At 43.3% G+C, this 57,671-nt stretch carries 57 protein-coding genes and 1 pseudogene (2 of these 58 running past the window's edge); 18 read left to right on the top strand and 40 right to left on the bottom strand.

Features of this window, described 5'->3' with window-relative positions; translation table 11 throughout:
• Nucleotides 1–441, bottom strand: the 5' portion of a protein-coding gene (locus ACVA6Q_RS14680; protein ID WP_446647998.1) for an NUDIX domain-containing protein. 54 nt of this gene lie to the left of the window's left edge; only the first 441 of its 495 coding nucleotides appear in the window; it begins with the start codon at nucleotides 439–441; its stop codon lies off the left edge, out of view.
• On the bottom strand, nucleotides 438–1,349 hold the full coding sequence (locus ACVA6Q_RS14685) for a histone deacetylase family protein (RefSeq protein ID WP_446647999.1): 912 nt from the start codon (nucleotides 1,347–1,349) through the stop codon (nucleotides 438–440). The genes ACVA6Q_RS14680 and ACVA6Q_RS14685 overlap by 4 nt, the downstream gene beginning before the upstream one ends.
• Nucleotides 1,350–1,421: 72 nt before the next feature.
• On the opposite strand from ACVA6Q_RS14685, the gene ACVA6Q_RS14690 reads away from it, so the two are divergent.
• On the top strand, nucleotides 1,422–2,108 hold the full coding sequence (locus ACVA6Q_RS14690) for an SDR family oxidoreductase (protein ID WP_446648000.1): 687 nt from the start codon (nucleotides 1,422–1,424) through the stop codon (nucleotides 2,106–2,108).
• Nucleotides 2,109–2,163: 55 nt separating this feature from the next.
• On the opposite strand, the gene ACVA6Q_RS14695 is transcribed toward ACVA6Q_RS14690, so the two are convergent.
• The 3 genes from ACVA6Q_RS14695 to ACVA6Q_RS14705 form a co-directional block, all read right to left on the bottom strand.
• Nucleotides 2,164–4,128 carry a DNA topoisomerase III gene (locus tag ACVA6Q_RS14695; RefSeq protein WP_446648001.1) on the bottom strand — a complete coding sequence of 655 codons (1,965 nt, stop codon included), beginning with the start codon at nucleotides 4,126–4,128 and terminating at the stop codon, nucleotides 2,164–2,166.
• Nucleotides 4,129–4,257: 129 nt separating this feature from the next.
• Nucleotides 4,258–4,806 (bottom strand): NAD(P)H nitroreductase, encoded by a 549-nt coding sequence (locus tag ACVA6Q_RS14700; protein ID WP_446648002.1) that lies wholly within the window; start codon nucleotides 4,804–4,806, stop codon nucleotides 4,258–4,260.
• Between the two features lie 173 nt (nucleotides 4,807–4,979).
• Nucleotides 4,980–6,983 (bottom strand): FAD-dependent oxidoreductase, encoded by a 2,004-nt coding sequence (locus ACVA6Q_RS14705; protein WP_446648003.1) that lies wholly within the window; start codon nucleotides 6,981–6,983, stop codon nucleotides 4,980–4,982.
• Nucleotides 6,984–7,272: 289 nt separating this feature from the next.
• On the opposite strand from ACVA6Q_RS14705, the gene sppA reads away from it, so the two are divergent.
• Entirely contained in the window at nucleotides 7,273–9,126 is a 1,854-nt protein-coding gene (gene sppA, locus ACVA6Q_RS14710) for a signal peptide peptidase SppA (protein WP_446648004.1), read from the top strand.
• A gap of 106 nt (nucleotides 9,127–9,232) precedes the next feature.
• Complete coding sequence (gene ansA, locus ACVA6Q_RS14715) at nucleotides 9,233–10,246, top strand: asparaginase (RefSeq protein ID WP_446648005.1); 1,014 nt, start codon at nucleotides 9,233–9,235, stop codon at nucleotides 10,244–10,246.
• Nucleotides 10,247–10,324: 78 nt separating this feature from the next.
• Here the strand turns inward: ansA and ACVA6Q_RS14720 are convergent, their stop codons facing one another.
• Nucleotides 10,325–10,792 (bottom strand): low molecular weight protein-tyrosine-phosphatase, encoded by a 468-nt coding sequence (locus tag ACVA6Q_RS14720; RefSeq protein ID WP_446648006.1) that lies wholly within the window; start codon nucleotides 10,790–10,792, stop codon nucleotides 10,325–10,327.
• A 355-nt stretch (nucleotides 10,793–11,147) separates the two neighbouring features.
• On the opposite strand from ACVA6Q_RS14720, the gene ACVA6Q_RS14725 reads away from it, so the two are divergent.
• Both ACVA6Q_RS14725 and ACVA6Q_RS14730 read left to right on the top strand, forming a co-directional pair.
• Complete coding sequence (locus ACVA6Q_RS14725; protein ID WP_446648007.1) at nucleotides 11,148–11,675, top strand: hypothetical protein; 528 nt, start codon at nucleotides 11,148–11,150, stop codon at nucleotides 11,673–11,675.
• Between the two features lie 329 nt (nucleotides 11,676–12,004).
• Nucleotides 12,005–12,490, top strand: coding sequence for a hypothetical protein (locus tag ACVA6Q_RS14730; protein ID WP_446648008.1), 486 nt, complete (start codon nucleotides 12,005–12,007; stop codon nucleotides 12,488–12,490).
• Nucleotides 12,491–13,187: 697 nt separating this feature from the next.
• Here ACVA6Q_RS14730 and ACVA6Q_RS14735 read toward each other — a convergent pair.
• The 12 genes from ACVA6Q_RS14735 to ACVA6Q_RS14790 all read right to left on the bottom strand — a co-directional run bounded on the left by ACVA6Q_RS14735 (nucleotide 13,188) and on the right by ACVA6Q_RS14790 (nucleotide 22,749).
• On the bottom strand, nucleotides 13,188–14,084 hold the full coding sequence (locus tag ACVA6Q_RS14735; protein ID WP_446648009.1) for a LysR family transcriptional regulator: 897 nt from the start codon (nucleotides 14,082–14,084) through the stop codon (nucleotides 13,188–13,190).
• A gap of 330 nt (nucleotides 14,085–14,414) precedes the next feature.
• On the bottom strand, nucleotides 14,415–15,617 hold the full coding sequence (locus ACVA6Q_RS14740; protein ID WP_446648010.1) for a bifunctional alpha/beta hydrolase/OsmC family protein: 1,203 nt from the start codon (nucleotides 15,615–15,617) through the stop codon (nucleotides 14,415–14,417).
• Nucleotides 15,618–15,738: 121 nt separating this feature from the next.
• Nucleotides 15,739–16,317: a DsbA family protein gene (locus tag ACVA6Q_RS14745; protein ID WP_446648011.1), complete on the bottom strand. Its 579-nt coding sequence runs from the start codon at nucleotides 16,315–16,317 to the stop codon at nucleotides 15,739–15,741.
• Nucleotides 16,318–16,379: 62 nt separating this feature from the next.
• Nucleotides 16,380–16,919 (bottom strand): peptide-methionine (S)-S-oxide reductase, encoded by a 540-nt coding sequence (locus ACVA6Q_RS14750; RefSeq protein ID WP_446648012.1) that lies wholly within the window; start codon nucleotides 16,917–16,919, stop codon nucleotides 16,380–16,382.
• Nucleotides 16,920–16,946: 27 nt separating this feature from the next.
• Nucleotides 16,947–17,447 (bottom strand): peptide-methionine (S)-S-oxide reductase MsrA, encoded by a 501-nt coding sequence (gene msrA, locus ACVA6Q_RS14755; RefSeq protein WP_446648013.1) that lies wholly within the window; start codon nucleotides 17,445–17,447, stop codon nucleotides 16,947–16,949.
• A complete protein-coding gene (gene msrB, locus ACVA6Q_RS14760; RefSeq protein WP_446648014.1) occupies nucleotides 17,444–17,896 on the bottom strand; it encodes a peptide-methionine (R)-S-oxide reductase MsrB in 453 nt (150 codons plus the stop codon). Before msrB ends, msrA begins: the two co-directional genes overlap by 4 nt.
• A gap of 276 nt (nucleotides 17,897–18,172) precedes the next feature.
• Nucleotides 18,173–18,664, bottom strand: coding sequence for a VOC family protein (locus tag ACVA6Q_RS14765; protein ID WP_446648015.1), 492 nt, complete (start codon nucleotides 18,662–18,664; stop codon nucleotides 18,173–18,175).
• A 99-nt stretch (nucleotides 18,665–18,763) separates the two neighbouring features.
• Nucleotides 18,764–19,339, bottom strand: coding sequence for a cytochrome P460 family protein (locus tag ACVA6Q_RS14770; RefSeq protein WP_446648016.1), 576 nt, complete (start codon nucleotides 19,337–19,339; stop codon nucleotides 18,764–18,766).
• Nucleotides 19,340–19,341: 2 nt separating this feature from the next.
• Nucleotides 19,342–19,986 (bottom strand): cytochrome P460 family protein, encoded by a 645-nt coding sequence (locus ACVA6Q_RS14775; RefSeq protein ID WP_446648017.1) that lies wholly within the window; start codon nucleotides 19,984–19,986, stop codon nucleotides 19,342–19,344.
• Nucleotides 19,987–20,123: 137 nt separating this feature from the next.
• Complete coding sequence (locus tag ACVA6Q_RS14780) at nucleotides 20,124–21,014, bottom strand: LysR family transcriptional regulator (protein ID WP_446648018.1); 891 nt, start codon at nucleotides 21,012–21,014, stop codon at nucleotides 20,124–20,126.
• Between the two features lie 500 nt (nucleotides 21,015–21,514).
• Nucleotides 21,515–22,363 (bottom strand): tyrosine-type recombinase/integrase, encoded by an 849-nt coding sequence (locus ACVA6Q_RS14785; RefSeq protein ID WP_446648019.1) that lies wholly within the window; start codon nucleotides 22,361–22,363, stop codon nucleotides 21,515–21,517.
• A 95-nt stretch (nucleotides 22,364–22,458) separates the two neighbouring features.
• Entirely contained in the window at nucleotides 22,459–22,749 is a 291-nt protein-coding gene (locus ACVA6Q_RS14790; protein ID WP_446648020.1) for a DUF6538 domain-containing protein, read from the bottom strand.
• A gap of 332 nt (nucleotides 22,750–23,081) precedes the next feature.
• On the opposite strand from ACVA6Q_RS14790, the gene ACVA6Q_RS14795 reads away from it, so the two are divergent.
• On the top strand, nucleotides 23,082–23,444 hold the full coding sequence (locus ACVA6Q_RS14795) for a hypothetical protein (protein WP_446648021.1): 363 nt from the start codon (nucleotides 23,082–23,084) through the stop codon (nucleotides 23,442–23,444).
• Between the two features lie 153 nt (nucleotides 23,445–23,597).
• Here the strand turns inward: ACVA6Q_RS14795 and ACVA6Q_RS14800 are convergent, their stop codons facing one another.
• From ACVA6Q_RS14800 to ACVA6Q_RS14830, 7 genes are all read right to left on the bottom strand, one after another.
• Nucleotides 23,598–24,674, bottom strand: coding sequence for an ATP-binding protein (locus ACVA6Q_RS14800; protein WP_446648022.1), 1,077 nt, complete (start codon nucleotides 24,672–24,674; stop codon nucleotides 23,598–23,600).
• 315 nt (nucleotides 24,675–24,989) lie between these two features.
• Entirely contained in the window at nucleotides 24,990–25,574 is a 585-nt protein-coding gene (locus ACVA6Q_RS14805; protein WP_446648023.1) for a helicase HerA domain-containing protein, read from the bottom strand.
• Complete coding sequence (locus tag ACVA6Q_RS14810) at nucleotides 25,564–26,823, bottom strand: SIR2 family protein (RefSeq protein ID WP_446648024.1); 1,260 nt, start codon at nucleotides 26,821–26,823, stop codon at nucleotides 25,564–25,566. Before ACVA6Q_RS14810 ends, ACVA6Q_RS14805 begins: the two co-directional genes overlap by 11 nt.
• A 435-nt stretch (nucleotides 26,824–27,258) precedes the next feature.
• Nucleotides 27,259–27,882: a hypothetical protein gene (locus ACVA6Q_RS14815; protein ID WP_446648025.1), complete on the bottom strand. Its 624-nt coding sequence runs from the start codon at nucleotides 27,880–27,882 to the stop codon at nucleotides 27,259–27,261.
• Between the two features lie 144 nt (nucleotides 27,883–28,026).
• Nucleotides 28,027–28,386: a hypothetical protein gene (locus ACVA6Q_RS14820; RefSeq protein ID WP_104211007.1), complete on the bottom strand. Its 360-nt coding sequence runs from the start codon at nucleotides 28,384–28,386 to the stop codon at nucleotides 28,027–28,029.
• A gap of 329 nt (nucleotides 28,387–28,715) precedes the next feature.
• Nucleotides 28,716–29,264, bottom strand: coding sequence for a recombinase family protein (locus ACVA6Q_RS14825; protein WP_446648026.1), 549 nt, complete (start codon nucleotides 29,262–29,264; stop codon nucleotides 28,716–28,718).
• A gap of 383 nt (nucleotides 29,265–29,647) precedes the next feature.
• Nucleotides 29,648–30,058: a hypothetical protein gene (locus ACVA6Q_RS14830; RefSeq protein WP_446648027.1), complete on the bottom strand. Its 411-nt coding sequence runs from the start codon at nucleotides 30,056–30,058 to the stop codon at nucleotides 29,648–29,650.
• A gap of 247 nt (nucleotides 30,059–30,305) precedes the next feature.
• Here ACVA6Q_RS14830 and ACVA6Q_RS14835 point away from each other — a divergent pair, with 247 nt between their 5' ends.
• Nucleotides 30,306–31,244, top strand: a complete 939-nt coding sequence (locus ACVA6Q_RS14835) for a hypothetical protein (RefSeq protein WP_446648028.1) — start codon at nucleotides 30,306–30,308, stop codon at nucleotides 31,242–31,244.
• Nucleotides 31,245–31,646: 402 nt separating this feature from the next.
• Here the strand turns inward: ACVA6Q_RS14835 and ACVA6Q_RS14840 are convergent, their stop codons facing one another.
• On the bottom strand, nucleotides 31,647–31,847 hold the full coding sequence (locus tag ACVA6Q_RS14840) for a hypothetical protein (protein ID WP_446648029.1): 201 nt from the start codon (nucleotides 31,845–31,847) through the stop codon (nucleotides 31,647–31,649).
• A 1,353-nt stretch (nucleotides 31,848–33,200) separates the two neighbouring features.
• Between ACVA6Q_RS14840 and ACVA6Q_RS14845 the strand changes: the two genes are divergently transcribed.
• Together ACVA6Q_RS14845 and ACVA6Q_RS14850 are read left to right on the top strand one after the other, a co-directional pair.
• On the top strand, nucleotides 33,201–33,425 hold the full coding sequence (locus tag ACVA6Q_RS14845; protein ID WP_112478899.1) for an excisionase: 225 nt from the start codon (nucleotides 33,201–33,203) through the stop codon (nucleotides 33,423–33,425).
• The gene (locus ACVA6Q_RS14850; protein WP_446648030.1) at nucleotides 33,415–34,554 is read left to right on the top strand and encodes a phage integrase Arm DNA-binding domain-containing protein; all 1,140 of its coding nucleotides are present in this window, start codon (nucleotides 33,415–33,417) and stop codon (nucleotides 34,552–34,554) included. Before ACVA6Q_RS14845 ends, ACVA6Q_RS14850 begins: the two co-directional genes overlap by 11 nt.
• Nucleotides 34,555–35,258: 704 nt before the next feature.
• Here ACVA6Q_RS14850 and trpB read toward each other — a convergent pair.
• Nucleotides 35,259–36,482, bottom strand: coding sequence for a tryptophan synthase subunit beta (gene trpB / locus ACVA6Q_RS14855; protein ID WP_446648031.1), 1,224 nt, complete (start codon nucleotides 36,480–36,482; stop codon nucleotides 35,259–35,261).
• Nucleotides 36,483–36,599: 117 nt separating this feature from the next.
• Here trpB and ACVA6Q_RS14860 point away from each other — a divergent pair, with 117 nt between their 5' ends.
• Nucleotides 36,600–37,085, top strand: a complete 486-nt coding sequence (locus ACVA6Q_RS14860; RefSeq protein WP_446648032.1) for a pyridoxamine 5'-phosphate oxidase family protein — start codon at nucleotides 36,600–36,602, stop codon at nucleotides 37,083–37,085.
• On the opposite strand, the gene ACVA6Q_RS14865 is transcribed toward ACVA6Q_RS14860, so the two are convergent.
• The 5 genes from ACVA6Q_RS14865 to ACVA6Q_RS14885 form a co-directional block, all read right to left on the bottom strand.
• Nucleotides 37,082–37,723, bottom strand: a complete 642-nt coding sequence (locus tag ACVA6Q_RS14865) for a flavodoxin family protein (RefSeq protein WP_446648033.1) — start codon at nucleotides 37,721–37,723, stop codon at nucleotides 37,082–37,084. The genes ACVA6Q_RS14860 and ACVA6Q_RS14865 overlap by 4 nt on opposite strands.
• Before the next feature lie 40 nt (nucleotides 37,724–37,763).
• Nucleotides 37,764–38,483 carry a B3/B4 domain-containing protein gene (locus tag ACVA6Q_RS14870; protein WP_446648034.1) on the bottom strand — a complete coding sequence of 240 codons (720 nt, stop codon included), beginning with the start codon at nucleotides 38,481–38,483 and terminating at the stop codon, nucleotides 37,764–37,766.
• A complete protein-coding gene (locus ACVA6Q_RS14875) occupies nucleotides 38,480–38,773 on the bottom strand; it encodes a chorismate mutase (RefSeq protein WP_446648035.1) in 294 nt (97 codons plus the stop codon). Before ACVA6Q_RS14875 ends, ACVA6Q_RS14870 begins: the two co-directional genes overlap by 4 nt.
• 11 nt (nucleotides 38,774–38,784) lie before the next feature.
• Entirely contained in the window at nucleotides 38,785–40,152 is a 1,368-nt protein-coding gene (locus ACVA6Q_RS14880) for a UbiD family decarboxylase domain-containing protein (protein ID WP_446648036.1), read from the bottom strand.
• Nucleotides 40,153–40,285: 133 nt separating this feature from the next.
• A complete protein-coding gene (locus ACVA6Q_RS14885) occupies nucleotides 40,286–40,633 on the bottom strand; it encodes a cupin domain-containing protein (RefSeq protein WP_446648037.1) in 348 nt (115 codons plus the stop codon).
• Nucleotides 40,634–40,886: 253 nt separating this feature from the next.
• Here ACVA6Q_RS14885 and ACVA6Q_RS14890 point away from each other — a divergent pair, with 253 nt between their 5' ends.
• On the top strand, nucleotides 40,887–41,519 hold the full coding sequence (locus ACVA6Q_RS14890; RefSeq protein ID WP_446648038.1) for a LysE family translocator: 633 nt from the start codon (nucleotides 40,887–40,889) through the stop codon (nucleotides 41,517–41,519).
• An 82-nt stretch (nucleotides 41,520–41,601) separates the two neighbouring features.
• Here ACVA6Q_RS14890 and ACVA6Q_RS14895 read toward each other — a convergent pair whose 3' ends face one another.
• The 3 genes from ACVA6Q_RS14895 to ACVA6Q_RS14905 all read right to left on the bottom strand — a co-directional run bounded on the left by ACVA6Q_RS14895 (nucleotide 41,602) and on the right by ACVA6Q_RS14905 (nucleotide 45,025).
• A complete protein-coding gene (locus tag ACVA6Q_RS14895) occupies nucleotides 41,602–42,780 on the bottom strand; it encodes an isochorismate synthase (protein WP_446648039.1) in 1,179 nt (392 codons plus the stop codon).
• A gap of 185 nt (nucleotides 42,781–42,965) precedes the next feature.
• Nucleotides 42,966–43,544, bottom strand: coding sequence for an anthranilate synthase component II (locus ACVA6Q_RS14900; RefSeq protein WP_446648040.1), 579 nt, complete (start codon nucleotides 43,542–43,544; stop codon nucleotides 42,966–42,968).
• Nucleotides 43,541–45,025: an anthranilate synthase component I family protein gene (locus ACVA6Q_RS14905; RefSeq protein WP_446648041.1), complete on the bottom strand. Its 1,485-nt coding sequence runs from the start codon at nucleotides 45,023–45,025 to the stop codon at nucleotides 43,541–43,543. Before ACVA6Q_RS14905 ends, ACVA6Q_RS14900 begins: the two co-directional genes overlap by 4 nt.
• A 441-nt stretch (nucleotides 45,026–45,466) precedes the next feature.
• Between ACVA6Q_RS14905 and ACVA6Q_RS14910 the strand changes: the two genes are divergently transcribed.
• The 4 genes and pseudogenes from ACVA6Q_RS14910 (at nucleotide 45,467) to ACVA6Q_RS14925 (ending at nucleotide 48,351) form a co-directional block, all read left to right on the top strand.
• On the top strand, nucleotides 45,467–45,622 hold the full coding sequence (locus ACVA6Q_RS14910) for a hypothetical protein (RefSeq protein ID WP_446648042.1): 156 nt from the start codon (nucleotides 45,467–45,469) through the stop codon (nucleotides 45,620–45,622).
• Nucleotides 45,623–45,666: 44 nt separating this feature from the next.
• Nucleotides 45,667–45,766, top strand: a pseudogene (locus ACVA6Q_RS14915) (IS5/IS1182 family transposase); the annotation flags it as partial.
• A gap of 234 nt (nucleotides 45,767–46,000) precedes the next feature.
• Nucleotides 46,001–47,159 (top strand): IS3 family transposase gene (locus ACVA6Q_RS14920; protein ID WP_446648043.1). Its coding sequence is split into 2 segments (ribosomal slippage): nucleotides 46,001–46,269 and nucleotides 46,268–47,159, totalling 1,161 coding nucleotides; the frame shifts between segments, so codons are not numbered across the junction.
• 190 nt (nucleotides 47,160–47,349) lie between these two features.
• Complete coding sequence (locus ACVA6Q_RS14925) at nucleotides 47,350–48,351, top strand: IS110 family transposase (protein WP_446648044.1); 1,002 nt, start codon at nucleotides 47,350–47,352, stop codon at nucleotides 48,349–48,351.
• Between the two features lie 321 nt (nucleotides 48,352–48,672).
• On the opposite strand, the gene ACVA6Q_RS14930 is transcribed toward ACVA6Q_RS14925, so the two are convergent.
• The 5 genes from ACVA6Q_RS14930 to ACVA6Q_RS14950 form a co-directional block, all read right to left on the bottom strand.
• Entirely contained in the window at nucleotides 48,673–49,983 is a 1,311-nt protein-coding gene (locus ACVA6Q_RS14930) for a DUF1501 domain-containing protein (protein WP_446648045.1), read from the bottom strand.
• Nucleotides 49,980–51,650, bottom strand: coding sequence for a DUF1800 domain-containing protein (locus tag ACVA6Q_RS14935; protein WP_446648046.1), 1,671 nt, complete (start codon nucleotides 51,648–51,650; stop codon nucleotides 49,980–49,982). The genes ACVA6Q_RS14930 and ACVA6Q_RS14935 overlap by 4 nt, the downstream gene beginning before the upstream one ends.
• Before the next feature lie 180 nt (nucleotides 51,651–51,830).
• Nucleotides 51,831–53,018, bottom strand: a complete 1,188-nt coding sequence (gene uxuA, locus ACVA6Q_RS14940) for a mannonate dehydratase (protein WP_446648047.1) — start codon at nucleotides 53,016–53,018, stop codon at nucleotides 51,831–51,833.
• A 134-nt stretch (nucleotides 53,019–53,152) separates the two neighbouring features.
• Nucleotides 53,153–53,938, bottom strand: coding sequence for an FCD domain-containing protein (locus ACVA6Q_RS14945; protein ID WP_446648048.1), 786 nt, complete (start codon nucleotides 53,936–53,938; stop codon nucleotides 53,153–53,155).
• A gap of 107 nt (nucleotides 53,939–54,045) precedes the next feature.
• Complete coding sequence (locus tag ACVA6Q_RS14950; RefSeq protein WP_446648049.1) at nucleotides 54,046–55,029, bottom strand: TRAP transporter substrate-binding protein; 984 nt, start codon at nucleotides 55,027–55,029, stop codon at nucleotides 54,046–54,048.
• Nucleotides 55,030–55,329: 300 nt separating this feature from the next.
• Between ACVA6Q_RS14950 and ACVA6Q_RS14955 the strand changes: the two genes are divergently transcribed.
• The 3 genes in view from ACVA6Q_RS14955 to ACVA6Q_RS14965 are tightly spaced (at most 55 nt apart) and all read left to right on the top strand, a layout consistent with a single transcriptional unit that may run on beyond the window.
• Nucleotides 55,330–55,842, top strand: coding sequence for a TRAP transporter small permease (locus tag ACVA6Q_RS14955; protein WP_446648050.1), 513 nt, complete (start codon nucleotides 55,330–55,332; stop codon nucleotides 55,840–55,842).
• 15 nt (nucleotides 55,843–55,857) lie between these two features.
• A complete protein-coding gene (locus ACVA6Q_RS14960; protein ID WP_446648051.1) occupies nucleotides 55,858–57,159 on the top strand; it encodes a TRAP transporter large permease in 1,302 nt (433 codons plus the stop codon).
• A gap of 55 nt (nucleotides 57,160–57,214) precedes the next feature.
• A protein-coding gene (locus ACVA6Q_RS14965) for a fructuronate reductase (RefSeq protein ID WP_446648052.1) crosses the window boundary here: on the top strand, nucleotides 57,215–57,671 show its beginning. It continues 1,007 nt past the right edge of the window; only the first 457 of its 1,464 coding nucleotides appear in the window; its start codon is at nucleotides 57,215–57,217; the stop codon falls past the right edge of the window.

The raw sequence follows: 57,671 nt of genomic DNA on the forward strand, positions 1-57,671 counted from the left end.
AAGGTGCGTTGCAAAACGCTGCTCTTCAATTATCGGCAGCACATCTTTTGCCAAGTTTGCTGGGAAAACTTTTAAGGTCGACAGTTCATCAATAGCAAGCCACTTCACTTCTTGAATATAGCTTTCATCATTAAGCCCCACGAGATTTCCAAGGCCAGGCTCACCTTGCCAATCACAAATGTGATAAAACAGCTCAACATGGTAGCGCTCTGCCGAAGTCTCATAAAACTCACGCACGCAAATGAGCTCGCCAACATCGACATCCAGGTTCGTTTCCTCTTTGAACTCACGTACCAAACTCTGCTTAGTACTGATATCCCCTGCTTCAAAGCCGCCACCTGGTGGGATCCAGTATTCGCCAGAGTAGGGATCTTTTACGCGCAGCATCAAAATGCGATTGTCGTTAACCGCTATCCCTGCGGCGCGAATGCGATGTTTCATGTTAACTCCTTTAACTTAGCCGCAGCTTCTATGAGCGACATATGAATCGGCACTAAATCTGCGTGATTACTGCGATAACCACCACCAATCACACACGCAATCGGAATGTTACGCTTCTGACAAGTAGCGAGCATCCAGCGGTCTCGCTCACGTATGCCATCAAGGGTGACATTTAAGAAACCAAGTTCGTCGTCTTGGTGGATATCAACGCCAGCATCAAAGATCACCAAGTCAGGCTGATGAATATCGAGAGCAAATTGCACCACTTGCTTAAAGCTCTGCAAAAAATCGTCATCCTCAGCACCTTTAGTAAATGGCACGTCGAAATCAGAATCGGGTTTTCTCGCAGGGAAGTTTTTATCACAGTGCAGTGAGAGTGTGACGATTTGGGAGTTTTGTGCCATCAAAGATGCGGTGCCGTCACCATGGTGAACGTCACTGTCTATAATCAGTACCTTATCGATGCCCTGCGATATCGCGTGCTGCGCCGAAACGGCTAAATCATTAAACAGACAAAAACCGCTACCATAATCAAAATGGGCATGATGATACCCGCCACTTAAGTGAATGGCTAAGCCATTTTCGAGTGCTTCTTTAACGGCGAGTACCGTGCCACCCGTTGAAATCAGCGTGCGCTCGATAAGCTTCTCACTCCAAGGAAAGCCAATACGGCGCATCTTCGCAGCTGGCAGGAGTCCAGACACTAAATTATCGGTGTAGGTATGACAATGGGTCTGTTTAATATCAGCCACGCTAAGCGCTTGGGGTTCGACAAATCGAAATAGCGACGAGTTGGAATAGCGCTCTGCGACCGCCTCATAAAGCAGCTCATATTTACGAATTGGATAACGATGCCCATCAGGCAATGGCAGCGCAGAGTAAATAGGGTGATAGATGAGTGGAATCAAAGTATTCTATTCTCAATTAAATCAAAGACACAAAAGCATTACACAAAAACATAGTAGCGTCAGGAGAGCAACATGAAAACCGTCTTCATAACCGGAGCCAATCGAGGTATCGGCCTCGCTTTGACGAAAAAGTACTTAGAGTCCGGCTTTAAGGTTCATGCCACCTACCGCAGCGCCAGTTCCGCTCACGAGCTGCTTTCTCTGGAAGTGAGCGAATCGAACCTAGCCACGCACACGCTGGATGTGACTGATTACGGCGCGGTAGCGAAATTAGTGCAAACGTTGCCGGACATCGACATCTTCATCAATAACGCAGGCTACTACGGTCCGAAAGGCTACGGCTTCGGTAATACCGATGTCGAAGAATGGCGCAAAGTATTTGAAATCAACAGTATCGCACCGCTTAAACTTACTGAATTGCTGTATCCAAAACTCATCAATTCGTCGGTGAAAATCATTGCCTGCTTGTCATCGAAGGTTGGCAGCATGACAGAAAATACCTCCGGTGGCGGCTATATCTATCGCTCATCGAAAGCAGCGCTTAACTCTGTCGTGAAAAGCTTGAGTAACGATCTCACCTCGCAAGGCTTTACCGTACTGGCGCTACACCCTGGCTGGGTGCAAACCGAGATGGGCGGACCACATGCGCTTATTTCCACCTCAGCATCAGCAAGCGGTTTGTACAAGGTGATCCGCAATGCTTCTCTGGATGATTCTGGTAAGTTTTTGAACTTTGAAGGTGAAGAGCTACCCTGGTAACTCTCCACTTTGGTAGCGCTATTAATAACTAAAAATACTAGCAGCTAGCGATCAATTAGCTCGCTTTAGGTTTACTGCGGCGCTTTCCTGCTGAGCTACCTGCGGCGCGGCGCTTTTTGTGCTTTTTGAAAGCTGGCTTTTCCACTTTCGGTAGGTTACGCAGCGAGTCTGGAATCGGGCCAGTTTTCACTTGCCCCATCAACTGATCCAGCTTTACATTCAAATCCGACATAAAAGGCCCATACGACTGGGTCTTTTCCGTCATACCTTGTAGCTGAAACTCCCAATGCGCCGTCATATCTGGATAGGTTGATTCATCAGGCAGCGCATGGATAAGGCCTCGACCTGCGGGTGTCGACATCACAGACTTGCCCTGACGGCTTAGCAGCTGGCGTTTAAATAGCGTATCTAGAATGCCTGCGCGAGTCGCTTCTGTGCCGATACCATCGGTATCACGCAAGATCTTTTTCAGTGATTTATCTTCAACGAAACGGCTGATGCCGGTCATCGCTTGCAGCAAAGTGGCTTCAGTAAAATGGCGCGGTGGCTCGGTTTTCTTCTCACCAATTTGCCCCTCACGACACGTGAGCACGGTGCCGACCTCAAGCGGTGGAACGGCATCCACACCTTCTTCTTGATCATTAGCGCTATTACCTAGCAATACTCGCCACCCAGGCTCTTGCAGACGCTTGCCCTTTGCGACGAACTGACCACCCTGAATATCGAACTCCAACATGGCTTCGGCATACACGGCGGCCGGATAAAACTGCATCACATACTGTCGTGCAATTAAGCCATAGACTTTCTCTTCAAATCCAGAGAGCACCATGCTTGTCTTTTTAGGCGTTGGAATAATCGCGTGGTGGGCATCCACTTTACTGTCATTCCAAGCTTTAGACTTGCGACTGCTGTCTGCACCATCAACCGCTGCGGAATACTCTTGGCTGTTGTTTTTGATCGCCGCGAGTACGTCCTTGGCTTGATAGAAGTGATCTTTGGGCAAGTAGCGGTTGTCTGAGCGCGGATAAGTAATCAGCTTGTGCTTCTCATACAACGCCTGACACACATCCAGCACTTGTTGTGCACTCATGTTGTAGCGTTTCGCGGCGTCAATTTGCAGCGCTGACAGAGAATAAGGCAGCGGCGCGTTTTGTTTGGTTGACTTATGCTCGGACTTAATAACTTTAGCGGGCTGACCTTGAATACGCTGTGCCACGTTCTCGACCAGTTTACGATTAAGAACACGCCCTTCTTCATCTTGCCATGGCTTACACGCTTCACTCGGTCGCCATTTGGCGCGAATATCGAATGCGGGGCCATTGTCTTGGTATGGGATCAAGGCGTGCAAAGTAAAATAATCACGAGGTACAAAGTTCTCAATCTCTTCATCTCGGCGAACGACCAATCCCAATACCGGCGTTTGCACACGTCCAACTGACAGTACACCTTGATAACCGGCCTTTTGACCAAGCAAAGTATAAGCGCGGGACATGTTCATGCCATAGAGCCAATCAGCACGTGAACGCGCCAGTGCAGAGACAGATAAAGGCACAAACTCGCGGTTCATGCGCATATTATTGAGCGCTTTTTTTACCGCAGGTAAGTTAAGGTCGCTGATCAGCAGGCGCTGAGCGGTCTCCTTCTTAGATTTAGGGACTTTGCAATAGTCGATGACTTCATCCACCAGCAGTTGCCCTTCTCTATCTGGGTCTCCAGCGTTGACGATTTGCGTCGCGGTTTTAAGTAACTTCTTAACCGCTGTAAGCTGCTTGGAGGCGCTTTTTCTCGGTCTTAACTGCCACTGGTCGGGCACAATCGGAAGATCGGCGAGATTCCATTTTTTGTAGCGCTCGTCATAAACGTCGGGCTCAACTTGCTCCAACAAGTGTCCAATACACCAAGTAACGACATCGCCGTTCCCACATTGAATAAACCCATCCCCTTTTTTCTGAGGGTTAGGTAAGGCGGCGGCAATCGCTCTGCCAAGGCTGGGTTTTTCTGCAATGAAGAGACGCGTCATAAAATGAAATGAGTCGAAAAAATAAAGGTAAGCTTAACTAAGCTTACCTTTGCGAATCAAGAAAAAACTGTATAAATAGCCAGTTAATCCATCTCGGTTACAAAAAACGGCTGCTATAAAAAGCCGCTGTTATAAAAACTGCACAAATTTGCCAAGCTCTCGCTCTGGCACTTTCATTGGCGTGCAGCCAGGGGTGCCGACATAGAGAAAACCAACAATCTGATCTTCGCCTTCAAGCTCAAAAGCCTGACGGACAGTGCCATCAAACATCCATTTTCCTGAACGCCAAAACGCTTGAAAACCTTGTGCTACCGCGGCCATTTGCATCGCTTGTACCGCGCAGCCTGCAGATAAATGCTGCTCAAACGCAGGCACTTTTTCATGCGGCGTTACCTTAGCGATAACCGTGATCACCAGTGGGGCGCGAAACGGCGCTTTCTGTGCTTTTTCTATAACAGCGGGTTCACTGCCTGCAAGAGTCGCGGCGTTGGCGAGTATATCGGCGAGTTTCTGGCGACCTTCTCCTTGAGCGAGAACAAATCTCCAAGGCGTCAATCCAGCATGATCGGGAGCTCGTAGTCCCGCCTTAATGATGTTTTCTAGTGCAACCCCTTCTGGTGCGGGGTCGGAAAGTTTGGCTATTGAGCGTCGGTTGAGCAACAGGTCTAAAGCATCCATAACACATACCTCTTATTATCGTTTCGCCATAATAACAAAACGTTAACCTTTACGCACCAACAATGAGAACCGATCTCATTTAGTGGCTCTAAATTGACGTGCCAGTTGTGGAGCGGCTAGCACGTCAGCTCAGTTTTTCGGTTTAGACTCTGTCTCTGATATTGTCTGTGAACCTATAGCTTGGCGGCCAACTCAACGCCCTGTCGAATCGCTCGCACGGCATCAAGTTCACCCGCATAATCCGCACCACCAATAACATGCAGTTTGTCACCAAACTCCGGCCATTGGTTTTCAAACGGCTTCACGGATTCCTGACCGGCACAAATCACCACTTTGTCTGCTGGGATGACCTTAGATTCGCCTTTCACCGTGATGTGGAGGCCTTCCCCATCAATCTTGTCGTAAGTGACACCGCCAAGTAAGTGAACACCGCGCTTCTCAAGGGTCTTTTTATGGATCCAACCTGTAGTTTTACCTGGACCTTTGCCGACGCGACCTTCTTTACGCTGCATCACCCACACATTGGTGTCGGTCGTCGAATCTGGGAACGGGTACAAACCACCAGGGTGATCGATGTTTTTATCAATGCCCCAATCATGTAGCCAGTCATCCAGTGTTTGACCATGCGGCTCGGTAATCATGCTTGCGATATCAATGCCGATACCGCCGGCGCCCATGATAGCAACGTTCTCACCGAGGTAAGTCTTGTCACGAATCACCGTTTGGTAATCAATGACCTTGTCTTTGTTGTCGATGCCTTCTAGTTTCGGCATACGTGGCTTAACGCCTGTTGCCATCACCACTTCATCGTATTCTTTTAATAGATCCGCCGTCGCTTCGGTTTCAAGATGCAGCTTAACGCCAGTCTGAGCAATGCGGTTGGCAAAGTAGCGGATCGTTTCTCTAAACTCTTCTTTGCCTGGGATCTGCATAGCGAGTCGGAACTGACCACCGATACGATCGTTCTTCTCAAACAAATCAACCGAGTGCCCTTTTTCGGCCAACATGGTTGCACAAGCCAGTCCAGCAGGCCCTGCGCCAACAACCGCGATATTTTTGCTGTTCACCGTCTTCTTGATGATCAAGTCCGTTTCATAACACGCCTGCGGATTCACTAAGCACGTCGCGCGCTTACCTTTAAATGCATTGTCTAGGCATGCTTGATTACAACCGATACAAGTGTTGATGAAGTGAGCTTCACCTTGCTCGGCTTTGGCTACAAAGTTGGGATCGGCGAGGAAAGGTCGCGCCATAGAGACCATATCGGCGTGCCCAGATGAAAGAATGCGTTCTGCCTCATCTGGGGTATTAATTCTGTTGGTCGTAATGACCGGGATAGAAAGGTGTGGGCGAATTTTCTCCGTTACCCAAGTAAAAGCGCCGCGTGGCACTTGCGTTGCGATAGTGGGTACTTTTGCTTCGTGCCAACCAATACCGGTATTAATGATGGTTACGCCCGCTTGCTCAAGCGCTTTACCCAGTTGAATGACTTCCTCAAAGGTGCTGCCCTGCTCAACAAGATCCAGCATAGAAAGACGGAAGATGATAATGAAATCCTCTCCGACAGCTGCGCGAACCGCTTTGACAATTTCTAACGGCAAACGAATGCGATTGTCATAACTGCCACCCCACTCATCATATCGTACATTGGTACGCTTACAGATGAACTGGTTAATGAAGTAACCTTCTGAGCCCATGATCTCAACGCCGTCGTAACCCGCTTCTCGCGCCAAAGAGGCACTGTTGGCGTAGGCGTCGATGGTTTTCCAAATCTGACGACTACTCATTTCACTCGGAGCAAATGGCGTGATCGGTGATTTGATTTTGGAGGCACTTTGAGAGAATGGATGATAGCCATATCGTCCTGCATGAAGGATTTGCAGTGCGATTTTACCGCCATGTTTATGAACTGCTTCAGTGACCACTTTGTGTGCTTTAGCATGCTTCGGTTTACTAAACTCCGCAGCAAATGGGGCGAGGCGACCACGAAGGTTAGGCGCGAAACCGCCTGTTACTATTAACCCAACCCCACCTTTTGCACGCTCCTCGTAGAACGCAGCAAGCTTGTGTAGACCTTCTTTATGCTCTTCAAGACCAGTGTGCATTGATCCCATCAGCACTCGGTTTCTAAGTTGAGTAAATCCTAAATCCAGTGGCTTAAGTAAATTCGGGTACATGGCAGATCCATTTATTGTTGTTGTGGTCTGACCAGAATATTATGTAAAGGTTAAAAAATCAAACTAGCGTTTACATTCTTACAACATAAACAGAAAAACTTTCTGATTCTTTGAACTTCATCTAGTATGGTAAGTCTCTAATTTATATTCAGTTAACCCTCAAGCTGATAGAAGTCAGCGTCACATACGTACAATTACATAATTGATACTGCGAATTGTTAACCTCAGCGCTACACTAGTAATTGATGTTAAAGGACATAAACACTCACATTTGTGATGTGGAGAGATGATGAAAAAAGTATTTCGTTTTATAGGTATGATTTTCAAAGGCATTTGGAAGCTGATTAACTTCACTCGCCTCGCCATAGTGAATCTATTTTTCTTTGCTGTGATCGCCATGGTGTATTTTGCCTTCACCCAAAGTGATGCACCACCAGCGGTCGAGAAGAAAGCCACCGCATTGGTCATGAACCTTTCAGGCCCCATTGTCGAACAAAGCACTTACGTCAACCCGATGGACTCGTTCACTGGCTCACTGTTTGGCCAAGAGCTTCCAAAAGAGAACGTTGTTTTTGATATTGTCGACACCATTCGCCATGCCTCTCAAGATGACAAAGTCACAGGACTGGTTCTCTCGCTGCGAGAAATGCCGGAAACCAGCCTAACCAAACTGCGTTACATCGCGAAAGCCATCAACGAGTTCAAAGCAACAGGCAAACCGGTTTATGCCTATGGCGCGTTTTACAATCAAAGCCAATACTACCTCGCCAGCTATGCCGACAAAGTCTACCTGGCACCTGATGGTGCAGTGTTGATCCGTGGCTACAGTGCCTACTCAATGTACTTCAAAACCTTGCTTGAAAAACTCGACGTCACTACACACGTGTTCCGTGTGGGTACCTACAAATCCGCGGTCGAGCCATTCCTTCGTGACGACATGTCAGAAGACGCAAAAGCCAACGCAACTCGCTGGGTGACTCAGTTGTGGGGCGCGTATGTAGATGATGTTGCAACAAACCGTGAAATCGAGCCAAGCGTGCTCACGCCAAGTATGGATGATTTTTTGGCATCGCTGAAAAACGTCGATGGTGACCTTGCCGCTCTATCTAAAGAGCTAGGGTTAGTTGACGAGCTAGTGACCAAACCGCAAGTCAATGAAGCCATGATCGAAGCCTTTGGCAGCGATGGTGACGGTGGCTTTAATGCCGTGAGCTACTACGAGTATCTAGCAAGCGTGCCGTTTGATTTGCCAACAGAGCCTGACAACCAAATTGCCGTTGTTGTGGCAAGCGGTTCAATCATGGATGGCGAACAGCCACGAGGCACGATTGGTGGTGACACCATTGCATCGCTGCTTAAACAAGCTCGCGAAGATGACAGCGTAAAATCGGTTGTGCTACGTGTAGACAGCCCGGGCGGTAGCGCTTTTGCCTCTGAAGTTATTCGCAATGAAGTTCAAGCACTGAAAGATGCAGGCAAGCCTGTTGTGGTATCTATGTCGAGCGTTGCTGCATCTGGCGGCTATTGGATTTCAATGAGCGCGAATGAGATCATGGCTCAGCCAACAACCATCACCGGCTCAATTGGTATCTTTAGCGTTATCACTACATTTGAAAAAGGGCTCAACAACATTGGCGTCAACACGGATGGCGTTGGCACTTCACCGTTCTCGGGTGTGGGTGTGACGCGTGGCCTCAACGAAGGCGCATCGGCTGCATTCCAGATGGGTATTGAGCACGGTTATAAACGCTTTATCACTCTAGTGTCTGATAACCGTAATATGAGCCAGTCAGAAGTAGACAATGTCGCTCAAGGTCGTGTATGGACAGGCCAAGATGCGCTAGACCACGGCCTTGTTGACCGAATTGGTGACTTTGATGATGCTATCGCTCGCGCCGCAGAGCTGGCTAACTTAGAAGCATATGACGTGTACTGGGTAGAAGAGCCACTGAGTCCTGCACAGCAGTTTGTACAGGATCTCATGAAGCAGGTAAAAGTCAGCCTAGGGCTTGATATTTCAGCGTGGGTTCCACAAAGCCTATTGCCAGTTGCAACAGAGCTTCAGCAGCACGCAAGTCTCATGGAAAGCTTTAACGATCCAAAAGGCCACTACGTTCTCTGTTTGACCTGTAATGTCCAATAGCGGATAACTCTGCAAAACCTTACTTTAGAGCCACCAATCGGTGGCTCTTTTGTTTGATTTGGTTATAATCGCCCCACCTGTTCCCAGTTTCAAAGTAATGTCTGTCATGACGCGTAAACACATCTACATCGCCTACACCGGCGGCACTATCGGCATGCAAAAGTCCGATCATGGTTACATTCCTGTCGCGGGCTTTATGGAAAAGCAACTGGCAAGCATGCCAGAATTCCATCGTCCAGAAATGCCAGAGTTCACGATTCATGAATATGAGCCGCTCATCGACTCTTCAGACATGACACCTGCTGACTGGCAACAGATCGCCGACGACATTCGTGACAACTACGACAACTACGATGGCTTTGTGATCCTTCACGGCACCGACACCATGGCGTACACCGCTTCGGCATTGTCGTTCATGCTGGAAAATCTTGGCAAGCCTGTGATTGTAACTGGCTCGCAGATCCCACTGGCAGAGCTTCGCTCCGATGGCCAAGCAAACCTGCTGAACGCGCTTCATATCGCAGCCAACTATCCAATCAACGAAGTGACGCTGTTTTTCAATAACCAGCTGATGCGCGGTAACCGCAGCACAAAATCACACGCTGATGGTTTTAATGCCTTTACCTCACCGAACCTGCAACCTCTGCTGGAAGCAGGAATCAATATCCAGTTGAGCAGCGGTGTGGAAATCAACAAACAGCCGGAAGGTAACTTCAAGGTTCATGACATCACGCCACAGCCTATTGGTGTTATCACCATGTACCCAGGCATTTCACACGAAGTGATCCGCAATACCTTGCTACAACCTGTTAATGCAATGATTTTGCTGACGTTTGGTGTGGGCAATGCACCGCAAAACCCAGAGCTTTTGGCGCATCTGAAAGAAGCGTCAGAGCGTGGCGTATTGGTAGTCAACTTAACTCAGTGTTTGGCGGGTAAAGTGAACATGGGCGGTTATGCGACAGGCTGTGCTCTGGCTGATGCCGGTGTTATCAGCGGTTTCGATATGACGCCAGAAGCAGCGCTTGCCAAGCTTCACTATCTGCTTAGTCAAAACCTGAGTTATGAGCAGATTAAAGCGCAAATGCTGGAAGTACTGCGCGGAGAAATGAGCAAGTAATCTCTCAGTTTCACGCACTCCACCTAATTCTAAAGGCCACAGAGATGACTCTCTGTGGCCTTTTAGTTAAATCACCAATTAAGCAAACTTCGCCAACACGCTATCCGATGCGTCCTCAATCAAATCCAGCACCAACTCAAACCCTTGGTCACCGCCATAATAAGGATCGGGTATCTCTGTGTGACTCGATGAACCGTGGCTCAGAAACAGCGACAGCTTGTATTGTAGGTGAGCTGGGCAACGCTGTTTAAGATCAGCCAAATTATCTCTATCCGCAGCCAAAATCATATCAAACGCTTCAAAGTCATCATCCGTGACCTGCCGTGCTCGAATACCAGCAAACGAATAACCCCTCGCCTCTCCCGCTTGTCTAGACCTTGGGTCTGGCGTATTGCCTTGGTGATACCCAATCGTACCTGCTGAATCTATTGTCACAGCTACGCCACTTTGCTCAGCGCGCGCACGTAATACTGCTTCTCCTGTGGGAGAGCGGCATATGTTGCCCATGCATACGACTAGGATTGATGGTTTCTTTTTATTATTCATATAGTTAATACCTAATTTCGGCTAAATTTCACGTCAAAGATACAAAAAATTTTAGTCGATAAATCAGGTACTTGTGAATAGTTTTGGAGGGATTTTGGAGCGAATTTGCCCCCAAAACGCCCCTTCAGTACCGATGTAAAAACCGTCTCAATAAACTCACCCTCATCTAAATAATTGAAAAATAGCAACATTATGATTTCGCCGCGTTCACTAGGCTGCTTGTCAGTTCTATTTATCTTGAAGAACAAAAAGTAATCACCAAACGGACTCTTGGCGCTTGCCCGAGTGTTAGCATCAGCGATGAAAGGAACAGAGTGTTCTCCAACTTATCTCAATCCAAGCAACGGGAGGAAGTATGAGCGGCATTTTTACTTTACTGGCTTTAGTCATCTTTGGTTTGTTTTTGGTAACCAAAATGCGCAGTTACGAAGCTATCGGAAGCACTATCGAACCTGGCGTTAACCACAAGGAGTCAAGCCATGAACCAAACTGGGTATTTTACCAAGACCAAACTCAAAGCTCGGTCGATAGCGATTCGTATGGGTCAACTAACAACACCGATTTTTCATCGATGGACTTTACCAACCAACCTCATGTCGATGATGAAAACACCGTCATTAACCCAGCAACAGGTCTTCCAATGGTTGGAGGTATTGGCGGGCTGGATACTATGGGAAATCCGTACGGCTACGACAGTCTGTTTCAAGGCACGTACCCAGACGATACCTCCTCAAGTACTGCTGATAGCGCTTTTGAAGCTGATTCTAGCTCATGTACTGATTACGGCTGTGACGAATTCACTACTACAGGCTTTGATAATAGTTGCGATAGCAGTTTTGACGATAGCTTCAGCACGGGATTGGATGACGACATGTTTTCGTAGGGGGTTGTGGTTTAGGTGGTTTAGATGGTTTAGATGGTTTAGGTGGTTTAGGTGGTTTAGGCGTTGAGTGTGAGGGCTGGGAGCTTTCGAGTTACACACTAAAACGTGACTACCCCTCTCCCCAATTATCCGCTGAAGTTGGCATCCTCCTCTCCTTAGGATGAGTTGTCCTAGATAAAAACACTCTTGTGAGATAATAATCTAAGACTATGAAAAATAAGAATAAATAACCAGCATAAATGTGCCGATAGTGAAATGTAAGATTGTGAATTTACTTCGTTCAAAAGCGATTTTTCCTCCGTAAGATACGCGACTTTTGGGAGGGGAATATGAACATTAGATTGCTACTAACAGTAGTATTAACGTATAGCTTAACGGGTTGTGTAATGAACCCACCCACTGTGGTAAAGAAAGGTGATGTAGACAACTATACGTATGCTTATCTACCAACTGTTGAGAATATAAAATCGAGCGCTTCAGGTTTGTATGGGAACGATTACGGAGTATACGGTTCCTCTGTAACTAAAGAAGCTAACCCCGGAAGTATGATTGAAGGATTGCTCCTGAAGAGAGGAATCATAAGTGTTTCTTCTGTTGATAACGAAAAAGCGGAAAAAACACTAATCGTAAGGTACGGAGAAAGTGGACGTAGAGATATTCTAGGTGGCCTTGGTGGTTACACACTAGAAGTAACCATTATGATGATTGATGCCAGTACGGATGACATCGTATACACATGCGTAGCCGAGGGGCAAGGAAGCACTGAGACTGATGATATACGCGAAGCGGTGCACCGCTGCTTAGCCAATATGTAGATTAACAGTAAGGAGCCTGCCCTGTCAGGCTCCTTACTGTTTTTGAAGTCGAACACGTTTCCAGACAGCTTTCTAGCAAACTTTTGGACAAAACTGAGTTATATAGGTTGCTAGATTAATGCCTTACGGATTACTTGAGGTATAGGAAACCTCTAATGTAGTGGTCAATTTGACTTATTCACTATAACTACTTCAAGCTAAAGAGCCGGCAAACATACGTCTCTGATACTCATTTAACTTTCCTGTCCAAAGATCAAGCTCAACTAAGCGGAGAAGAACCGAAAAAGTAGCTTGAAGCCATAGTTGTTAACTTGCATCCAAAAATGAGCCAATTGTCACTGTAATTGGCACCGACACCAGATCCGCATGCTCTATTATTGAAAGTGAAGTAATCTCGATAGTGAAACCAAGTTATCAACTGATTCACTTTTTAAAACAAATGATGGGGCAGACTTGAGTGCAAATTAACAGAAGAATAATTTGCACTCAAGTCTGCCCGGGTTTTAAATCCTGAGAGCCTGAGCCTCCTGATAACCGCGAATCCGGTGAGTCTAAGGTAATCAGTATGATGAACGAGTGTGAATCCGTTTACGATACTGTTCTAAAAACTATCGAGTACGGGTAAGAGCCAATAATTTAAGGCAAAGTAAGGTTAAAGACTAGCGCAAATTTGTTAGATTTTCGAAACCATAAGCTCTTAGTCTGCATCTAAAACGTGAGTCAGCCAGTCATAGCTTTCTACATATTTGATAAACATGTTCACGGTTGCGGCGAAGAATGACTGATTAGAAACAACAAAATCTACCCCACGAGACAACGTTGGATCGATGATCGTTTTATACTCAAGTTCAGGGCGTAGAAGTGAAAATCGGGGGATGACAGTAACTCCCATACCATCACGGATAAGACTCTGAATCCAATCCTCACGCTGACTACTATAAACAACATTAAGATCAATTAATTCTTCAGCGTAATCACGTATAAAATCTGCTCTGAACTCGCAATGAATCCTGTCAATATATGGTTGACCAACTATTGATTTTAATGGTACCTTGTCCATTTTTGCAAATTCATGCCCTGAAGGAAAAGCGACAACCATTTCTTCTTCAAATAAATTAATATAACGCAACTGTGGATGAAGGGTAGAATGTCGAGTACAAAATACACCATCCAGTTCACCTGCTATTAATAAGTTTGGAACTTCTTCAGGCTTTACATCAAAAAGTACGAACGAAACCATGGGAAACTGAGCTTGAAATTCCTCGAGTAAACGAGCGGTAACTCTTGGACCAATTGTACACATAATACCAATATTTAGCTTATCAATTTCCCTTGAAATCACTGCCTTCGAAGTCGATTGAACTAAATTTTTTGAATAGTCAATTTGCTCAAAGTGCTTACGTAGCATAGCACCTAATTTAGTCACAGCGATCTTTCGACCTTCCCGACTAAAAAGCTTTCCCCCTAACTCATGTTCAAGGCGCCTGATAGCTTGAGTAAGAGCTGGTTGCGACACAAAGCATTGTTCAGCAGCACGTGTAAAGTTCAACGTTTCTGACAACACTAAAAAATAGCGTACTTGGTTAAAATCCATACTTATAAAAAATTTTCAACAAAAAAGAGAGCGCATGACAATTAGATGTAAGTCAAGAGCATAAATTTGTCTTTCGACAAGCCAAAGTACACCTTATTGCTTTGTACTTGTGAATGGAAATAAAGATGCACTGCTCAACCATAAGCATTGGTTATGGCAACGGTTTGTCTTAGAGAGCTCCTTATTATATTTAATCTCATACAATCCCAAATACTCGATAGTAAATATGACGATTCTTCAAAGAACGATAAAAATTGTCCATCAAAGTGTTCCCCCATTCTTCCTACAGAATGGCTGTCGCTGATAAAAAACGAACCCTTACCGTTCTCATCAATTAACTAGTTTAGTAATGACCTTGGGGTTGTTGTGCAACGTTCGATGCACGGGACATCGTTCAGCAATTTTCATTAATTGCTCCTTTTCTGAATCGCTCAACACTCCAAACAACTGAACCTTACGAATCAAAGACTCTAAGCTTGTATTTTGTCCTGCAACATTATTCGCATCTTCTAAATAGTTACGCTTGTGTGATAGTGAAACTTCTACATGCTCGAGTGGAATTGCCTTACGTGTAGCGTACATACGAATTGTCATAGCGGTGCAGGCTCCAAGTGCGGCAAGTAAATGTTCATAAGGATCAGGGCCAGAATTTTTACCTCCCAGTTGGGTTGGTTCATCGGCGTACCAGTTGTGGTGATCGCTGAACACTTGTTGTTGAAACTTGTGATCAAGCTCTGACACCAGAACATGCCCTTTTGTGACTGTGGGATTAACAAGGGTGGGCATTGGGATGTATCGGCTTGCCCACCCAGAAATGGTTTGTGCGACATATTCGTTGTCAATGGCTTTTGACAGAAGGTGATCTGCAGTGTCTAAACTAACAAAGCTTTTGGGGTGTTTAGCCGCTTTGTAGATTTTTTCGGCATTACTGATGTTGACTGTTAAATCCATAGGAGAGTGCAGTACCAGCAACGCTTTATTGAGGTGTTGGATATGTTCTGTGGTTTGACTGCGTAAGTCATCTAAAAACTGCTTTTTAATGGTGAACTTACGGGGACCAAGGGTCACCGTGGCATGACCGTTTTGTTCTATGGTGTCTAGCTGTGCATCAAAGTTATGCATTACATGGCGCGCTTCAAATGGCGCGCCAATGGTGACTACCGCCTTAACTTTGGGAAGTTCTGAAGCCATGGCTAACACTGCTGCGCCGCCGAGGCTATGCCCGATAAGAAGCTGAGGCGCTTCATAATTTTGTTCTAGAAATTTTGCTGCAAAAAGCAAATCTTCAATATTGGATGAAAAGTTGGTATTGGCGAAATCACCGTCACTGTTACCTAAGCCGGTAAAATCAAAGCGAAACACGGCAAAACCAAGTTGTACCAGAAAGCGGCTAATGCGTGACGCTGCACCAATGTCTTTACCGCAGGTAAAGCAATGGGCAAACAAGACATAAGCTCGAACTGGGCTGTCTGGGGTTTCCAGTAGACCGGCCAATGTTGCCTCTTGACTTGCAAACTCTATTTTGGTTCTCATCGGCTTTACCTGCTGTTTGTGGTAATTGGTTAGCGTAAAAATGCTAACCATGGGTTATGTTTGATGAACAATAATAACCGCCCTTTTCTGCGGCTCTCAATTGGTCGTTGATTTGCTGCGGCTACGCAGCTAATAGCGGGTCAATAACGCTTTGCCACTGGGCTAAGCTTGACTGGTAATCAACTGGGATATTACCTGCATTGTTAATGAATAATGTTGGCGTCGCCCAAACTGCTTTGGTTGCCGCGTAGCGAATTGGTGTACGCGCCTGAATATAAATATCGTTATCGTCCATTCGCTTTAAAAACTGTTCACGATCGACGCTGGCATGCTGTTGCGCAAAATCAGACACGAGCTGCCTCAATTCGTTGTGGGTCTTGTGCAAAAAAGGCTGATTCATAAATTGTGATTGGCGCTCATAGATAAAGGTCGCGAAATCTGTAAATTTCTGTGCATCACCCTGTGCGAGGGCGAAAAGGCCTAAACTCATATCCCACGCTTGTCGGTGGTTGCTTAGGGTTATCAAATGGATTTTTATGCTCACCGGTTGATCTTGGTAATGGTCCGCTACTTTAAGTAATGTTGGCCAGACGGTACGTGAGTGTGGGCACTGGATATCAACAAAAGCATCAATGGTTATTTGCGCTGCTGGATCTCCAAGCAGAAAACCGCTTGGTCGATGGGGCATGGGTATAGTCATATGAATCCTGTCTTACTTTGTGGCCTAACATACAACCGAGCGGTTAGGCGTGGTTAATATCTTTATTCTTCACGGCTCAAAAAGGCAAGTTTGTCTTGGTCAACCTGGGCCTTAAAGCGGCTCAGTAGCAACCTTAATTTGGGGTGAATGTAAGTCTTACAAAAGGGTTTGTTCGGGTCGCTGTATAAGTAATGGCTGAGTTCATCCTTATTGTGTTTAAAGGTAGAAAATGGAATGATTTGGGTGATGATTGTTTTATCAAAGTCAGCTTGTAGATAGTCCACTGCAGCGCGAGCATCTTGCTGCTGGGCATTGTTATAAGTGTAGATAGCTGACCGATATTTTGGGCGCATGGAGTGGTCGGCGGTTGAGGCATGGGTGTACAGGTGAATTTCGATTAAGGTGTGTAGGGAGATTACCAAGGGGTTGAAAGAGACCACAATGGCTTCAGAAGGGGCAGCGTTGAGGCCAGTGGACGTTATCCATCCTTGATGGACCTCGTGAATACCGATGAGGGACTCGAAAATGCCCTCGGTGCACCAATGACAACCACCGCCCAAGCCAATCTTAGCTAACTTATTATCGCTCTGTGTGTTATCCATAGACACAATCGTAACTCCTAGGTTAGTTTATTTTGCCTGCGGTAACACCCAATCTGCTCTTGGAAAGTGGCAGGTATACCCGTGAGGTACTTTTTGCAGGTAATCTTGATGCTCGGGCTCTGCCTCCCAAAAATCGCCGACGGGTGCGACTTCGGTGACTACCTTTGCTGGCCATAAACCAGATGCGTCAACATCAATGATGGTTTGCTTGGCGACAAACAGTTGCGCTTCAGAGCTGTAATAGATGGCAGAGCGATAGGAGCGGCCTAGGTCATTTCCTTGCCTATCTTTGGTGCTGGGATCGTGGATCTGAAAAAACAGTTCAAGCACAGCGCGAAAACTTAATACATCGTTATCGAATAGTATCTCAATCCCTTCGGCGTGATCACCGTGATGTCGATAGGTTGCGTTAACCACATCCCCGCCGGTGTAACCTACTCGGGTCGAGATGACGCCAGGGCGTTTACGTATCAACTCTTGCATGCCCCAGAAACAACCTCCGGCTAACACGGCGCGCTCTATACTCATTGGCCTATCTCCTCTACTTGGTCAAGGTAATTACCGTATCCTTGATTGACCATGTCATCGCGATGCACAAAGCGAAGCGATGCAGAGTTGATGCAGTAGCGCAGCCCGCCTTGGCTTGTTGGCCCGTCGGGGAACACATGCCCCAAGTGGCTGTCGCCATGGCTTGAGCGAACCTCAGTGCGGATCATCGCGTGACTTAGATCTTTCAATTCAGTGATGTTTTTCGGCTCGATGGGTTTGGTGAAACTTGGCCAACCACAGCCTGACTCGTACTTATCCGATGACGCAAACAGCGGCTCACCTGATACGATATCAACATAGATGCCTGGGGCTGTGTTGTGAAGGTGTTCACCAGTGCCGGGTCGTTCAGTGCCATTTTCTTGGGTTACGTGATATTGCTCTTTACTGAGCTGGTCAATCACTTCGTTTGATTTTTTGTAGTTTGTCATAAGTTTACCTCTGCAGTGCAAGGTTTAGACGTAGCGTCATTAATGTAAATGGTAGGACATTTATAAGGGCCTATGGGGGAGCCTTTCAAAGAACGCACGATAAGTCATTGTACGCTACTTATCGCCTAACGGCGTGTAGTGTCAGGAATGACGTAGGGATCCCGTTGGTGCGCTGCCGATTTCTGCTCCGATATTATTTAAGTACTAGAATAAAAATGCTCAGGAGCGTAAGTATCTCGTGAGCATTAATTATAATTCAGCAATGGCTAATACATCCTAGTCGTAATCAGAAGCGTATGTGTCTTCGTAAGAGTGAGAGTAGAACTCAAATAAGTTTCCAAACGGGTCTTCTAGGTAAACCATTTGCGCTTGCCTTAGTTCATCTTCTGGGTGATAACGGTGAATATCCATGCGAACTTTACCGCCAAACTCTTCAACACGTTTGATTGCTGATTCAAACTGCTCTTTTGGGAGTTGCAAACAGAAGTGGAAGATACCCAAGCGTGAAAAATCAACGTTATGACGCTCTTCACGGTCAACCATTTCGAACATCTCTACACCGATACCATCAGTTGTTACTAGATGAGCAATGTTGAAGCCTTTAAATCCCTCACCAAATACGGCAATACACATACGACCGATAGCTGATTTACGTTCTTCGATGACTTTAGTGTTGTTCATGACAACGCGAAGACCCAGCGCTTTAGTGTAGAACTCTACCGCTTGGTCCATATCGCCAACCATGATGCCAACGTGATTCATTTTCATAACTTTCTCCAAAAATTGATTTCATAATTTGTTATGTTTTTCCTGATGCAAACAGGGCTAGGAGCACAGGTGCACATCTAAACTTTGTTTACAGAGGTATTAATCTGACTCTAAAAGCATTGGATAAGCTTCGGTATAGATCCAGTCATTTCCTTTGGCGGGAACATGGCAGCCTAAACAATCGGTTTTATAGTCGGCCGCAACGTTTTCTACTCTGTTTTCTGGTTTGAACAAAGCCCAACCCCATCCATCGCCCCATATTGGGTTATCTGAAAATCGCCCCTTACTGTCTTTGACCATCACGAACCATTGTTTGAGCTCTTTTGTTGAATGGCTCACCCCTTGACCTGTTGTGTAGTTGGCTTTGTTTGATGCCCTTAACTCTTTAACGAGGGTGGCACCATCAGGAAACTGGCCTGTTCGGCGAAACGCCTCGATGGATGACTTTTCGGTATACACATCGTGAAAGCCACTGGCACCACCATCAGGCACATACCATGAGCCTAAGTGCGCCATCGATGTTCGAAAGTTGCTTGGGAAGCTGATATTACCCTTGCCATCTACATGGGGTGAAAATTGAGTGGTTTCAGCGACTGCATTGGGCGCTATCAATGTTGTAATGGCAACTGAGGCCAAGCCAATTGTCGCTGCCCGTATACTTTTGCTATCCATCATGATTATTTACCTTTGGGTTCAACATAGCTGTTATTTAGGTCAGAATTGTGGCCACCGCTGGCTTTTTTGCCCGTTCCCTTGCCAGCGCGAAGCACTGGGTAATACTGTGTGAATACAAAATCATCCGCTGCCGACGCGGCGTGGCAAGCATTGCAAGAGGCTGCAGCAAAGGGTTTTGCTGTTTCCGTTAGGGTTTTATGGTCGCTAGTTGAGAAACTGAAATAGGCCCAATTTCCTGGTTCGTTAGGAAAATGCTTTGTACTCTTGATGGTGGCCTCTAAGCCGATAAACTCGCCCTGGAAATACCCATTGCCGCTCACCGCGCCTTTGCTGCCAACCGAAACCAGCTCTTTAATCAGGATTGTGCCGTCACGAAACTTACCGCTCTTTTTCCAGTGGGCCCAACTTTTGGGGTCGATATAAACATTATGGTGCTCAGGAAACGCCGCTTTACCGTTATTTAGGTCATTTGGCGTAACAGGCGTTCCGACGTAAACCCACTCTCGGTAACCCATTGGACGTTTAAGCTCGTCGTTACTAATGCTGAAATATTCATCTGCGGATGAACTTGCCGAGAACATCATGGCCGTAAACGTGCCCGTAACTGCAAGGGTTGTTAAAACAGCTTTTTTGACTTTGAATTCCATTGCGAACTTCCTACTCTCTTTGATTTGTCAGTAAAAGCGTAGGGGATGCATTGCAATAGTGTTAATAGGGAGTTGTTTTCTACCTATAAGTAATAGTTATAGTGGCTGATAAATAGCTATTTGAATCATAAAATTGTCTAGTGATAAATTTCAGAATCCCAATCATAATTCTCGAGCAGTTTGATAAACATATCCATTGCAGGGGGGATGGTTTGTTGAGTAGAAAGAGAAAACGCTACTCGGCGCGTCAATTTTGGTTCGATGATCCTTCTATGATCAAGTTCGGGAGATAGAAGTGAAAAACGAGGGATTACAGTCACCCCCATACCATCACGGACAAGACTCTGGATCCAATCTTCGCGTTGACTACTGTATGCAACATCAAGTTGAATCGTTTGATCTGCACAATAATCCATAAAACTTTGTCTGAATTCGCAATGAGTCCTGTCAATATAAGGTTGCTCTGCAATCGCTCTAAGAGGCACCGCATTCATCGTTGAAAATTCATGGTCCGCTGGGAAGGCGACAACCATTGGCTCTTCAAATAAATCGATATAACGTAACTGAGGGTGTGATGTTAGGTGATGGGCACAGAATGCACCATTAAGTTCACCAGTGAGTAATAAATTTGGAATTTCCTCAGGTCTTACATCAAAAATAACGAACGAAACCATGGGGAACTGTGACTGAAATGTTTTGAGTAAGCGAGCAAGTACTCTTGGGCCAATTGTGCACATAATACCAATATTTAGCTTATCAATTTCTCCAGAAGCCACAGCCTTTGAGGTCGCATTAACTAACCTTTTCGAATTATCTATTTGCTGAAAGTGTATACGTAGCATTGCCCCTAAATTTGTTATGGTGACCTTTTGTCCCCCTCTGTTAAAAAGTTTTCCGCCCAGTTCATGTTCTAGACGTTTGATGGCTTGGGTGAGTGCTGGTTGAGATACATAACATTGCTCAGCAGCACGCGTAAAGTTCAACGTTTCGGCCAACACTAGAAAGTAGCGAACCTGATTAAAATCCATGTTTTATGCTCCATCGTTAAATAATAAAGAGAACATATCTGTTCAGAATATAGCGACTTTTCACGTAAAAGGCAGAGGTATACACCACGGTTACCAAAGAGTTTACTTACTCGATAGAGAGATAATCTAATATAACGCTCTTCCCTCACTCTGAACAGCATCGTATTGTAGTGGATTAGCAGATTTGGTCACATAGTTAGAGCTCTAGACATAAGAACAAGAAGGTCAAGATTGGCGGTTGCATTCTATGATAGCTAGCTGCCGAAACGTAGAATGGGGCATTTCCGAGGTTCAGCACTCGATAGTTCATGCAAACCAGAGTGGCTTGCATGGAAGAGAGTCAAGAGAGACTTCTCTTGCCCGCAGCTTGCGTTCATCTTTTTGGAACAAAATGTGTGACGCAAGCGCAGCGGGTTGCTCTACCATCACACTTTTTAAAGGTGATGGCATTGGCACTGAAAGTGCCACCAATGGCAGTACAACTGCCATTGGGAACTGAATTAAATTGCGCTGACATCAAATCGATTCACAGCTTCACGCAAAATCTTGAGGTCGAGGTTCTTGGCATAGTGTCCATACGTCATTGATTGATGTTTGTGCCCGACAATCTGCGCAACCACATGCTCCTGCACACCCACCTTTTGAAGTTCATCGATAAACGTATGGCGGAATGAATACGCAGTAGCACGATCGCCAGCTTTGAATCCACACTTATCCAGGACATGACCGAGAGCATCTCGATAATCATTTGACCAGTCGAGATCATCCCCACGAGGGGTTAAATCGAAAAGTTGAGTAGCACCTTGTTGGCGACGCTGTGCGGCGTACTCTAGAAGTCCTAACTTAATTAGCACTTTATGTATTGGTACAATACGATTTAATGATGCATTTTTTAGGTGCTGTTTCTCCTCTGCATCAGAAAAATGGATGCTCGGATTATCACCTAATCGAATGTCTTCAAGACGAAGCTGACACGCCTCAGAAGGGCGACAGCCTTGATACATCTGTATCTTGGTTATCCAATCAAACTGCTCGCCTTTGGCTTGATAAGCCTTGCTTGCGAACAGCGCCTTTAGCTCAGGTGCTTTCCAACGGGCACGAGATGTACTCTTACCTTTTTTGGGTATTTTGACCACAGCAAATGGGTTGGTTTTGATAAACTCTTTTGCCACGCACCAATTGAAAAACTGCCGATTTGCAGCAAGGTAGTCTTTTAAGCTCTTATGACTCAAGCCACGCTGTATCAGGACATCTCGGTATGTCATCGCATGACCATTACTAGGCGTATCAGCGCCTTGATCTGCTAGATAGGCTAAGAAGTCCTTACACCGCTGGTTTAACTGCTTCACCGTTAAGGCTGTAACACTTTCTAGCTGTTTAGATTCAATAAATTGAGCCAGTTGCGCTTCACCTATCTTAGGTACTGATTTTGTTGGCTTGCCGCTTAGAGGGGAGCTATCGTTGTTTCTGGTTGCTTGTCGTAGGCTTGACGCAGTTTATCTATGGATTCTGATAGCTCAGCCTTAAACGTCGAGAATGATAGACCCGCTATTTTTGCTTTATCAAACAAAGCATGGAGCAATTGAACTTGTTCAATGTTCCGCAGGTAAGCAACCTTACGTTCACGGGTAAGTAAGGAAAACTTAAACTCTTTGGGATAGCCACTGCTACGCAGTGAAAGTGGGGTGGCGATGCGTGTGTAGTACACGCTGTTTGGAAGTCTCAATAAGTACATCTGTGCTACCTTTCTGTGCAAGATGGTTTTTGAGGTTCTAGATACGAAAAAACCGCTGTAAAAACAGCGGTTTTTTTCTTTAATGTGGCGGAGAGATAGGGATTTGAACCCAATCGCTCGGAGCTAAATCTTTATAAGCCTTTGTTTTATCAGGATAATTTGTATCTTTAACTGCAAATCTTAAAACGTTTGGGATAGTCACCTGACTGACTCTGAGTTTTACATCCGTCTCTCTTTAAGTCAAGTTTTCTGTTTAAAATTTAAACGCCTAGGTTGATGTTGCGCCTAGGACTGTGAATACTAGAGGTGTACTGGGTAAAGGGAGTTTGACGATGCAAGTAGGGGTTGATATTACTTCTGAGCAGCGCATAACAACGCTTCAAGCTGCTCTGCGTATTCTGGATAAGTGGCAATGCAGTGATAGCGAGAAAGCTACGTTGTTAGGTTTGCAGCATGATCGAGAAGACAGAGAAGAGGTGAGTGACTCTACACTAGAGAGAATCAGCCATATCCTGAATATTCACAAAGCATTACGGCAGACCTTTAGTAGCGATGACACGATATATGATTGGGTGCGCAAGGCTAATAATCACCCCAGTTTGTCGGGTGCTTCAGCAATGGATTACATGCTGTCAGGGAACGAACGTGCGCTATCAAAGATCGCAAAACTAGTCATCGGCTATAGTGCACAGTAAATCTCGTATTAATGTTAATTGCTGAAACTGTTGTGCTCAAACACGTTTTTGGACAGAAATGAGCTAGAGTCGATACTCCAGCTCATTAAAGTACTATTAGTCAAAGTAAGTGAAACTAACTACAAGAATGAAAAGCACTCCATATCTAACGTGCTATTCGGTAGTCTGATTGTCTAAAATGTGCTCTGGTATGTCACGAACAAATTCACCTATTGACCAGCCCATAACCTTTTGTAGTTCTTCGCTAGTATCAGATGGTATTTCGAAGTAATAACTATAAGTCATACCTCCACTAGAACCCTCATCACTAAGATACTCAATATCTAGAGCCTCGAAATCGTGTATCAAGTCATTTGGAATATCAAGGTAATCGACAATTGGACTCCTTATAACCTTGTACTCTTGCTTCCAAGCTATTGAATATTCGGCACTCTTCGATGTCGGTTTGATTTTAGGCTTCTTCATTTTAACAGTCATCGGGAATGGGAAGTCAATTCCAAGTAGTAATGCTTCGCCTTGACTAAGTGTTGGTAGAAACGAAGCAGAGCGTTGATCCATTGTACCCACAGCTCTTTTTACAACTTCTTGATCATGGTAATTAGTCAGTCTGTGGACAATCAAAGAGCCAATCTGGCTTAGTACATCTTCAGGTATATCTCTCGGACGTTGCGTCGCAATAACCACATTCAGACCATATTTACGCCCTTCTTTAGCTATATTCCCAAACGAGTCTAAATTTATCGCGCTTGCCTCATCACCAATTGTTTTATTAAGAAACTGATGCGCTTCATCGATAAATACTAAAAGCGGATTACGGTGGTTAATGCTCCCATTCCTCGCCAAGTCCATTAGCTTTCGTCCGATAGCATTAACTAATATCTCACGCCCATTTGCTTCGAAAGGTACCGCTGACAAATCTAGCCTCAGAGTTCTTTTGTTTGAACGTGATGCGCTAAACTCATCGAGAAGAGTAGGGATATCTTTTCCGTCTGGGGGATCAATTAGCCACTTTAAGTGCTGATTCTCTGAATAAGACTTTATCCTCGATATAAGGCTCATGCAGTATCCAAGCTCGCCATCTGAAGCTGCACCCCATATTGATTCATCAATTTCCTGTGGATAAGAGCCAGGTTTTTTTCCTGTCGGCCAAACACACTCTTGTACAATTTGTTCTGCTAGATGCTTGAAGCACCACCTTTTTGAATTTAGATCCTTTTCAATAAAGTTCAATGCTTTGTTGACTGGTTCTTTTTTTTGATTTGATTTAACTAATATATGATTTTCGTTTACTTTAATTTCACCATAATTCCCATAGTATCTACGGACAATTCGTTGACTTAAAATGGCCGAACTTAGCTTAGGTGACTGCGTTTGTGCTGATGGTCGTAAAAAAGCAAAGATATCAGATTCAGGTAGCTTCCAATGAGGAAAAATAACGGAATTTTCGGAATTTGCCTTTTCGTGGTCACCTACATAGTAGGTTTCACAATCTAAATCAGCATATTCACCTGTAGGATCTAGTAATAGAGCTTTCCCTCCGTTCTGCTATACTTCTTGCATCAGTCTGGAAATTGAATAGCTTTTACCGCCACCAGTGGCACCTAACACTGCACAATGCCTTGCGAAAAGCTTATCTGGAGTCACTGTAATATTTACAGTTGAGTCATAAGGCAGTTCCGCTATATCAAGCTTAATTTCGTCATCATTGGAATCTCCTTCCGCTAGAGTAGATATTAGCTTCGGATGTGCTGAGTAAATTTGACTACCCAATCTTGGATGACTTTTGATTCCTCGAAATATCACGCCGGAAGCAGGGTCAATACTTGTTAGCAACTGGATAATACCGATAGGATTATTCAGTCCATTATCCATAGATATAGCATCTACAGATAGTCTCTCTGCTCCATCCAACCAAACGTGAACTAACCGTCCCAAAACTGCTGTTTGCCCACAATCAATAAACATAAACTCATTGACTTCTCCTGCTGGAATACGATCCCCTAAATGCCACTTTGCTTCTCCTGAACCAGCGTCCGAGAGGTTCGCTTTGATCTCTGAAGGGGATACATTGATTACACTGCCGACTCTTCGACTAGGATCATAAGGTGAAAACCACGTGCTAGAACTCATCATCTTCGCCTTTATTCTTGGTTATGTTCTGAGCCAATGATTCAAAAGTTTTGAAGAGCTTTTCTTCAGGAGTCTCTTTCCTACGTTCTAGCAATAAGTTACTAAACTGCTCAAAAGTGGCATCAATAATCGCAATTCTTCGATCACCCTGATTGATAGCTGAGGTCAACAAATCTCTGATCTCTCCATTAAAAGAACCCTGCTTATTAAATGGGTCTTTAGTGGCGATTAGTATATTAAATTCAGCATTGGTTCTTAGAGCCATAGTAACGGCATTGTTTATGTGTTTATCATTGAACCCAAAACCTAAGCAGAGCAATGCAGTTTTAGGTTGCTGAATGCTATTCAAAAACGATGACATCATATCTAAATACGGAGAATCATATGAAGTTTGATATTTAGAGCTACTTGGGTAGATGAAAACAGGCTCATCAATGGTTGCTTTATAGTCAACCTTTTTCACTCTACCTCGCTCACGCGTCCAATTTACGGAGCCATGCATCTTATACAGGTGAATGACGTTTGGGATATATGAGCCAGAGTTGTTGGTGATTACACTTCGGTCAACAATATCATAGCGATACCATGCTGGGTTGAAATAACTGGGAGATGAAAAGTCAAAGCCATCGATAACAACGAAGCCATTATTACCAGCAGCATGCTCGAAAGCTAAGTCGTAGTTCGTTGTGAATAATTTTAACCGTTGTTGTTTAGGGCTTCTTCTCCCCAAAGTCCTAATAAATTTATCGTGCGAAGCCCAATCGTTCGACTCAATTGAATCAGTAAAGTTTGTTTCATCTAAAATAGTTTTCTTTGATTGCTCTAAGAAAGACTTAATCTCACTCGTTCCTGTTTCATCGGGGAATAATGCGATATATTGGTCACATAAAGACAGTAACAGCTCAATGTCATTCCATGGCTTACCTGTTTTTTCATCTTTTTTGGTTTGATTTCTATCGAACCTCACTGCATCAAGCGTACTTTCAAACAGAGCTGGATCCTGTTCTTTACATTTGTTCCACAATTGCCCCATGCTTGGTGCTATATCAGTAAAAGTTAACGACGTCCCCGAGCCAGCAAGAACGATCAAATTGTCAAAATCCAACAGGCTGTTGATACTTGATAGCAATACTTGATAGTCTTCATTATCCTTTATGTCTGAGGAATCAATGTCGACCTCGACAGGGATTTTAACCCCCTCTGTTCTCTTCACAAATGTTGACAACAGTTTGACTTTTTTCATTTTCATAGCCTAATCCTGACGTTGTCACTCATTTTACCTTGTTTATTAACTCCAATTCATCCGGTTGCTTAATAGTGTGTATGCCTCAGCCTAAATGTGTGAGCTGTGTTGTATTTAACGCCAACTCTCCTAATTTGGTCGGAAGGTATGAGGATGTTCCTAGAACCTGTAGAGAAATCGCTATTATTAAGAAAAGTAAGCAGTCATGACGCTTTGATGAAGTGAGTAGTTAATCCGTCGTAACTCATAATGGGGCAAAACCTGCCAGTGACTTTACTAATTTAATCACTGATGAATTACTTTTAATATGGAGTTCCGTTGCGTTAAGGTGAACAACGCACCACCATGCCTGATCCATTGCACCGTAAACACACAACCCAACGTTGAACTGAGAATGCTAAGCGTTAGGAATCACTCTTAAATGCTTTGTATGGACAATTTCTAGAACAAGATATTTTGCATATTTATAACTCCAGCAACTACCTTATAGAAAGGTCTGTCATTTTTATCACAGAGTTCAATAAAAGCCTTATAAGTTGTACTCTTGGTAAAAAGTAATGTTACTTCATCAACGTCAAACTCAAAGTCACCTTTGACTCTCCATTCACGCTCATGCGTCCAGTCAATGATGAAGTCTGGATTTGAAAGATCAAAGTTAACAATACGCCACCATTCTGACTCTGGTAAGTATTTCTTGGCTTCAGCAGTTTTGTCGTAAATCACAGGACGACCACCACTCGTATAAATCTTTTGCTTTGAGAACATGAAACCGCAAGGATGATATCTTGTTTTGTTCGTATGACCGCTTGTCCTAAGTTTTTGCTCAAACCAAGTGTTCTGACAAACTGAACTCAAAGGTGCGTCTTGAAAACAAACTGCGGTGTGTTTGCCAACGATAAAACCTTGCTCAGTGGAGCTACCTTTTAATGTACGTTCCGTCAGTATTTTAAACATAAGTTCAGCAACAGTCGCATTGTCCGTTGCTCGTGTTAAATGAACCAGCCCAGTTGATAAATCAGAACGCTCTGAATAGCGATTTCGCCAATCTTCAAACTTGTACGACATATTTACCTTATCACATAACGTCCGCTTAAGAGGCAGACGACGGACAACCACGGAACTCAGCCATAACAGCCGTAAGCAAAATTGCCTATTTGAACTGAAAGTGCCATGCGTTGGCTGTCCCTCTTGAAGTGTTTGCTAGCATTATTAATGCATCTTTTCTGCATCATAGCGACAAGTTTGGCACTTAAAATCTTCTTCTAAATATGCTTGGTATAAAGATTCATCATCAACAATACCACCATTGATACATGATGATTCATAGTTACCATCTTCGTCCTCTACGAAACCTATTGGCCCTTCACAAACAACTTCTTCAAGCAAAGGGCGAATTACGTTTTCATAATGGTAAATTTGTTTGCCCTTAATTGACGATAACTCGCCATTATTATCTCTCAATATTTGAGCAACAATTAAGCTAATACTGCCATCCAAACCACAGTCAGCAGCTTTTTCCATAATATAATGCTCATTATCAATTAGGTGGTTGATAACCTCTAAGTTCATTTTTCTATCTCCGATTTAAATATTAGGTTTGGGAATAAGCTAACGCTTTTCAGACGGAGTTTTTCCGCCTTTGCTTTCGGTCTATCTTGCTCGTATCTATTATGCAACTCAAGCACTATTAGCTTGTTATGTGATTATGGCTTGTGTATGTGGAGGGTAGAATGCTGCTTACGCAGTACAATTAGGTTAAGTAAGTTAAAAGTAGATGAATAACATATGAATGAGCTTTTGCCCTAACTGATAAAGGGGCACAAACGTGTCACGACACTCTAGCAGTCAGACGTAAAAGCCTCACAATCGCTACCAGAGCCTGATAACCACATCAAACTCTATGCTCCTCCAGAAAGCACCTTATAAACCGTAGAACGGCTACACGCGAGTTCACGGCTAATAGCATGCTTATTCCACCCACTGTTAGCTAGCTTCCTTATGCGTTCATGTAATGCCAAATCAGGATGACGCCCAAGGTGCTTTCCTTGCTGTTTAGCTCGTTCTCTCCCTTCATTGCATCGCTGCAGTATTCTTGAGCGCTCCATCTCTGCAAATGCGCCGATTGTGGTATAGATAACGCGCCCCACGTCACTGTTTATATCTAGGTCACCCAAGTCATGACAAATGAGCCCTGCGCCCCGCGCGCTCAATTGGTCGGCGACGCCAAGCGCATCGATTGTATTTCTGGCAATCCGGTCAACCTTAGTGACATGCACAATGTCCCCTTCCCTGGCAAACTCAAGAAGCTGCTTTAACCCCTGACGCTCCACGCTCTTACCACTGGCTTTATCTTGATAGATTTTTTCACAACCGATACGAGTCAGTTGCTCAACCTGAATCCCCAAATCTTGTTCATCGCTACTAACACGAGCGTAACCAATCAACATATCCCCTCCTCGACACTGTCCAATAAGTCCCAGCAAAAATGAAGACATGTACGGCAAACATTTTGCCGACTTAACGTACATTGATTACCTTACCATTTGGCCATTTTGCGGAAGTCCAAAAAGGTACACCTTTTTGGACGGTCTACTTGATAAGTAACTGAAACAAGCATGTTGCTGAAGCGGGGCTGAATAATCCAGATTAAACAAGGGCAATCAAGCAGTCGCCCAATGAACAATCATGGTCACTACTCTATATAAAAACGAAGAGTGGATGAAAACAATCAACAAGTTAACTTCACGTATTTAAAACTGTGCACTGGCCGCTCACTGGTTAACAGCGTTTCCTTGAGTTAGCCGTAACCACCCTCAAGTAAGTCTCAAAGCTATACTTTTGAATTGGGCATAGAGCTTCCATCCCACAAATGCTCTGGATCTGGCACGAAGGTTACACCACAACTTAACCCACTATCGAAGCTAGCATGAATTGAAACGAGCCAGCCTCCGGGTATCTTTGTTCTGTAAGTGCTATGACAGCTTCCACCAAAGTTCTTTAGTGCTTGCCAGCTTAGCACCGGTTTTTCGCATTTTATTTTGGCTAGCTCCTGCTCCTCCTTAACCTTTTTCTCTCTCTTCCATAATTTTAATGCTAGCTCGCAAGTATATGCTTTAATACTTTCGCACACGATAACAAAGCCATCGCGCTGTAGCCTTCTAATTTCGTGGCCAGCATCGTCTTGTATGATATTTATAGCAACAGCTGTGCTTTCTTTCTCTAACACAATGTATTCATTCATTACTTACCCTCCATGGCCTGAACAAGATAACTTAGCCTCAGTACACACAACTAAAATCCAACTAGGCCAACAAACTATAGCTCACCATATGCAACAACAATAACCATGTGGGAAGTAAGGTTTAAATATAGCCGGACATGAGATGGTAGCGAGCTGGTATCCAGAAAATCAATCACAATATGCAACTATGCACTATAATTGCAGATAATCATTATCACTGCTTTCAGTAAAAATTGAGGAAAGAGCTATGCTTCGTTTCGCTTCTGTAGTGTGTATCGCCCTACTCACCGCTTGTACGAACACTGACTATGTTATTCAGCAGGATGATTCGCTCCCATTGCAGGTAGTGAAGTCAATCAAAGCTGGTAGATGTTTTGAAGATCGTAACGTTCCTGAGAGTGCCATTAATGATGTCAGTTCACTTGGTTACGCCGGAAGTGTTGGGCTTGGCGTGCTAACTTCTAGTGGTGGTTTACTCCTTGGGCTTAACAATGCTTTGGTCGCCGACAATAAGTGCGGTTTACAGTATGGCAGTAATGTAGCTTATCTAGATTCATCAAAATGGAGTTCTGCATCAGACAGTGAAGTTCAAGCTTACTTGCTTAACCTTAGCTTTGAGAACAATCCAATTACTCAAATACAATTAGATCGAATTGCCTCTGAGTGTAATTGCGAAGTTGAGAATGAACCAATAATACATAAGCAAGGTATAGTTTTGATGAAGGGCTATAAAGTCCACAAGAAGGATGTAATGAATGCTTTTCATTATGAAGATATGGCTTTTTCTATTGTAGGTGTCGATATTGTTGTTTCAGATGTCCAGTACCAACAATATGAAAAAGTTAAAACAAGCTTGTTTACCAATGAGTTACGGAGGGAAATTGCAAGTAGTGAAGTGATACCTGTTAAATACAGTTCGACATTTGCGCCAGGTTTCGGAAGTTCGAAACTATTGGACTACAAGCTCGCTAAAGGCCACTTCAGTATCTTTCCCACGTATGGTGCTTATGCTGATAAAGATGGGATCATCAAGCGCATTAACCTAAACGTATCAGCTATCCTCGATGCCGATCAGAAAGTCTATTTCTTTGTCAAACCGATTGATGGCGTCACACCACATCTTGCAGCATCGGATGAACAACTAAGAAAGCAGTTGACGCCCAAAGGACTAAACCATCCTCTGTGATTCAACTCCTTAATTAATGACTATCTCCAGACCTAAGCAGCTAAGTACTGCTGAGCGAAACGCTCGAAGTTCATCAACATTGTTTTTGCAGTGAGCAGGAATTGCTACTTGAAATCGATTCTTAAGCTCAGATTCGATAAATCACCGCTCATCGGCATAAATGGTCTGGTATAGTTTGCACAGTTGATAGTAGTTCTGAAGATGAACGTCAACCTCATTGACGAGAAATTGATGAAACTCCAACTCCTTCATATGACGCAGCAGAGTTTTGTCGCCATAGAAACCTGCTTCGTCTTGCGTATGTCGTCCTTTACGAATGTCACAAGATCGCCTCCTAGCTGCATACGAATAAGCCTTTGATATACTCTGCCTGTCCCTTCTTTGACCATCCTCCGTTCGCGATTAGTCCCTATATCGAAGTCTGTAGTTCATCACATCAAGGTCATGTTTGTTGCGTCGAGTCGACGTAAAGTAGACTGCAACTTGTCCAAAGTTTTTTGCTCTTACGTAACCTTTTAGGCGAATGTACGATAATCGCTCGTTTTCGTTGTGTTGCTGCTCAGTGTAAAAGGCTTCTATGCCTTCACAGATAAACTCTACCACTCTTTCCTGCTCCTACTCGATAGTTGATCTTAACTCGGCCACTGGTTCCAAACTCAGAACTGGAAAGTTGCTATTCGCTGACTTATTCATAGTTCCCTCCTGTGTTTCCTTGTTCTAGTAAAGCACTGGAGGAGCTATGGAAATCGGATTAAGCAGCCCAAATGACAACTGTTAATTCCATTTAGTGAGTTTTCTTCAGGCATGTGAGGATGCCCTGCCAGTGCAAGTTCTTTAGAGCAATTCCAGAAAAGGGAGATGTCTTGAGCCTCACGTGAACCTTATCAGCAGTGATAATCGCGCTGGCCGTACTCAAGATTAAGGCCTGCGCTTTGCACAGTTATTCATCCCCAAAAGTAAACTTAGAGCGCGCTCAAGGCCGCGTTGGCCATGTTTGCAGTATCAAGAGCGCCTCGCGACCTTGCCCAGCAAATTGGCGGTTTCATAGTTTGTTTTACACGCTTGCTAACCCTGTCCGTCGCTCAAGGCCGCTATGGCCAAGTTGTACGATTTAAGCGGCTACGATAGGCGTCAATGGAGATACTTTCTCTGCGAGAGTCGCGCTGGATATGGGATTTTTTGTCAGTGAAATTCCCCCCAGAATAAATTTTGGGTGGAAAGTGGGGAGGGTCTCCACCCAATAAGCAAAATTTCGGATTTTGTAGGCTTTCCACCCAATTACCCAAAACAGACTATTTTTGCTTTTTACTCACCCCTGCAATCCTATGATTTACTTAGATATTCTGTTTTTCTCCTGCTTTTGTGCCAACGTCAAAATACGCCTTCCACCCAATAAAGCGAAACATGATACTTTTCATGATTAAACCATTAACGTAATGCGTTGTTTTCATTGTACTCTTTGTTTTTCTGCCGAATTTTCCCTTGGTTAAAAGAGGGCTCTCCACCCAATAAAGGAATTTCACTTGTAATTAGCAACAATCAATTTTCGTAAGATGTTGTTTTAAAGTAGTTTTTCTAAATACTCACAAATTTGCCCCCCACTTTCCACCCAATAAAGAGAAATCAACGCTGATCTTGTCGCTAACTGCACTTTGTGTTTTCTCGCTGTTTTCTCATTTCCTGATGTGTATCGAGTGGTGATTAAAGCCGCAGTTCAGAGCAAGAAAGTTATCTGAACAAAACGTACTTTGCTTCTTCGATATTTCTCCGATGGCCTACCCCAAAAAATTTTTGTGCACTCGTTTTTGGCTGCTTAATCCCATTGCCACCATTTCGGCCTCGCTAATCTAGAAAAAGTAGGTAAACGGACTTTTTGGGTTCAACCCAAAGGTATGATGGTCGGTTACAGCAAGGCGATTGGCTGACTCAGGCAACAACTAAGGTCAGGAGTGAACTATGCATATTACGATTCGGGAATGGGCAATCCAAGAGTTTGGCTTTGCCCCAAGTGCGAGTACGTTGGCGAGCTACGCAAAAACAAAACAGATACACCCTGCTCCGGTCAAGTTCGGCGGAAAATGGATGTGCGATGAAAAAGCGGTATTTGTCGGCCTTTGCTCAACAGACTCCATAGAAATCACCGACCCTGTCGTCGCTAGGATTTTCCGCCATGGCAGCTAGACCTAAGGCACACAATCTAAACGTCCCCAATCTCTATCAGAAATTTGATAGGCGAAATGGCAAGGCGTACTACCAATACCGAGATACTCGAACCGGTAGATTCCATGGATTAGGAACCGACAGAACAACAGCGATTAAGGTTGCAACAGAGCTTAATCGACTCATCGCTGCCCAGTTAGTCGAGCAATATCACCACATTTTCAACGCTAATCCTGCCAAGAAAAAACGAATGGGGATCAGTACTGGTGAATGGTGTGAGCGATACATGGAGATTCAAGCCGAAAGACTTGAGACTGGTGAAATCGTTGATGCTACCTTCAAAACACGGAGAAGTGGCATCAAAGTCCTAAATGACAGATGTAAGCATGTTGCTATCAGGGAGCTTGATACAAAGACTCTCGCAATCATCATTGATGAGTACAAACGGGAAGGCAAAACACGAATGGCTCAAGTTCTGAGGTCTATTTGGATTGATGTATTCAAAGAGGCTCAACATGCTGGTGAGGTTGAGGCTGGCTATAATCCTGCCTTAGCGACCAAGCCCCCAAAAACGAATGTTCGCCGTTCACGTCTAACCGTATCTCACTGGGAGCAAATCGACCGCGTATTGAAAGAATCACCTCATGTCTATTGTTATCACGCCGCCCTTCTCGCTTTGACGACAGGACTGCGTCGAGAGGACATTTGTAACCTCAAGTTCTCGGACATTGAAGACGGTCTACTCTACGTTGCCACAAGTAAATCTGGGCAGAAAACAAAACTCGCCTTCCCCCTCACCCTTCGCAATCCAATTCTCGACATGACGCTGGCAGACATCATAGGAATGTGTCGAAAGACGGATATAGTGTCGCGTTATCTCGTACACAATATAGCGCGGGTACACAGCGCCAAACCAGGTGACAAGGTCAACGTCAACACTGTGACTCGCAGGTTTGCCGAAGCTCGAGACAAAGCCAACCTTAAATGGGAGGGCACCCCTCCTACTTTTCATGAACTACGATCATTGGCCGAGCGTACCTACCACAAGGCAGGCGTCGATACCCAAAAACTACTTGGTCACAAAGACCGGCGAACGACGGATAGGTATTCGGATAACCGTGGTAGTGAGTATGTTGTGGTGGGTGAGTGAATAGTAATAGTGGAAGATAAAAACTGACCTGTTACTAAACTCTACGAATTCAGGTACAAGCAGGAAAAATTTTAGACACCTAGATGTCGGTAAAGAATAAACTCTGATAAAAAAGTTACGTTTTAGCTAATCCATAAAGTGCTAATTACAAAGTTTGATCAAGAATTAGCAACAAAATCGCTTGATGACTCAAACATTCAAGAGAATTCCTAAACACACTAATTTGATGGTACACCCCAAACCTAAGCTGCACTCAGCTAAGTCGCTGAACTTTAGGGGCATCATCTTAACTATCAAAACAATGGAATCAATAAAGATTGAAACTGTGATATACCTAATATGTCATAACACCTTGACAAGGCAATTTACACTAATGTACCTAAAAACCAATGAACCATCGTTATTTTACCATACCTGGAAGTCTACTCAGCGCTATAATTAAATCAAAAAAATACGAATACTACAAAGCTGGTGATACAGATCAGAAAGGACGAAATATTTATCGACATACATATGAATTATTAATTACATTTTACTTTCGAAGCATATTGAGGAGTTAATTCGCAAACAAAACAAGAGGATTTAGAGGGTAGAGTTTTAATCTACCCACGCATTAATTTTTAATTATAAAAGGTCTGACTACAATCTATAATATAATTACATTACTTAAGTCGGTAAAAATCACACCGACTTTTTGCATATTTCTATAGTAAAGATTCAATACCATATTGGGAACCGTAATTTTCTACTACAAAGTCTATGTCTTTATCACCTCGACCAGAGAGGTTAATTAAAATACTCCCTTCCAAGCCTTGCTTTGCCAATTTGAAAGCATAAGCTACAGCATGAGATGACTCAATAGCAGGAATGATACCCTCAGCACGAGAAAGTTCAAAGAATGCATCTATAGCTTCTTGGTCATTAACAGTACCATAACTTGCACGTCCAACATCTTTTAGATAACTATGCTGAGGTCCGACAGAAGGATAGTCTAACCCGCTAGCGACAGAGTATACTTCTTGTGGTTCGCCCTTACTATCTTTGAGCATGTATGATTTAAAACCATGCATGATCCCTGGTTCACCAAGAGTCAGGGTAGCAGCATGCTCTCCCTCTTCCTCCAATGTGCGTCCAGCGGGTTCTACACCGTGAATTGTAACTTCTTTATCTTCTAAGAATGCTGTAAATAAACCTATTGCATTTGAACCACCACCGACACATGCAATAAGGTTGTCAGGTAAGTTACCTGTCATCTCTTGGAATTGAACTTTCGCTTCAGTCCCTATAATAGATTGAAAGTCACGTACCATCATTGGAAATGGATGCGGGCCAACTACAGAACCAATAGCATACAACTGATTAATTGGATCTTTTAGATAACCTTCAAATGCTGCATCGACCGCCTCTTTTAGGGTTTTTCGACCATGAGTAGCAGGAATCACATTTGCACCTAATATTCGCATACGAACGACATTTGGATGCTCCTTAGCTATATCAACTTCTCCCATGTATATGTCACATTCGAGCCCAACGAGAGCGGCTGCTGTAGCTAAAGCAACACCGTGTTGACCGGCACCAGTTTCTGCTATTATCTTCGTCTTACCCATTTTTTTGGCTAATAACGCTTCACCTAGACAATGGTTTATTTTATGAGCACCAGTATGATTGAGATCCTCCCTTTTCAAATAAATATCAACACCATATTTATTTGAAAGGTTCTGTGCATGAAATATAGGGCTTGGTCGACCAACGAAGTGTTTATAAAGCCGTGAAAGTTCTTCAATAAAATCAGGATCTTTTCTACAAACTTGATACTCATCGTTAATGTCTTTCATAATTTTATTTAGCGCCTCGGGTATGAAGCTACCACCGTACTCCCCAAAATAGCCGTCACTGTTCGGCAAGACATGCTCAAATAAATTTTTCATATTCATCTCATCCTAAAAATAATGAATTAATTAGGCAACAAATGATGTTGCGTGGTTGAAAACTATCATAAAAATCATTAAACTAGCGATTTAAGAGAAGAAAAATCAGCCAATAAAATGAACATTGAACCTAAACTAATAGATACAATTAACAATTTTTTAAGTGATCACTCGACGCTTTCACTAGCCTCTTGTCAAGATAACTTACCATGGTCTTCAGACTTATTTTATGTTCATGACCATAAGTTAAACTTATATTTTATTTCAAATAGCAACACTCAACACGCGTTGAATATAGCTAGAAACCCAAATGTATCTGTTTCCATATCTAAACAATACGAAGAGTGGCAGAAAATAAAAGGAATCCAAATTATTGGTAAGGTTGATGTAATTTCCGGTACAGAACGAATTTTAGCAATTAAAAACTATTCAAAAAAGTTTTCATTCGTATCGAGTATAAGAAACAAACAAGTCGACCTATTAAAGCTAATATCAAATAGTCAGCTTTATCGCATATCCCCTATATATTTAAAGTATATGGACAACACGACCAAGTTCGGGTATAAAAGAGAATTCACCAATAATCAACACTTTGATAATTAGGGTTGTTTCTCTTTGATATTCAATAAAATTCTTTCATTAGGAACCTTATTATTCAGTGACGTATAATCAATTGATCTTGCCATCTCTATCAGTCTATTAATCATTTGTTCAAGAGCCACTAGTTCTTCACAACTCTTTATTGATTTAGTTGTTTCATCACCATGAACTAAAACTGGAAAACCAGAACCTGGTATGATCATTCGATTCAACAACATATTATTTAGTATCTGATCATGCGCACTGCCTAGGTTATACTTACGACCAACTATTACGCAACCACCGACTTTGTTTGCCAAAGGGCGATTAAACCTGAGATATCCTACTCCAGCTCTCTCTAAAAATATTTGCATCAGATAACAAATACCAAAAGCATGTACTGGAGCTGCATAAATTATAATATCGGCAGAAACCATAGTTTCTATTACATACTTCATATCATCATCTTTTTCACATGCATGATCGCGATAGTTACATCCATCATCAGTACCGCAACCATCACATGGAGAGAAATTAATGCTGTTTAAGTATATTACATGAGTCTCAACACTTTTTTCTTCAAAAGACATTTTTAATTGTTCAGAAACCGATCGAGTGATTCCATTAGGTCGTTCCGACCCTGAAATGATAACAGTCCTCATTATTATCCCTAATATTTACATTCTGTATTACATAAGTTAATTAAAATATTTCAAAGGAGCTATTTAATAAATCTCTTGCAGATTTTACTTCATAGACAATATCTGATTGCGGCCACATGGACTTGATTGAAATTGCCATTTCTTGTAATAGCAGCCTTAAGGAGTCATCTTCAAAACTGACAAGCGACTCTATTGTCACAACGGCATGGGTCGTTTCGTCAGTAATAACAGAGATCGCATTCTGTTTATGGGACCACTTTCTAGCGTGGGCAACATTATCTTCGTCAATAAAAGAAATTTCTTCAGAAGGCATACCTATTTCCTCACCTTGAAAGTTAGTATAGCTTTCCCCTCCTTTTGTAAACGAAACCGCCAACCTTCCTGAGATATTATGAGCATCCAATGCAGCAATAGGCAGGTGATACTTTACTGAAAAAGAGTTGCATAGAGCAACAAGTGGGTGTAAATGATTTGGCAAATCTCCGCTTTTTCGCAATCTTCTTAAAAGAGACTCCGCAGCCATCCGGTGTTTCGTCGGTTCAATTCCAACCTTGCGGTATGCACTTCGCCACAAGCTTATTGACGAAATGGAGCTTTCTGATTTGTATTTTTTTAGTTTAATTCTTGCATCTGAAATATTCCCACTTACCAAATCATAGTTATTAGAATCAATTGATAGATTATCAATACCTATACAACATACATATAGTTCGGGACACAATTCTATAATTTTGCTGTCATAACTCAAACTTTCAATCATACTAATAATCCTTTTTCAGCCAACTGGAAATTAGTCAGTTCCTTAATTATAAGGCGATATATTCTTTCAATAAAATCCTCATCAACACCTTGCTCTTGTGCAAGATTTCTGACGTGGATAATGACTTGTTCTACACGGTCAATTGCTTTTACAGCTCCAACTTCATTGGGTTTTAATTCCGATATTTTGAGAGCAAGCTCTGTTCTCTTGCTCAAAAGATGAACTAGTTCTCTATCGATAATATTAATCTCTTGTCTAATAGAGTCGATTGTTGGTAGTTTATTTTCCATCGCATGATTTCCTATAGTCTAACGTTGTATCTTTGAAAGATATTTTGCATTATTTGTGGTTTTGTCAGGTCATATAGAACTAAATCATTGGCAGGTCCAGTTCCATCGAAGTACTGTGATGTCTGTGACGGGTCCATAGGTAAGCCATTAGTTCTCTCCAAGTACATATCCTTTGAAGGTTGAAATCTAGTGTTTAAAGCCCAGAGAAAATCCTCAGGAGAGAATATATCTATGTCATCATCTACAATATATATGTTCTTACAAAGCGGATGGGTTTGATAAATACGTTTTCTTAATTTGTCAAAGGGTAATAATGATGTGAGTCTTTTAATACTTACAACCACTGACAGCTGCCCTCCGCCAGAAGTAGGTAAATGAACGTCACTTACCTTAAAATGGCTGTCAAATTCTCTTTCTAAAAGATTGTATATCGCAACTTCGGTAGGAATTGCAAGTAACTCAGACTGTTCCTTACCCGGCCCTAAAAAAGTCTGAAAAATAGGGTTATCTTGGTATAATATCCCTGTTATATTTATTACGGGAATCTGTTTTTTACTTTCTCCCATATAACCAAGAAATTCAGGCATCGAGTATTGATCTGAAGAAGATTCATCCGATAACTCGTGACTGATCTCTCCCTCTATAACAAACTCGCTATCTGAAAAGCAATACGAATCGTTAGTGGCGCCTTTTGCTAATCTTACTGGATAGCCAAGCTTGCCACCCATTAAAGATATTTTACACCCATCATTATGGATCGTTGAGTTTGCTATTGAAGTAAGCAAGTAGTAAATTGGCGGAGCTCCAATATTAATCGAAATTGGTAGCTTTTCATTCTTACTTAGTGCCTCCTGATAACACTTGAATAGCCCTCCAGAAGGACGCATTGCTAGAGTTAATCGACTATCATCTAGTATTTTCAGCCTATGTATAGAACTAGAAAATGAGTTTGTTCTGGGATTCTTTGCGCAAACTATCCCCGAAGTAAGGTAAAAGCCAGCATCATCTGGCGTTATTTTCAGCGCAGGCAAAGACAAAAGCCCTGAGGACAAACTATTAGATTGGCAAATAGGACTTTTGATTATTTCAGGCTTTATAAAAGACTCTTCATCTCTAATATTTTTGCAACATTCCCTGATGAAATTGCGGTTTAGTTCTCTGCTCCCAAACAATCCCATCAAGATTGGATACCTAGTATTATTATTGGTGTAAATGCATACACCCTCATCACCACTATATTGAGAACCAGGAACTTTCGCTTGATGATTAATATAGTGGCTTGCAACTTCATACTGAGCAGATAGTTTTTTTTCTATGCGCTCAAGTTTAATACCATACGTCTCTAGTCTACATATGGTTTCTTTTAGATTCTTAACCATTTCTATCCCGAGTACATGTCACATCGATTAATATAAGCACATGTTCACATTACTCTATTTTTGAATTTCGCTTAACTCTAAGTAGTACTTTAAAAGTGACTTAATATGTGGTCTTCTCGATGTCTTTGCGTATCTAGACCGTTAATTGAATATCATCAACAACAAATACAGTTGTTTTATCGTTGTCATCTCCTTTTGAGCGATGAGGAACACCATCTGGAATTGAGAAAAAATCTCCTGGCTCGCATTTATGCTCCTTCCCTTGGACTATAATCGTGAAGCTACCGGTTAATACATAACCTTGATGACCAATCAGGCACAAGTGTTCTTCATCAAAGCCAGCTGGAAGCTCGAGCATACGAATACGTTTACCATTCGAATTAAAAATTTTCACTCGCCCCTCCGCCCCTGGCTTAGCCCACTTTTCCCAATCCGCTTTCTGTGCCTTATATACAACTTCATCGTAGTTTTGATTGTCCATTTATATCTCCATATTTGGTAAGTGTGTTGGTTTATCCTTTCAGATTAGAATCCAAACACCATACTAGCTGACTAGTTTGGTAGCACATTCAGATTAAGATTCAAACACCGATGATGTCAATCGTATATCACGAAATGATGCAACTAAATGCACACAAACTCGATGCACTTCAAATTTAGTTCAAAATGTTTACTGTTTGAGTTCACAAACAAAATTTTGAAAGTACTATGGAAAAAATTTAATGGAGATTTAGATGGTTAGTACAATTATCCTTTACTGTATAGCATCATTTACAGTAACAGTTATTCCTGGTCCAACGATGTTATTATCACTATCAAATGGAACAACCGAGAACAAAAAGGTCATCATATATGGCATCGCTGGAGCCGCCCTTTCGGATATCATACTGATCAGCGCAGTAGGTTTAGGTTTGGGGGTTATAATAGCTAATTCTGAATTTTTGTTTTCAATGATTCAGTATTGTGGTGCAGCATATTTGATCTTTATATCATATAGTTTATGGCGTTCATCTCCTTCGGCTGAAGCGTTATCAGCTAGTAAGCTCAAATCCACTTGTGTAAGGAGTCCTTCTATAGCATTCAGGAGAAACCTATTTGCAGCGTTGTCAAATCCAAAGGGGTTACTTTTTTTCGGAGCCTTCCTTCCTCAATTTTTAGATGTAACGAATCCTTTACTTATTCAATATGTAATTTTTGCGACCGCGACAGTATTGATTGATGTCGCTATAATGTTAATTTATGCTTTGGCGGGCTATCAAGCATCAAAATATCTTTCATTATCAAGGTTGTCATTATTAAACCAGATCTGCTCAGTAGTACTTCTAGCAATGGCAATTGGATTAGCCCTGTACAGGCATGTAACTTGACAAGTGACGCACTACTTAAGGTACCACTGTAGTTAAGCGAATAGCGGTACCTTAAGTTCGGAACTAACTACTAAGTTTAAATTTATGTATAAGATTCGGTAAGCATAATATTAACCGCACTTAATATCGTGCTCATTTTTGATGTTGTTTCAACCAACTCACAGTCAGGGTTTGAGCCACTTACTATGCCTGCCCCTGCATATAAACATAATTCAGTATCAGATATCTCTGCACAACGGATTGTAACAACCCACTGGCCATTCCCTCTCGCATCGCACCAGCCTACCATGCCAGTATAGTATCCTCGCTCATGACCTTCTAACTCTTTGATCAATTTATATGCTGCCAAATATGGAAAGCCACATACTGCAGGCGTTGGATGAAGTTCAGCAGCAATCTGCAGAGAATTGATATGTGATTGGTCAACAACCCCTTCTAATTTTGTAGACAAATGTAGCATATTTGCAGTTTCAACAACTGAAGGTATTTGGGGAACGTTTAGATTAGTACAATACTTTCTTAGAACATTCTCAACTTCCTTCACAACAATTGAATGCTCTAGTAAATCTTTTGCGTTTCTTAAAAGGGTAAGCGTAGAGGATTTATTCACTATCGGATTGTTTGACCGAGGCCTAGAACCAGCTAGTGGGTTAGATACGATATTTGCTGACTTTTTAGATAACAGAAGCTCTGGGCTTGCGCCAATAAGCTTCACTCGATCTTCCAACTGAGCGCTAAATATATACGCTTCTGGATTTGAGTACATCAAGTTTTGAAGTAATCTAGCTCTCTCAATTTTATGTTGAGACTTCAATTTAACAAATCTAGAAAGAACAGCCTTGGTTAAGTTTGTCGACTCAATTCTCTCTAGTATCTTTTTAACACCAGACCTATAGTATTCCTCTGATGACGAGCAGAGCGTGCAAGCTTTGTTCGCCATATTTGACGAAGTAATATCAGCTTTATGTCTACTTGATAATAAGAGTTTCTCCGGAATAACCATTCTAGTTGTAGTACTTTCGTCAAAAGGTACAGCGGCGAACAACACCGGATTATCATTGCTATCCACTTTTGCACTTTCTATCAACCTAGTAGCTTCATCGGACAGCTTTTTGAACGGAATAAAGGTATTTATTTCCTTTTTAATTCCCAAAGCCAACATCGAAGTATTGGGAGAACTAAAAAGAAATGGTGATTCATCATGATATTTTGGTATTACCTCACAATTGAATTCCGAAGATTCAATTAACTCTCGCCTCACAAACAACCCCCATCCCTTAACATTTGTTTAACATTCCATTTTTAAGATACGTGTGCGCATCAAATTACTAAGTTTTTATTACTTCAATGTGAATAAAACTGTGAGACACAATTGCCTCACAGTTTACTATATAAAGTAGTTAGATGTAATCACCAGCAGTATACGCTCTCTAAAATATACTTATATCAACCACGAACATGAACATCAATGAAATTCAAAAATAACTCTTTACCAAACTCTGTTCTGATGCTCTCGGGATGAAATTGTATCCCTTCTATAGGATAATTAGAATGTCTAACTCCCATAACATAGTTCTCATCATCAGATGTTGCTGTTATTTTTAGTGGTATTGTAATCGTTTCAGGGTTTGCAATTAATGAATGGTAACGAGTTACACTAAATTTGCTTGGTAGATCTTTAAAAACACCTAATTTATCATTTCTTATTAAGCTTGTCTTTCCATGCACCAGGCTTTGAGCCTGAACAATGGTTGCCCCGAAATACATACATATAGCTTGATGACCGAGACAAACACCAAGGATTGGAATGGATCCCTTAAATTGTTCTAAAACGGAGGCGTATATTGACTCTGAGGGATGTCCTGGGCCTGGACCCAATACAATGAAATCGGGGTCAATGTCTTTTATATCATCAATGGAAAGCTTATTGCTACGCACAACTTCTGTCTTAACATCTAACTCTTCCAAGTATTGGTATATTATGTGCACAAAGCTATCGTATGAGTCAATTAATAAGCACTTCATCTACCCATCTCCTTACCTGTAATTGCCCAATATGCCATGGAAAGCTTGGCGATTGATTCGTTCCACTCTCCTTCTAATGTTGAATCAGCAACAAACCCAGCGGATGCACGAATACTATACAACCCATTCGAATATACTGTTGACCGAATAACCAATGCAGTATTAGAGTAACCATTAAAATCCACAACCCCCACGAACCCAGAGTATATTCCCCTTGTCGTTTTCTCTAGACCTTCTATTATTTCCATCGCTCTAACCTTTGGAGTTCCTGTCATCGTCCCAGCAGGAAATGTTTCACACAGTAGATCATAATTATCGTGTCGCTCAGAAAGTTCCGCGCACACAGTGGACACTATATGGTTCACATGAGAATACTCTTCTATGCACATTAGATTAGTAACATCAAGAGTTTTGTGCTGCGCTACTCTACCAATATCGTTCCTACATAGATCAACCAGCATCAAATGTTCAGCAAGTTCTTTTTCATTACTTAATAATTCTTTGTTGATTATTTCGTTGACTAATTTGTTAGAAGATCGTTTTACTGTGCCAGCAATAGGACGCATCGTAATTTGTTTTCCCTCAAGTTTTACAAACACTTCTGGGCTCGCACCGATCAATTGCACATTTCCAAATGGGGCATAATACATATATGGAGCGGGATTTCTCTCACGCATGCGTTTGTATACTTCAAATGGAGGTGTGGAACTATTAATTAGCATCTCATGACCAAGCTGTAGCTGATAGACATCACCTTTTTCTATATGTTTCATAACAGTTTCACCACGATTAAAAAACTCATCCTTACTCATCGTTCCGCATATAGATGTGCAATGTTTTGATACAAGCATGTCATCTAATGTATCAATTTTTTTTCTGTTAATTGTAGAAAAATCAATTGCTGAGGTATCCCAGTATGGAGACTCTGCTCTAACTATCTCGCACACCTCATTTTCAAGATCAAATTGTACTGTTGTCGCATACACATCAAATACCATATCAGCTTGATTAGGAAAGGAAGATTGCTTATTTTTAATATTGATTTCTTCAAATCTATCAATCATTTCATAAGCAAAGTAACCAAAATAACCGAACTCATAACCTTTGTTATTGCCTTTATAATCAAAACTTCCTTGCACAGACTTCAGGATTTCCACGCTTATATCTGGATCACCATTTTTTATATTTAAAGTCGAAACATTTATTTGTTCCACGTTATACTTTTTAAGATTAAACTTTAGAATCTGTAACAATTTCGGTAGTGTGCAATTAATTGAGATGTAGTCTTTGAACCCTTCAATACGGATAATTCTATCAAATCCAATCAGAGAGCTTTTAGTATCTTCTTCAGGACCGCTTAGTGACTCCAGTATATATACCCCCTCATCCCCAAACTGTTTCCTCAAAAAACTGAAGTATGTAATTGGAGATTCATATTCGACAAATTCTCGATTAATTTTCACCGGAATATTTTTTTTCATATTTTTTCTCTAATCTAAAAATTTTACCTAAAGCCACGAACAGAAATTACCTTACAAATATACAACACAGAATTCACCATAATTTATAAGCGCCATTCAAATCATTAGACTAGTACACTAGTACTAAACAAGTTTCATTGCAAGTTCTTGCATTGGTTTTTTACTCGGATATTTTTTGAATTTAAACGTAACAATCCGTAAGTGATGGAGAACTCAAATTATTATCTCTTTAACTCGACCTTTTATAGATTATTCGTTCATTTATCATGCACTAGGTTATTGTTCCAACAAGTGTAATCTCCTTACTTGTAATCATATTTAATTGATAATTTAGTTGTTTACTTAGTGTTATATTGTAAGCGTAACAATAGAATCACTCCATCGTTACGCTATTTATGGCGTTGTTGCGTAAATCAAGTGAAATAAACCTTAAGCAACTATATGTCACTCACGTTTTGGATTAACGAAGAGTCAGTAAATGAGCGATACAACCCAAGCAAGATTAACGCGGTTGACCAAGGTTGCTCTACGAAATCTTGGGCGATGGCGCATACGATACAAACGAGTGACAAAGGGCAATTTATCGCTAACATGTAATCCTCTACTCCGTTCAAGAGAATGAGCTTCCCTTCTCGTGACAAGGTCCTCCACGTAATCTTGCGGTTGGCTGCCAAAAGCTCTTAAGTTCAAATAATGAAATGTAAATGGAAGTACAGTTACAGCAGGAGTTCACTGTCGGAGTTAGAACTCACAAGTTGGAGGGACTCAGCCATGATCAAAGGAATCACAAGCTTCCATGGACAGATATGCCCAAAACACCGCATATCCTTTAAGATAGGATTGATTTAGCTAGAGGAATACGTGACTATCTTTATTTTAAACGTTCATCCTTTCAGTTTTCTGAAAACTGTAGTGGTTTAATGATCCCGGACATCAAATTAGGTGGTAAAGTCTCCACCATACATGAGGTGTTCAATGACAAAACGACAACGACGTACATTTTCTTCTGAGTTCAAAGTAGATGCTGCAAGCTTGGTTCTTGATCAAGGTTACTCTATATCTGAGACGGCACGCTCTCTAGACATTGGTGATACGGCCTTACGACGCTGGGTCGATCAACTAAAGATTGAGCGTGGCGGAGAAACGCCAACGGTTAAAGCTCTGACGCCAGAACAACAGAAGATCCAAGAGTTAGAAGCTAGGATTAATCGCTTAGAAAGAGAAAAATCCATACTAAAGAAGCTACTGCTCTCTTAATGTCGGACGAACTCGAACGTTCTCGCTAATTGACCAGTTGAGGGAGCATGAACCGGTCAAAGTTCTTTGTGAGCTGTTTGATGTCGCGTCTTCCTGCTACTACGAGTTTAAACAACGAAAGCCGGAGGCTAATCGCATTCGGTTAGCCAGCCGAATTAAGCAGCTCTTTAACATGAGTCGTGGCGCTGCTGGTAGTAGAACTCTTGCTTCTATGCTGCAGTCTGAAGGCTTCGATGTCGGGCGCTTCAAAGTAAGCAAGCTTATGCAAGAAGCAGAGCTGATAAGCAAACAACCGGGCTCGCATCACTATAAGCAGGCTAAGCTAGAGCGACCAGATATCCCTAATAAGTTGAAGCGCGAGTTCTCTGTTGCCACTCCAAATGAAGTTTGGTGTGGCGATATTACTTACATCTGGTGCGGTTCAAAGTGGAGTTATCTGGCTGTTGTACTCGACCTATTTAGCCGCCGTGTAGTGGGTTGGGCACTATCAGACAAACCTAATGCAGAGTTGACTTGCAAGGCCTTGGACATGGCTTGGGAACAACGAGGACGACCTAATAATGTGATGTTTCACTCAGACCAAGGAAGCCAATACAGTAGCCTAAAATACCGTCAAAGGCTTTGGCGATATCGCATAACTCAGAGCATGAGTCGTCGAGGTAACTGCTGGGACAATGCTCCTATGGAAAGGCTATTTAGAAGCCTAAAAACCGAATGGATACCAGCAACAGGGTACCTAACCCAAACTCAGGCAAAGAGGGATATCAGCTATTACTTGATGGATTACTACAACAGGCAACGGCCTCATCAAGCAAATGATGGGCTGTCGCCAGTTACTGCCGAAAATCGGCTTAAGTTAGTGTCCGGAATTTGTTGACCACTTGTATGTTGAAGCTTTGGATGATTAGCTATCTCCAAGCTCTAAAATCAGTGAGGATGCTTGACCACGTAATGCTCGACATTGTTCTGTAGATTATCCCCTGATTTTACTTACTCAAATACTGGATGGTATCCAAGCACATAGCTTTAGGGCTAATGATGCTGAATGTACAGTTGGAGTCGTTGATATGAGTATAAATGTTGGCATTGATGTAAGTAAGGAAAGCTTAGACGTTTGTTTACTTAACGCTCAAGCCAAGAGCGGGAAGCGATATCGCAAGTTTAAGAACGATAACAGGGCTCATTCTGACTTGAGCTCTTGGTTGCTAAAAGCAGCAAAGTGCAAAACTGAAGATATCTTAATCACAATGGAGTCGACCGGAATCTACCATGAGTCAATAGCTTTACACCTGCATATGGCTGGTTTTTTGGTGTTCATATCTAATCCCGGTAAAGCAAAAAAATTCTCTCAATCCCTGGGCCTTGTACATAAGACCGATAAATCGGATTCATATATGTTAGCTTTGTATGGCGATGCACAAGGAGGCCGTGCCCATCTGTGGGTGCCGGATAGCCTAAATATCAAGAATATCAAATCACTAACCCGTCGCCTTAGCGCTTTAGAAAAGGATAGATTGAGAGAATCAAATCGTTTGGAAGCTAGCGAAATCAGTGATGCTCATGAGAGAGTAAGGATCTCGATAAAAAGTATTATTGCCCTAATCGATAAAGAAATAGCCTCGATCGAGCAAGAGATTGACTTAGCTATCAGCTCAGACCCTATCATGAAGAAAAACCATCAGTTATTACTTAGTGTCGTTGGTGTTGGTAAGGTCATGTCTCGTGAGCTTGTTTATCTATTTAGTGCCAAACAGTTCTCGAGCGCAAAGCAGGCAGCGGCCTTTGTAGGACTCATCCCTCGATTAAACGAATCGGGAAATCTCAAGGGTAGAACGACATTGAGTAAAGTTGGGCCATCGAGGGTTCGTGCCAAATTGTTCTTAGCTGCCGTAAGCGCAAGCACTCACAACCCCGATATCAAAGAGCAAAAACGAAGGTTGCTAGCAGCTGGAAAAACCAAAATGCAAGCACTGGGAGCGGCAATGCGAAAACTAATTCAGATTTGCTTTGGGGTACTCAAAACACAGACCAAATATAGTCCTCAAGTTATCCAGGACAGTGCTAGCTGATTGCATTAAGAGATGGTATCTACAAACAAACGTTACCCAGTAACTCATACTACGCCTCCTATACCCTCTTTGAAGCGCACCTAAAATGAGCTCACATTTTGGAGAACTTTCATTGGAGCAATTTTGGAAACGTAAGTTTATTTCGATTTTTCAATCAATTAAAAGAAACAGCTGTGCTGCCCATGCATACAACTAGAATCGATGGTTTCTTACTGCCATTCATGTCATTGACACCTATTTCCGTCCGTTTCTCTGCTTTAGATAAACATATTCTAGTGCATCAATTGCGACGCACTAACTCATGACAAGCTGATTTTCCACCTACTTCAAAAAACCCAAATCCTGAAGAGAAAAGTTGGCTAAATTCGGGAAAATATAATTCATCGCGCTGTCACTATTCACCCCCATCCACTTCGCCACTGTCGCGCCTATCTGTTCGACAGAAGTCGTTGGGATCATTCGCCCTTTGTTAAAGTCATTTTCCCCATCAAGGATTAGCGACGGCCATTGACCGTATAGCTGGCCGCCGTTTAGTGCGCCGCCCATCACTAGGTGATTGCTTGCCCAGCCGTGGTCGGTTCCTGTACCGTTGCTGGCAAGACGCCTGCCAAAATCAGACATCGTCATTGTTGTGACTTTATCACCTAGCCCTGAGGCTTCCATTGATTGATTGAAGGCCGCTAACGATTGGCTTAATGCGCTCATCAATATAGCGTGGTCTTCCAACTGGTTAGCGTGGGTGTCAAAACCGCCTAAGCCAACAAAATAGACTTGTTTTTGGTGCCCAAGCTGGTCGCTTGATTTGATCAGCCTCGCGACTGTGTGGAGTTGGTGACTTAAGGATATATCGGGGAAGTGATCTTCTTCTGGTACTGATTCAATCGCCGTTGCAAGTTTGTCTCGTATTGAAATTGAGTCGCCCTTCACGCGATCAAACTCTCGCCCAAAGGCCGTCAATGGGGATAGGCTCATTACCTTGTCAAAGCTCTCGCGGCGCTGGTCGTTTTTGATGGCGTTCACTTGCGGCAGCGATGAGGCATTGATGAGGTTGGCGCTGTGCTCTGTGCCATTAAGCAGCTGCGCGTAGCCATTAAGGCTAAACGTTGGGCTAATCGTATCTGACTCGCTGCTAAGCACGTCCATTAATCGTCCTGCCCAGCCAAGTGTTGTCGTGCTGCCAGACCAGCCACGCTGCCACTCCGCCTGCTGGGAGTTGTGAGAGAATAGAAATGGTGGCATCGCGTGCGTACCGTCTTCCAGACCTGCTTTTGTTGACGGTTCTATCAGCACTCCACTGTTAGCAATTGGAACCATTTTACCTGTATTCATCAGGCTCTGTAATTCCGGCATTGAAGGATGAATCCCCAATGTCAGGTCTGAACCGGTATTGAGCGATACTGGCAGCAATGAGGCTTGTGGTATAGCGATGTCAGGACGAGCAGTGGCATACTCATCGTAGTGTGTATTGTCACTTGGGATCAGCATGTTAAAGCCGTCATTCCCGCCGAACAAAAACACACATACCAGGGCTTTGTAATCATTAGTTGGCAGCGCATGTGCCGAGCCGATGCCCATCATCGATACTACGGGTGTTGTGGCCATAGCCGCTAACAATTGACGACGAGAAATCATTGGGCAAGCTCCTCAATATGGAATTCTTGACTGGTCACCACAATATAGAGCGCATTGCGAACCTTTAGACTTTGCTGCGTATCGCGAAGACTTTCTAAACTTTCTAAAACTATCACTCGAAGAGACTCACTCATTCTTTGCGACAACAGACGTCTTTCGATTTCATCAATCAATGCCTGGTGATCATTAGCTATCGCTTCGAGCGGTGCAGTATTGATCACGATACGATTCGGGTTTGTTTCACCCTCATAGTTTGTTCTACCTAATGCAGACCAAAGTTGGTTGTTGGTCAGAATGAAGTTGTTCCAACTGAGTATTTCAAATTCCGGAGCCACATCATTCGCATCCGCAATCTCGCCAATGGGTGCATAATTGGGAGAGAAAAAGTTAAATACGCTTGGAGAGCCCAGCGGTGACTGTCCATAAGCGCCAAAGGTGTTGATAGAGTTATAGAAACGGCCTGAAGGATCGGCGGATTTCGCTTCAAGAGCTCGGAAGAAGTTAGTCATCGCGATTAACGGCTCTTTCATCTTAACTGGCGTTCGTTCACTACCGTTAAGCGCTTCACTGTCAGTTAGGATGCCGCGAATCACCGCTTTAAGATCGCCCCGTACTCCATTGCCATTGTCGACAAACAGCGCACTGACTCTCGCCACGTATGCGGGAGAAGGGTTAGAAGTCACCAGTCTTTGGATAAGGTGTTTACTAATAAATGGCGCGGTATTCGGGTGATTGAGTAACATATCCATAGCCTGCGCCATATCTTGTTCAGGTGTTTGACCTTGGGCAAAAACCTCGCCCATCACCACCTTTTCTTCATCATCATGGCGTTCAGGATAAGCAATCATAGGTACAAACCAATTGCCATCTTTAGAGCCCCAGCCTGACTGATTTCTCTCTGCAATGTGCCAACCAGTAAATACGCGAGCCAGGTTCTCAATATCGTTTTGAGAATAAGTCGGTATTTGTCGTCCTTGGTTATCAAGCTTGTCTGACCCATCTTGATTGAGTTCATAAAGGCCAATGCTGAACAACTGCATCACTTCTCGAGCATAGTTTTCATCAGGATAGCGGTTGCGCTCAGGGTCGGCCTTTTGATTTGCCATCATGGACAAGTAATCGCCCATCGCCGCATGCCGAGTCACCGCTTCAATCAAATCGCGATAGTTGCCAAAAGCGTGTGTGATAAGCATGTCGTAATAATCGGCCATCTCTTGTGGGCGGCCATTCAAACTGGCGCCATATCGTGAAATCACAAAGATCTCACTCAGTGCAAATGCAACTCGCTGCCTTAGCTGATCGGGAGCATTAAGGCTTAAATCCCACCATACTGCTGCACGATCTGATTGATTGTAACTGTCCTTTCCAGGCTCTAGCTCATACTGTTTAAGTCGCGGCAAGTGCAAACTTGGCACCATCGAGAACTGCTGATCGAGCCAAGCAACATAGCCGAGATTAGCTAACTGTTGATAGGAATCTGGCTTGGGACCAAATGTCGCTCGATAGAGAAGATCATAGCGCTGATCTTGAGTGAGAGGAGTATATCCAGGAGTAGCATTCCCCGAATCACCTTCGCCGCCACACGCTGACAGCAATGAAAGACCGAGCAAGCAGGCACTCAATTTAAGGACGCCACGCAAGGCATCTCGCTTTCTAATGGAAGACAACTAACAAACCTTTTTACAGACGATTTCATCGCACACTAGCGAACAACGCTCGTTGCAGCAATCTAACCCAATACAAATTGTGGGGTGGGTTCAAATTAGCGTTAAGGTAAAAAATTCTACACCCTGATATATGTAAAAGAGCCAGCATAACGGCATGCTGGCTCTTCAGGATAATTCAGTTTATTTGGTATAGAAGGCGCGCTTGAGCGCCATTTCAAGGCCTCGGACTTCGGCAAGACCTTTCAATCGCCCAATAGCGGAGTAACCTGGATTTGTTTTCTTGTTTAGATCGTCCAACATCTGATGACCATGGTCTGGTCGCATTGGGATCAGGCGGTTATCACCTTTTTCCGAGCGGCGATGCTCCTCATCCAAGATAGCCATGACGACATTGTACATGTCTACGTCACCATCTAAGTGAGCCGCCTCATGGAATGTCATTGGATTACTCTCTTCACGCTTAGTTGAGCGCAAATGGGTAAAGTAGATTCGGTCGCCGTGCTTTTTAATCATTTTGACTAAGTCATTATCACCACGTACCCCATAAGAGCCCGTACACATGGTAAGTCCATTCATTTTGCTTGGCACGTTTTCAGTCAACCAATCGATATCTTCGATGGTCGAGACGATTCTTGGTAAGCCAAGAATTGGACGCGGTGGATCGTCTGGGTGCACCGCAAGTTTCAATCCATGCGCTTCGCATACTGGCATGAGTTCTGACAGGAAGTGCGCCATGTGTTCGCGCAGTTTGTCCTTAGTAATATCAGCATAGCGATCAAGTTGCGCTTGGAACTCTTCTAATGTGTAGCCCTCTTCCGCACCCGGTAAACCCGCGATGATGTTACTGGTTAAGCGCTGAACTTGTTCCTCAGTCATGTTCTGGAAATAGTCCGCCGCTTGTTGCTGCTCCGCTTCGGTATAGTCAGCATTAGCACCTGGTCGTTTTAGGATGTGTAGCTCAAATGCTGCAAAAGCGATCTGGTCAAAACGCAATGCTCGAGAGCCATCAGGCATCTCAAACTCAAGATCCGTTCGAGTCCAATCAAGCACTGGCATAAAGTTGTAGCAAACGGTATCAACGCCACACTCTGCTAGATTACGCAGTGTTTGCTTGTAGTTATCGATCCACTGTTGGAAATCACCCGTTTGTGTTTTGATTTCCTCGTGAACCGGGACACTTTCAACAACCGACCAAGTGAGCCCCTTGCTCTCGATAATCGCTTTGCGCTCTAGTATCTCTTCTTTTGACCACACCTCACCATTTGGGATGTGATGTAATGCATTTACGATTCCGGTTGCTCCTGCCTGACGAATATCATCTAGAGATACCGAATCGTTTGGGCCATACCAACGCCAAGTTTGTTCCATGACACTTCACCTTCTTTTAAGCGCACTTAACCCGCCCGTAAAAACAAGCTAAGTGCAAAAAACGACTTCCAAAGACAGCTGCGACAGCAGCTGTAACGAACGACTACGACGACATGTCGAGCCAGTTGTGAGGTTTAATCGTTGCCCAGCAACACCACAGGGTTGGAGCTGAACAAGTAACCATCAAAGTTAGGATCATCGATATCAGACAGCTCAAGTAGACGCTGTTTGACGTTTTCAAGGTGTTGCCACATTGCGTTTTTGGCGGCAATTGGATCTTTACGTTGAAGGGCGGCAAGAATCTTTGCATGATCTTGCAGCCACTCTTCGCGGTAATCTTGACCATTGATATGAGAATGGAGCTTCTTCCACATTGGGCTGCTTTCACGTCGCTTCCAAGACTGCCTTAACATATCCACTAAGACAGAGTTTTGGGTTGCTTGGGCGATACATAGATGGAAAGTTTCGTCTCCACTACAATCCTTAGTACCACTCGCAAGCTCTTGACGTTCAAGCTCCAATGCTGTTCTCATTTGAATGATGTCGCTTGGAGTCACTTGCATCGCTGCAAACTCAGCAATGTTACTTTCTAGTAACTGGCGAGCTTGTAGCATTTCAAATGGTCCAGCATCATCTCCAACAATATTTGAGCGAGAATTAGCATTAGATGGTATGTTCAGTACATACACACCCGAGCCCTTTTTCACTTCCACTAAGTTTTCAAGTTCAAGCATAATCAGGGCTTCACGAACCACCGTTCGACTGACGTCTAGGCGCTCCGCGATATCGCGCTCTGGTGGTAGGCGATCGCCGACATTATAGCGACCGTCTATTAGCTCTTGTCTTAGTTTCAGACCGATTTCCTGATAAGGTCTTTTCGGCTCGAAGGGCATCATGATGATATTGTCACTGTATTGCATCTAATATAATTATCTCAATATAATATAGGCTATGATCAATTGGTCAACCTTTTCATCACACTCTGTGATAACACCTTTTTATTTAGTTTTATCGATGATTCAATCGATTACTGAACCGCTTTAATGCGTTCAACTAGCTGATTAAGATCAGGTTTTGTTTGTTCGATATCCGCATACATAGGTTGTACCGCGCTAACAAATGCCGCTTTGTTTGGTTTAACAAACGTCACGCCCATTTTCTCGGCTTTTTCACGCTCTTTCGCTTCTGATGCAGCCCACAGCTCTTTCATATATTCAGAAGAGTCTTCCGCTGCTTTCATCAGTGCTTGCTTCTGCTCTTCTGTCAGCTTGTCATACGTACTAGTAGAAATAACCAGTACATCAGGAACCATGGTGTGCTCGTCTAGACTGAAGTACTTAGACACTTCACTGTGGCGACTCAAGCTGAATGAAGGAATGTTGTTTTCTGCTGCATCAACAACACCCTGCTGGAGCGCAGTATAAAGTTCGCCGTACGCAAGAGGCGTTGGATTACCACCTAGTGCTTCAACCATCGCAATTGCCGATGGACTTGGCTGAACTCGAATCTTCATTCCTTTCAAATCTTCAGGTGTTTCAATTGGCTTGCTGGTATAAAAACTACGTGCACCCGCATCATAGTAAGTGACACCAATGAAGCCGCTATCTGACGAAGAATTAAGGATTTCTCTACCAACCTCACCACCGGTCACGCTGTAGTAGTGGTCTTTGTCACGGAAAAGATAAGGCAGATTGAATGCTGAATACGCTGGAGAGAAAGCTTCTAGCTCTGCCGCGTTACTCTTCACCATATCAAGCGCGCCGTTTTGCATTAACTCCATTGACTCTCGCTGTGTACCAAGCTGGGCATCTGGATAAATACGAATACGAACTTCGCCATCTGTCGCTTGACGAACTTCCTTCGCCAAGAAGTCCATTGCTTTATGTACCGCATGATCACGTGGGTGGTTATGACTTAGCTTTATTGTCGTTGCCGCGTATGCCGATGCAGCAGCGCCAAATGTTAAAGCAGTACCAACCATTGCACTTACAAGCGTTTTTTTCATTGTCATCTGTCTTCTCCGTGGATTGGTTATCCAATATGTAGGGTATTGGCTGTTTCGATTGCAATATTGGCGATACTCATCGATACCGTCAAACCCAAATGATCAATTGATTGACCAATATCACAATAAAACCCTAATAATTGGTCAACCAATCTGAATGTGAGTGGGGTCACATGAACATTTTTGGTCTGTAGCTATAATCCAAAGCGAAAATTCGTGTGTTTATTATGCAAGCCTGACTCTTGGCCACAAATTGGTCACCCAAAATATGCTAATAGGCGCACATTCACGCTAAAGGAAAATAGAATGAATAAATTGGTCACCTACATTAATAGAGGCTTAGCGGGTTTTACCGTCTCCCTCTCGACCTTTCTTGTTTTTTGTGTGATTTGGCAAGTGATATCACGCTATGTGATCGGCAAGCCCAGCACAGTCACAGACGAACTCGCCCGCTATTTGTTTATGTGGGTTGCTCTAATCGGCGCAGCCTACACCACGGGTCAAAAGCGCCATCTCGCTATCGATCTGCTCACCATGAAGTTAACAGGCACTAAAAAAGCGATTAACGAAATTGTCATTCAGCTCGCGATTGCACTCTTTGCCTTTGTCGTTCTTGTTTATGGCGGCACTAAACTCGCGTTGAAAACGCTGGCTATGGGTCAGGTGACTCCAGCTTTAGGCTTAGAAATGGGCTTCATCTATTTCTGTCTGCCAATTAGCGGGGCTTTGATGATCTTCTACTCGATCGTTTTTGCTATTGAACGAATCAAACAGTTAGCAAGTGGCAACGCCTCTTATGCTGGCTCTCAACTGGATTAATAGAGGTATTCCAATATGGAGTGGCAAGTAATTTTGACCCTTTTCGGTACGTTTGCGTTTTTACTCGCAATTGGCGTTCCGGTTTCTTTTGCTATTGGCTTGTCGTCATTAGCAACTATTCTAATGAGTTTACCTCTTGAACCTGCTATTGCTGTTGTTGCTCAGCGTATGGCAGCGGGCCTTGATAACTTTGCTCTACTGGCAATTCCGTTCTTTATATTGGCGGGTAACATCATGAACCAAGGTGGCATTGCCGTTCGATTGATCAACTTTGCTAAAGTGCTCGGCGGCCGACTTCCAGGTTCACTAGCCCACGTTAATGTCATGGCAAACATGATGTTCGGCTCTATCTCAGGCTCAGCAGTGGCCTCTGCAGCGGCAGTAGGTGGGACTATGTCACCTCTGCAAAAGAAAGATGGTTACGACGAGAACTTTTCCGCTGCCGTTAACATTACCTCTTGCCCGACAGGTCTGCTGATTCCACCAAGTAATACACTGATCGTGTTTTCATTGGTCTCTGGCGGTACTTCTATTGCTGCGCTATTTCTTGCTGGATACATTCCTGGGCTTATCATGGGTTTGAGCCTAATGATGGTGGCAGGATTCATTGCTAAACGCCGCGGCTACCCGATTGCTGAGCGCCCTAGCTTAGCAATGGTTTGGGATACCTTTTTGAAGGCAGCGCCGTCACTTATGCTTATCGTCATTATTATGGGCGGTATCATTGGCGGCATCTTTACTGCAACTGAAGCGTCAGCGATTGCGGTCATGTACACCTTTATTCTTGCGGTACTTATCTACCGTGAAGTGAGATGGCGTGACCTGCCTAAGATTGTGCTGGAGTCTGCGGTAACGACTTCGATCGTGCTACTTCTGGTCGGTGCTTCGATGGGGATGTCTTGGGCCATGGCGAATGCTGATATCCCATACATGATCTCAGATGCCTTACTGGCTGTTTCAGAGAACCCACTGATGATCTTACTCATCATCAACGTCATTCTACTGATCGTCGGCATCTTTATGGATATGACACCAGCTGTTCTTATCTTTACACCTATCTTCTTACCGATCGCCCTTGACCTTGGTATCGACCCAGTGCACTTCGGCATCATGATGACATTTAACCTTGCTATTGGTATCTGTACTCCTCCAGTAGGTAGTGCACTCTTTATCGGTTGCTCGGTGGCGAATATCTCCATCGATAAGGTAATTAAACCACTACTGCCTTTCTACGCCGCACTGATTTTCGCGCTGTTGGCAGTGACCTTCATTCCTCAATTAAGCCTATTCCTTCCGAACTTGGTTCTAGGCTACTAATCGACATAAGCAATTAATCACCCGCTGGCATGCCAGCGGGTACAAGGAAACAATAATGAAATCAATTGCCAACACAAAACTGAATGACGGCGTAAACACTCCTCTTTACCCAAGAAACCAACTTAAAAGCCGCATAGTCCACCTTGGATTTGGGGCATTTCATCGTGCCCATCAAGGTCTGTTTACTGACGAAGTAGCAAGAAAATCAGACAGCGATTGGGGTATTTGTGAGGTCAACCTTTTTGGAGGTGAGGACCTTATTAAATCACTTCGCGAGCAAGACCACCTATACTCAGTGGCTGAAAAAGGCGCGACTTCCACCGAGATCAAGGTGATTGGTGCCGTGACCGAATCTCTGCATCCAAATTTAGACGGTATCCAAGCCGTCATCGAAAAAATGGCTGAGCCGCAAGTCGCCATCGTTTCTATGACTATCACAGAAAAAGGTTACTGCGCAGACCCTGCAACCGGTCTGCTAGATAAACACAACCCTCTTGTCATCGCAGATCTGG

The sequence above is a fragment of the Vibrio sp. DNB22_10_4 genome (assembly GCF_052879755.1).

Bases quoted from the DNA above. Each gene is read 5' to 3' on its own strand.
- ACVA6Q_RS14885 (WP_446648037.1), bottom strand. From the start codon at position 40,633: ATGGACAATCAAAACTACGATGAAGTTGTATATAAGGCACAGAAAGCG.
- ACVA6Q_RS14845 (WP_112478899.1), top strand. From the start codon at position 33,201: ATGCATATTACGATTCGGGAATGGGCAATCCAAGAGTTTGGCTTTGCC.
- ACVA6Q_RS14690 (WP_446648000.1), top strand. From the start codon at position 1,422: ATGAAAACCGTCTTCATAACCGGAGCCAATCGAGGTATCGGCCTCGCT.
- ACVA6Q_RS14875 (WP_446648035.1), bottom strand. From the start codon at position 38,773: ATGGAAAATAAACTACCAACAATCGACTCTATTAGACAAGAGATTAAT.
- ACVA6Q_RS14825 (WP_446648026.1), bottom strand. From the start codon at position 29,264: ATGTTGATTGGTTACGCTCGTGTTAGTAGCGATGAACAAGATTTGGGG.
- ACVA6Q_RS14830 (WP_446648027.1), bottom strand. From the start codon at position 30,058: ATGAATGAATACATTGTGTTAGAGAAAGAAAGCACAGCTGTTGCTATA.
- ACVA6Q_RS14750 (WP_446648012.1), bottom strand. From the start codon at position 16,919: ATGGATAACACACAGAGCGATAATAAGTTAGCTAAGATTGGCTTGGGC.
- ACVA6Q_RS14745 (WP_446648011.1), bottom strand. From the start codon at position 16,317: ATGACTATACCCATGCCCCATCGACCAAGCGGTTTTCTGCTTGGAGAT.
- ACVA6Q_RS14960 (WP_446648051.1), top strand. From the start codon at position 55,858: ATGGAGTGGCAAGTAATTTTGACCCTTTTCGGTACGTTTGCGTTTTTA.
- ACVA6Q_RS14795 (WP_446648021.1), top strand. From the start codon at position 23,082: ATGCAAGTAGGGGTTGATATTACTTCTGAGCAGCGCATAACAACGCTT.
- ACVA6Q_RS14725 (WP_446648007.1), top strand. From the start codon at position 11,148: ATGAGCGGCATTTTTACTTTACTGGCTTTAGTCATCTTTGGTTTGTTT.
- msrA (WP_446648013.1), bottom strand. From the start codon at position 17,447: ATGAGTATAGAGCGCGCCGTGTTAGCCGGAGGTTGTTTCTGGGGCATG.
- ACVA6Q_RS14820 (WP_104211007.1), bottom strand. From the start codon at position 28,386: ATGAACTTAGAGGTTATCAACCACCTAATTGATAATGAGCATTATATT.
- ACVA6Q_RS14900 (WP_446648040.1), bottom strand. From the start codon at position 43,544: ATGAAGTGCTTATTAATTGACTCATACGATAGCTTTGTGCACATAATA.
- ACVA6Q_RS14955 (WP_446648050.1), top strand. From the start codon at position 55,330: ATGAATAAATTGGTCACCTACATTAATAGAGGCTTAGCGGGTTTTACC.
- ACVA6Q_RS14695 (WP_446648001.1), bottom strand. From the start codon at position 4,128: ATGACGCGTCTCTTCATTGCAGAAAAACCCAGCCTTGGCAGAGCGATT.
- ACVA6Q_RS14805 (WP_446648023.1), bottom strand. From the start codon at position 25,574: ATGAGTTCTAGCACGTGGTTTTCACCTTATGATCCTAGTCGAAGAGTC.
- ACVA6Q_RS14870 (WP_446648034.1), bottom strand. From the start codon at position 38,483: ATGATTGAAAGTTTGAGTTATGACAGCAAAATTATAGAATTGTGTCCC.
- ACVA6Q_RS14930 (WP_446648045.1), bottom strand. From the start codon at position 49,983: ATGATTTCTCGTCGTCAATTGTTAGCGGCTATGGCCACAACACCCGTA.
- ACVA6Q_RS14910 (WP_446648042.1), top strand. From the start codon at position 45,467: ATGTCACTCACGTTTTGGATTAACGAAGAGTCAGTAAATGAGCGATAC.
- ACVA6Q_RS14700 (WP_446648002.1), bottom strand. From the start codon at position 4,806: ATGGATGCTTTAGACCTGTTGCTCAACCGACGCTCAATAGCCAAACTT.
- ansA (WP_446648005.1), top strand. From the start codon at position 9,233: ATGACGCGTAAACACATCTACATCGCCTACACCGGCGGCACTATCGGC.
- ACVA6Q_RS14730 (WP_446648008.1), top strand. From the start codon at position 12,005: ATGAACATTAGATTGCTACTAACAGTAGTATTAACGTATAGCTTAACG.
- ACVA6Q_RS14835 (WP_446648028.1), top strand. From the start codon at position 30,306: ATGCTTCGTTTCGCTTCTGTAGTGTGTATCGCCCTACTCACCGCTTGT.
- ACVA6Q_RS14890 (WP_446648038.1), top strand. From the start codon at position 40,887: ATGGTTAGTACAATTATCCTTTACTGTATAGCATCATTTACAGTAACA.
- ACVA6Q_RS14815 (WP_446648025.1), bottom strand. From the start codon at position 27,882: ATGTCGTACAAGTTTGAAGATTGGCGAAATCGCTATTCAGAGCGTTCT.
- ACVA6Q_RS14850 (WP_446648030.1), top strand. From the start codon at position 33,415: ATGGCAGCTAGACCTAAGGCACACAATCTAAACGTCCCCAATCTCTAT.
- ACVA6Q_RS14765 (WP_446648015.1), bottom strand. From the start codon at position 18,664: ATGAAAATGAATCACGTTGGCATCATGGTTGGCGATATGGACCAAGCG.
- ACVA6Q_RS14925 (WP_446648044.1), top strand. From the start codon at position 47,350: ATGAGTATAAATGTTGGCATTGATGTAAGTAAGGAAAGCTTAGACGTT.
- ACVA6Q_RS14770 (WP_446648016.1), bottom strand. From the start codon at position 19,339: ATGATGGATAGCAAAAGTATACGGGCAGCGACAATTGGCTTGGCCTCA.
- ACVA6Q_RS14810 (WP_446648024.1), bottom strand. From the start codon at position 26,823: ATGAAAATGAAAAAAGTCAAACTGTTGTCAACATTTGTGAAGAGAACA.
- ACVA6Q_RS14790 (WP_446648020.1), bottom strand. From the start codon at position 22,749: ATGTACTTATTGAGACTTCCAAACAGCGTGTACTACACACGCATCGCC.
- ACVA6Q_RS14735 (WP_446648009.1), bottom strand. From the start codon at position 14,084: ATGGATTTTAACCAAGTACGCTATTTTTTAGTGTTGTCAGAAACGTTG.
- ACVA6Q_RS14740 (WP_446648010.1), bottom strand. From the start codon at position 15,617: ATGAGAACCAAAATAGAGTTTGCAAGTCAAGAGGCAACATTGGCCGGT.
- ACVA6Q_RS14905 (WP_446648041.1), bottom strand. From the start codon at position 45,025: ATGAAAAAAAATATTCCGGTGAAAATTAATCGAGAATTTGTCGAATAT.
- msrB (WP_446648014.1), bottom strand. From the start codon at position 17,896: ATGACAAACTACAAAAAATCAAACGAAGTGATTGACCAGCTCAGTAAA.
- ACVA6Q_RS14720 (WP_446648006.1), bottom strand. From the start codon at position 10,792: ATGAATAATAAAAAGAAACCATCAATCCTAGTCGTATGCATGGGCAAC.
- ACVA6Q_RS14865 (WP_446648033.1), bottom strand. From the start codon at position 37,723: ATGAGGACTGTTATCATTTCAGGGTCGGAACGACCTAATGGAATCACT.
- ACVA6Q_RS14705 (WP_446648003.1), bottom strand. From the start codon at position 6,983: ATGTACCCGAATTTACTTAAGCCACTGGATTTAGGATTTACTCAACTT.
- ACVA6Q_RS14945 (WP_446648048.1), bottom strand. From the start codon at position 53,938: ATGCAATACAGTGACAATATCATCATGATGCCCTTCGAGCCGAAAAGA.
- ACVA6Q_RS14860 (WP_446648032.1), top strand. From the start codon at position 36,600: ATGAACATTGAACCTAAACTAATAGATACAATTAACAATTTTTTAAGT.
- sppA (WP_446648004.1), top strand. From the start codon at position 7,273: ATGAAAAAAGTATTTCGTTTTATAGGTATGATTTTCAAAGGCATTTGG.
- ACVA6Q_RS14950 (WP_446648049.1), bottom strand. From the start codon at position 55,029: ATGACAATGAAAAAAACGCTTGTAAGTGCAATGGTTGGTACTGCTTTA.
- trpB (WP_446648031.1), bottom strand. From the start codon at position 36,482: ATGAAAAATTTATTTGAGCATGTCTTGCCGAACAGTGACGGCTATTTT.
- ACVA6Q_RS14780 (WP_446648018.1), bottom strand. From the start codon at position 21,014: ATGGATTTTAATCAGGTTCGCTACTTTCTAGTGTTGGCCGAAACGTTG.
- ACVA6Q_RS14775 (WP_446648017.1), bottom strand. From the start codon at position 19,986: ATGGAATTCAAAGTCAAAAAAGCTGTTTTAACAACCCTTGCAGTTACG.
- uxuA (WP_446648047.1), bottom strand. From the start codon at position 53,018: ATGGAACAAACTTGGCGTTGGTATGGCCCAAACGATTCGGTATCTCTA.
- ACVA6Q_RS14880 (WP_446648036.1), bottom strand. From the start codon at position 40,152: ATGGTTAAGAATCTAAAAGAAACCATATGTAGACTAGAGACGTATGGT.